Here is a 56,362-nt window from a genome sequence, read left to right as displayed (position 1 = left end):
TCGACCAGATCCGCGCGCCGCTGTTCGTGATCCACGGCGCGAACGACTCGCGGGTGCCGCTCAGCGAGGCCGAGCAGGTGGCCGAGGCGCTGCACGAGCACGGCGTCGAGTGCGAGCTGCTGGTGTACGGCGACGAGGGCCACGGCCTGGCCAAGCGGACCAACCGCCTGGACGCCTACCCCAAGGCGGCGGCCTTCGTGGCCAGGGTCCTGACCCGCTGATCCACCCGCGGTGTGTCCGCGCCGGCACGACGCAGGCGCGGACTCATCGCGGGCTCAGGACTTCAACGGCTTGGCACCCAACTCGTCAGCCAGCAGTTGCAGCGCGATCTCCTCAGGATCAAGGCGCTTACCGTCGGTGCCCGGCTCCTGCGGACGGGCCGCCTCAGCAAGCAACTCCGCACCGGCCCAGGCACACCATGGGCTCAGGACTTCAGCGGCTTGGCACCCAACTCGTCAGCGAGCAGTTGAAGCGCGATCTCCTCGGGATCAAGACGCTTACCGTCGGTGCCCGGCTCCTGCGGGCGAGCCGCCTCAGCAAGCAGCTCCTCGCCGGCCCAGGCACACCGTGGCCTCAGGACTTCAACGGCTTGGCACCCAACTCATCGGCCAGCAGCTGGAGCGCGATCTCCTCGGGATCAAGACGCTTGCCATCGGTACCCGGCTCCTGCGGGCGAGCCGCCTCAGCAAGCAGCTCCGCACCGGCCCAGGCACACCGTGGCCTCAGGACTTCAACGGCTTGGCACCCAACTCATCGGCCAGCAGCTGGAGCGCGATCTCCTCAGGGTCAAGACGCTTGCCATCGGTACCCGGCTCCTGCGGACGGGCCGCCTCGGCAAGCAGCTCCTCCTCGTCCTCCGGCTCCGGCGGCGGCGGCTCGTCGAGCTCCGGCGGCTCGGGCGGCAGCGGCGTGGTGTCGCGCGAGGGCACCATCCTGCGCTGCGGCGGCTGCTCGCCGTCCTCGCGCGGCGCGCCCTGGCTCGGCCTGGTCGGCGCCGGCCTGGCCGGCTTGGCCGCGGCGGGCGCAGCGGCCACCGCGCCGGGCTCGCCGTGCACGCAGCGGACCTGCCACTGGCCGCCGAGCACCGAGGTCAGCGCCTGCGCGATGGCGTCGGAGTTGCGCGGCTCGGCCAGCCTGCGGGCCAGCGGGGCCGAGGTGTGCGAGACCACCACGGTGTTGCCGGCGACCTCCTGCACGGTGGCGTTGCTCAACATCGCCTCGGTGCTGCGGCTGGCGGCCCGCACGGCGGCGAGCAGCTGCGGCCACACCCGGCGGACGGCCACCGCGTCCAGCGCCCCGGACACGGGCACGTCCGCGTCGGGGACCTGCACGACCTCCGGCGCAACCGCTTGCGGCACCGCCTGAGCAGGCGCTTCCTGTGCCGGTGCTGCCTGCGCGGGCTCGGTCGGCGCGGGTGCTGCCGGCGCCGACTGAACGGAAGCGGCCGGCGCGGCCTGAACCGGCTGCTGGACCGGCGCGGCCTGCGGCGCGGGCGCCTGGGCGGCCGGCGCGGCTTCGGGCTCGGCGGGGCGTTCCTGCCGCGCGGGCTGGGCGGGCTCGGGTCGCCTTGCTGGCTCGGCGGCCGCGGCCGGTTCGGCGGGCCGCTGCGAGGGCCGCTGGAACGCCGGGGCCCTGCCGGCGTCCTCCGCCGCTCCCCCGCGCGCCGGCGCCTGACCGGCGGCCGGTGCCGCGGCGAGTGCGCCGGGCGCGAGCGTGGCGCGCGTCTCCAGCGCCTCCAGCCGTTGCAGCATCGCGGACTCGCCGTCGGCGACCGACGGCAGCAGCATCCGCGAGCAGACCAGCTCCAACAGCAGCCGCGCGGCCGTCGCCCCGCGCATCTCGGTGAGGCCGGCGTGCACGGTCTCGGCGTAGCGGGTCAGCGTGCCCGCCCGCATGCGGTCGGCCTGGCTGATCATCGTGGCCAGCTCGTCCTCCGGCGCGGCGACGAGCCCCTTCGTTGCGGCATCCGGGACCGCCTTCAGCAGGACCAGGTCGCGCAGCCGGTCGAGGAGGTCGGCGGCGAACCTTCGCGGGTCGTGGCCCGCCTCGACCAGGCTGTTGACCGTGCCGAACACGGCTGGGCCGTCGTCGGCGATCAGCCCCTCGACCATCTGGTCGATCAACGCGACGTCGGTGACCCCGAGCAGCGCCACCGCGCGGTCGTAGGTGACGCCTTCCGGTCCCGCGCCGGCCAGCAGCTGGTCGAGCACCGACTGGGTGTCTCGCGCCGAACCGCCGCCCGCCTTGATGACCAGCGGAAACACCGGCGCGGCCACGGTGACGCCCTCGGCGGCGCAGTTGCGTTCGAGCAGCGCCCGCATCGCGCCGGGCGGGATCAGCCGGAACGGGTAGTGGTGCGTACGCGAGCGGATCGTCGGCAGCACCTTGTCCGGCTCGGTGGTGGCGAAGACGAAGATCAGGTGCTCCGGCGGCTCCTCCACGATCTTCAGCAGGGCGTTGAAGCCCTGCGTGGTGACCATGTGCGCCTCGTCGATGATGAAGATCCGGTAGCGCGACTCGGCCGGCGCGTAGAACGCCTTGTCCCGCAGCTCACGGGTGTCGTCGACGCCACCGTGGCTGGCCGCGTCCAGCTCGATCACGTCGACGTTGCCGGTGCCGTTGGGGGCCAGCGCCACGCACGAGTTGCACACGCCGCACGGGTCCGGCGTCGGCCCCTGCACGCAGTTCAGCGAGCGGGCCAGGATCCGGGCGCTGGAGGTCTTGCCGCAGCCCCGGGGGCCGGAGAACAGGTAGGCGTGGTTGACGCGCTTGGCCGCGAGGGCGATCCGCAGCGGGTCGGTGACGTGCTCCTGACCCACCACCTCGGCGAAGGTGGCCGGACGGTACTTGCGATAAAGGGCGAGCGCCACGCCGTAGACAGTACCGGGGGCCCCAGACATAAAAAGGGGACCCCACGCACCTGTCAGAGCCCGCTTATCCTTGCTGCCTTCCGGCCCTGGGGAGATTCACGAGATGGACACCGCGTGGGGTCCGGCTCAAGTGTAGCGAAGCCTCGGCGGGGGCTCACGCCCGACCGGGGGACACCCCTCGATCACTACCTGCTGTCACGTTGATCTGACTGTGTGAGGTCACCCCACGGTGCGGCGAACCTGCTTTCCGAGCCGGCCGGGGCGATCAACGCTGAAGCGGCCGAACTTCCGTCATCCCAACAAGGAGGCAGTGCAGCGTGTTCGCCAACGTGAGACGACAGACCCCGAAGCGCCTGCTGGTCATGGTGCTGACCGCCCTCGCCGCGCTGGCCGTGTGCGGGGCGCCGGCCGCCCAGGCCGCGCCGCCCAGGCCGCCGGGATCGCACGGCCTGCCGCCGATCGGCGCGGAGATCCCGATGTCCATGCTCGCGATGAACGTCCCACTCCAGATCAGGACCGCGCTGGTCACGGTGGACTTCCGGGGCGGCATCAAGGTGCGAGTCGACGTCAACCCGGACGACCCGTACAACAGCGTGCGGCTGCGGGTGGTCGGCTTCAAGATGAGCGCGGAACTGCCCCAACGTGCCGGCGGCGGCTCCATCACCCTCGAGCAGAACGACGTCGACGCCGACCCGAAGAGCGTGCTCAGGCTGACGCAGCACTTCCCACCGAAGTACGAGCAGCTCATGGTGCTGAGCTTCACCATGGTCATCGAACAGCCGGAACGGGCGGAGCCGCTGATCCTGACCACCAAGGACCCTGCCAAGCTCATCGGCCAGCTCACCCAGTTCCCGCCGAAGGGCGATCTGTACCGGTTGCAGAACCCGGTCGACCTGATCGACCTGGAGAACCCCGACACCACGGTCGCCACCATCCACAAGTTCCCGGTGAAGGTCGGCGGCCTCTGAGCCGACCGGCCACGACGTCGCTCGGCCATCCGAGGGAACGGGGTGGCCGGGCGACGCTCGTCACCTCCGGCGCGCGACCGCGAGGCTGATGGCCCCAATGACGAGCCCGCCGGTCAGCGCGGCCCCGTGGATGTCGGTGCGGGCCAACAGGAACACCGCGCACAGCGGCGCGAGGACGGTCGCGATGCGGATCGCGAGTGTGGTGTTCCTCGCCCGCAGCACGTTGAAGCCCGCGACGCACACCGCGCAGCCGATCGGGACGGCCAGCGCGTTGTGGAAGGTGGACAGCACCTCGACGACCGCGTAGAGCGAGACGAGCAGCGCGGCGGTCTGGGTCAGCTGGTCGGGGGCGCCCCGACGGGTGAGCAGGCAGACGATCACCACACCGGCGAGGCCGTTCACCGCGACCGAGTTGCCGCCGCCGACCGGCTGCCAGCCGAGGGCGCCGGCGGACTCGCCGACCAGCCCGCCGCCGAAGTAGCCGACGAGCCAGCGCGGCCGGCTGACCAGCTGCTCGGCGATCGCCCCGATCAGCAGCAGCGTCGCCAGGTTGAAGACGGTGCCGGCGACGCCGCCGTCCTGCACGAACATGGACGTGACCGGTCGCCACCACTGCCCCGCCGAGATCCGGTCGGCGTCGCGTTGCAGCGAGGTCAGCATGCCGGTGACGAAGAACTGCGCGACGGACGTCGTGGCCGTGACGGCGAACACCACCACGGCCACGACCGGAAACCGGCGCAGCAGGCTGACCTTGTTGTTCATGGGCAGAGTCTCGCCCGGGAGCGCGCCGCCGCGAAATGCCGATTGCGCTGGGTTCCGCCGTGACATTCGTCCTGGTCACGCGAGGTGTGGACGTGGCGGCCTTCGCCGGATCCTGCCGGTGGCCGACGCGCGCGCACCCGCCGCTACCAGCCGTTTTGGCTGGTCAACCACCGCTCGGGTAGGCTTCCCCACGGAGGATTCGCATAGTGGCCTAGTGCGCACGACTGGAAATCGTGTTGGGATAAAACCCTCGGGGGTTCAAATCCCCCATCCTCCGCTCGCGAGACGACGAAGGCCCGGAAGCCATGGCTTCCGGGCCTTCGTCGTTTCCGGCGGTCGACGCCGCCGGACGCTGGAAACTCCCGAGAACAACCGCGCCCCCGCTCCGCTGTTCGAACGGAACGGGGGCGCGGCCGCGATCAGCCTCGGAGTTGGGCGGTGACCCACTCCTCGAGGCCTTCGGCGGTGATCGGCAGGGCGTCGGAGATGACCTCCGCGCCGGACTCGGTCACCACCAGGTCGTCCTCGATCCGCACGCCGATGCCTCGCAGCTCGGGCGGCACGGTGAGGTCGTTGGGGTGGAAGTACAGGCCGGGCTCGACGGTCAGCGCCATGCCGACCTCCAGCTTGCCCTCGTGGTACTTCTCGGCGCTGGACCGCGCGCAGTCGTGCACGTCAAGCCCGAGGAAGTGGCCGATCCCGCAGCAGATGTACCTGCGGTGGTGCTGGCCGTCCGGGTCGAGCGCCTTGTCGACGGACGTCGGCAGCAGGCCCCAGTCGTGCAGGCCCTCCGCGAGCACCCGCATCGCGGTGTGGTGGAACGCCTTGTACTCCGCCCCCGGCTTCACCTCGTCCATCGCGGCGAGGTGCGCGGCAAGCACCAGGTCGTACACCTGCCGCTGCGGCGTGCTGAACGTCCCCGACGCGGGGAAGGTGCGCGTCACGTCCGCCGTGTACAGCGTGTTCAGCTCGACACCGGCGTCGAGCAGCACGACGCCGTCCTCCGGCACGGATCCGTCGCAGCGCACCCAGTGCAGCACCGGCGCGTGGTGGCCCGCGGCCACGATGGAGGCGTAGCCCGGCGCGTTGCCGCTGGTGCGGGCACGCCGGTCGAAGGTGCCCTGGAGCCACCGCTCGCCGCCGCCCCTGATCGCCGTCGGCAGCTCGCGGGCCACCTCGGCGAAGCCGAGCACGGTCGCGTCGACCGCGGCCCGCAGCTGGCCGACCTCCCAGTCGTCCTTGATCCTGCGCAGCTCGGCGAGGGTGCGCCGGAGCTCGCGGTCGTCGCCGCCGAGCAGCGCGTCGAGCAGCGGCTCGACGCCCGTGGTCGCCAACGCGGTCGGGTACTGGCCGCGCAGCGCCGCCGGCAGCTCGACCAGCGAGCGGCAGGTCAGCCCGAGCGCCTCGGTCCACTCCGGCAGGCCGGCCATCGGGCCGTTCCACAGCTCGCCGTCGCGGGCGTTGGCGAAGAAGTCCGCCTCGGCGGGGCCCGCGGGCTCGCGCAGGTACAGCACGGCGTCGTGGCCGCCGCCCACCGGCTGCATGACCAGCACGGCGCCCTCGGCGGCGCAGCCGGTCAGCCAGGAGAAGTCGCTGTCCGGGCGGAACGCGTAGTCGGTGTCGTTGGCCCTGACCGGGGCCCTGCCTGCGGCGACCGCGATGCGCTGGCCGGGGAACTCGGCGGAGAGCCGGTCCCGGTGCGCGGCGGCGGCCGCCGCGGCGCCGTCGGTGAGGGTCACCGCGCGCGCCGGCGGACCCCAGTCGTGCCGGACGAAGTCGCGGAACCCCGTCGCGTCGCTGAGCCTGCTCGGATCGCGCCGTGCCGGACGGTCGCTGCTCATCGCGTTCCCTCCACATCCCTGTGCCAGGGCCGGGGTCGCCGGCCGCTTCCGCAATACACCATCACGTGCGCCACCGGGCAAATCCCGGGGCCGCGCGGTCACGCACCGACTTGGACCGTGCGCGGCGAGGTGTAGAACCGCACCGCCGCCTTGCCCTGCTCCCGGCCGCCGTAGCCGGACTCCTTCTCACCGCCGAAGGGGAGGTGGAAGTCCACGCCGGTGGTGGGCGCGTTGACCTTCACCATGCCGGACTGGCAGCCGTCCACATAGGACAGCACGCGGTCGAGATCGTTGCTGTACAAGGAGGTGACCAGGCCGTAGCCGGTGGCGTTGGCCAGCGCGAGCGCGGCAGCCGCGTCGGGCACGCCGGTGATCGCGCAGATCGGGCCGAACACCTCCTCCCGGTTGAGCCGGGCCGTCGCGTCGAGCCCGGCGACGAGCACCGGGCGGACGAACCAGCCGTCGGCGTCCCCGTCCGGGCCGCCCGTCAGCAGCTTGCCGCCGGCCCGCTCGGCCTCGGCGGCCGCGTCCAGCACCCGCTGCTTGGCCGCCGCGTTGATCACCGGGCCGACCGCGACACTAGGTTCCGCTGGGTCGCCGTAGCCGAGCGCGTCGATCCGCGCACGCAGCGCCTCGGCGAACGGAGCCGGGTCGCCGACCACCACGATCCGCTTGGTCGCCGTGCACTTCTGGCCGGCGAAACCCATTGCGGCATAGGCGACTCCGGTGGCCGCGACATCGACGTCCGCGTCGGGCAGCACGATCGAGGCGGACAGTCCGCCCATCTCGCACTGGGCCGGGATGCCCCGCCGGGCCGCGGCGACCGCGACCTGGCGGCCGACCGCGCCGGAACCGGTGAACGACACCAGGTCGACCGCGTCGACCAGGGCCTCGCCCGCCTCGGCCGCGCCGGGCAGCACCGTGCACAGGCCGTCGGGCAGGTGCGGCGAGAACAGCTCGGCCAGCCGCAGCGCGCAGGCGGTGGCGTCCGGCGCTGGCTTGATGATCACCGCGTTGCCGTAGGCGAGCGCGGGCGCGGCCTTCCACACCGGGATGGCCAGCGGGAAGTTCCACGGGGTGATCAGCCCGGCCACCCCGCGCGGGCGGTGCACGGTGAACGCGAGCCCGCTCGCCGCGGGGTAGGTCTCGCCGACGGGGTCGTAGGCCTGCTGCGCGTAGTAGCGCAGGATCGCGACGGCCCTGGCCACCTCGCCGGCGGCCTCGCCAGCCGGCTTGCCGACCTCGCGGACCGCCAGTTCGGCGAGTTCGGCCGCATTGCCGGCCATCGCGTCGGCCATCGCGTTGAGCGCCCCAGCCCGGACGGCGGGGCCGGCCGATGCCCAGTCCCGCTGGGCGGTGCGGGCCAGCGCCACGGCCGAGGCGACCTCGGCCGCGCCGGCCGCCGGGACGTCGAGCAGCACGTCGGCAGGCCGCTGCGGCGACGTCGAAACCACGCGGGTCACAGGATGAATCCCTTCGGGAACGGGTCGGTCGGGTCGAGCAGGTACTGCGCCATGCCGGTGATCCAGGCCCGCCCGGTCACCGTCGGCACCACCGCGTCGAGGCCGCCGACGGTGGTGCGGTCCACCAGCCGGCCGGTGAACCTCGTGCCGAGCAGCGACTCGTTCACGAAGTCCTCGCCGATGCCGAGTTCGCCGCGCGCGTGCAGCTGCGCCATCCGCGCGGACGTGCCGGTGCCGCACGGTGAACGGTCGAACCAGCCGGGGTGGATGGCCATCGCGTTGCGCGCGTGGCTGCCGTCCGTGCCCGGCGCGACGAGCTGCACGTGCTTGCACTCGTTGATGTTCGGGTCGGTCGGGTGCAGCGGCCTGCGCTGCTCGTTGATCGCGTCCATAATGGACAGACCGGCGGTCATCATCCGGTCCTTCTCCGCCTTGTCAAAGGGGATGCCGAGTTCGGCGAGCGGCAGGATCGCGTAGAAGTTGCCGCCGTAGGCCAGGTCGTAGCGCACCTCGCCGAGGCCGGGCACCTTGACCACGGCGTCCAGCTCGGCCGAGAAGGACGGCACGTTCTCGATCGTCACCGACTCGGCGCGGCCGTCGCGCACCGCGACCTCGGCGATGACCAGCCCGGCCGGGGTGTCCAGCCGCACCCTGGTGACCGGCTCGGTCACCTCGACCATGCCGGTCTCCACCAGCACGGTCGCCACGCCGATCGTCCCGTGCCCGCACATCGGCAGGCAGCCGGAGACCTCGATGTAGAGCACGCCCCAGTCGGCGTCGGGGCGGGTCGGCGGCTGGAGGATGGCACCGCTCATCGCGGAGTGCCCGCGCGGCTCGTTCACCAGGAACTCGCGGATGTGGTCCAGGTTCTCGACGAAGTAGGTGCGGCGCTCGGCCATCGTCGCGCCGGGGATCACCCCGACGCCACCGGTGATCACCCTGGTCGGCATGCCCTCCGTGTGCGAGTCGACCGCGCTGTAGTACCTGGTGGCCCGCATGTCAGGCGGCCACCGGGTTCGCGCGCAGGTAGTCGATGGCCAGGCCCATGTCCGCGTGCAGGGAGGCGCGCATCGGCTCGGTCAGCGGGCCGCGCGGCGGGCGGCACCGACCGCCGAAGCGGCCGACCATGTCCATGCCGTACTTGATGGCCTGCACGAACTCCGGCCGCGAGTCCCAGCGGAACGCCGGCACCAGCGCCTCGTAGAGCGGGCGCGCCTCGGCCAGCCTGCCCTGCTGCGCCAGCTCGAACAGGCGCGCGGACTCGGCGGGGAACACGTTGGGGAAGCCAGCGAACCAGCCGGTGGCGCCGACCAGCATCGACTCCAGCGCCACGTCGTCGGCGCCGGCGACCACGGCGACGTCCGGGATCAGCTCGCGGATCTCCAGCACCCGCCGCACGTCCCCGGAGAACTCCTTGATCGCGACGACGTTGTCCAGCGCGGCGATCTCCGCGAGCATGTCCGGCTTCAGGTCGATCTTGGTGTCGATCGGGTTGTTGTAGACCATCACCGGCAGGCCGACGCTGGCCACCTGCTCGAAGTGGTGCACGATGTCGGCGAGGTTGCCCCGGTACATGGTGGGCGGCAGGCAGAGCACGCCGTCCGCGCCGTCCTCGGCGGCGGCCTCGGTCCAGGCCCGCGCCTGGTGCGCGCCGACGCCATGCACGCCGACCACCACGACGCCCTTGTCGCCGACCGCCTCGATGGCGGTGCGGGCCACGGACCTGCGCTCGTCGTCGCTGAGCGAGGAGTACTCGCCGAGCGAGCCGTTCGGGCCGACGCCACGGCAGCCGTTGTCGACCAGCCACCGGCAGTGCTCGGCGAAGCGGTCCAGGTCGACTCGCAGCCCGGCGGGCGCGGAGGCGTCCTCGGCGTAGGGCAGCGCGGCGGCGACGATAAGACCGTCGAGCTTGTCCTGGGTCATGACGTGTCCCTTTCGTTGGGGTGAACCGGGGTTGTGGCGAGTTCGCCGAGCCGCACCGGGGCGGCGATCGGGCGCCGGGCGAGGCCGGCCGGGTCGAGGCCGCCGACGAGGTCGGCCGCGTTGCGGCCGCAGGTCCGGCCCTGGCACGCGCCGAGGCCGACGCGGCTGACCAGCTTGAGCGAGCGGACGCCGATGGCGTCGCGGTCCCGCACCGCGCGGCACAGCGCGCCGTAGTCGACCTCCTCGCAGCGGCAGATCAGGGTGTCCTCGGCCAGCCAGCTCTGCCAGCCGGCGCGGACGGGATGAGCACGGTCGAGCGCGGCGGCGAACCGCCGGCCCGCGCGGACCGCAGCGATCGCGCGGCGCGGGGTTTCCCCTTGCCCGCCAAGGAGTCTCGCGGCGGCGAGCCCGGCGAGCACACCCTCGGCCTCGGACAGGTCGGCGCCGCCGATGCCGGTGATCTCGCCGGCCGCGAACACCCCTGCCACCGAGGTCGCCTGGGCCTCGTTCACCTCGACGAACTCGCCGGCCAGCCGGCAACCGGCGGCCACCGCGAGCTCCAGTTGCGGGGTGAAGCCGAAGCCGACGCACACCGCGTCCACCGGCACCCGCCGCTCGCTGCCGGGCCGCACCCGCCAGTCGGCGGTCAGGCGCGCGGTGGTGACCTCGGTGACCCGGTCCGTGCCATGCGCGGCGATCACGGTGGTGCGCGGTCGGAAGGGCACCCGGTGCCTGGCCAGCATGGTGACGTAGCGGGCCAGCTCGGCGGCCTTGGCGCGGCCGGCGAGCAGCGCCAAGGGGTCGCGCAGCCAGCCGCCGACGGGGATGTTGGCCTCAAGGACGCCGAGCACCCGCGCGCCGACGCCGATCAGCGATTCGGCGACGGGCAGCAGGAACGGCCCGGTGCCGGCCAGCAGCACCCGACTGCCGACCGCGACCTTCTGCCCCTTGGCCAGCGCCTGGGCCGCGCCCGCGGTGAACACGCCTGGCAGGTCCCAGCCGGGGAACGGCAGGGCGCGGTCGTAGGCGCCGGTGGCCAGCACCAGCGCGGCGGTGTCGAGGACGGTGGCCTGGCGGCCCGGCGCGTCGGCCGGCCCGGTGCGCAGGTGCAGGCGGTGGCCGCCCGGCACGGGCTCCAGTGCCCACACGGTCGTCGCGGCCAGGTGCCGCACGCCGGGAATCGGCGGGATCTCGTTGCCGCCCAACGACTCCGGCGCGCGCCTGTGGTACTGACCGCCGAGGCCCTGCGCGCTGTCCACCAGCACCACCTCGACACCAGTCGCCGCGGCGGCCCTCGCGGCTGCCATGCCGGCCGGGCCGGCGCCGACCACGACGACGCGGTTCACGAGGCGCTCCCCGGCAGCTCGGCCCCGAGCTGGGTGCGGATCTCGTCGCCGTCGGCCACGACCCGTTGGCAGGCGCGGACGTCCGGCACGCCGTTGACCACGACGAGACAGTCGAAGCAGACGCCGATGCCGCAGAACACCCCGCGCGGCCGATCGCCGTTCCTGGTGGTACGCCAGGAAACGCGGCCGCCGGCGAGCAGCACGCCGGCCACGGTCTGACCCGGCAGTGCCGATTTCTCCTGCCCGTCAACGCGAACTCTCACAGCAGCACCCCCAGACGATCGACACCGCGGCGACACACGCCGGCACCGCACGACAGCCCGCCACACGGCGACCCGGCCCCCGCCCACGGGCACCGCTCCGCACCGACACGGCCCCTCACAGCAGCACCCCCGGACGGTCGACGCGGAACGGCTCGGCGTCCACGTGGGTGGGCCGGCCGGTGACCAGCTCGGCGATCAGCCGGCCGGTGGCCGCTGCCAGCCCGATGCCGGCGCCCTCGTGCCCGGTCGCGTGCCACAGGCCGGGCAGCCTCGGGTCGGCACCGATCACCGGCAGGTGGTCCGGCGCGTAGGGGCGGAAACCGCCGTAGGCGCGTAGCACCGGCACGCCGGCGAGCACCGGGAACAGCGCGACGGCCTTGCGGGCCAGCTCGCGCAGCACCTCAACGCGCATCGTCTCGTCGAGGCCGACCAGCTGCCGGCTCGACCCGATCAGCACCGTGCCCGCGCCGGTCGACTCGATCACGGTCGACGTCTGGACGCCGGCCTCCCCGCTGGTCACCGCGCCCACGTAGTCGGCGTCGTAGACCTTGTGCCACACCGTCTTCGGCAGCGGACCGGTCACCAGCACCATGCCGCGCCGGGGCAGCACCGCGATCGGCGCGCCTGCCGCCTCCGCGAACGCGCCGGCCCACGGCCCGCAGGCGTTGACCACCGCGCCGCACGGCAGCACACCCTCGCTGGTGCGCACCCCGCTGACCGCGCCGTTCGCGCCCCGCTCAACGCCGAGCGCCGCGACACCAGCACGCACCTGGCCGCCCCGGTGGCGCACGGCGGCGAGCAGCGTCGTGGCCGCCAGCACCGGCTGGAGCTGGGCGTCCTCCGGGTAGTGCACTGCGGTGACGACGCGCGGGGTGAGGTGCGGTTCGAGCTCGGCGGCCTCGGCCGGGGTGACCTGCCGCGCGTCCACCCCGACCGCGCGCTGCGCGGCGGCGAACTCGGCGAGCGGCGCGGCGGACTCGGCCGAGGTCGCGACCACCACGCCACCCTTGGGTTCCCACTCGACGTCGGCGAGCGCGGGGCCCAGCTCCTCGCGCAGCTCGGCGAGCAGCTCGGGCCAGCGCGACCGGGAGGCCCGCGCGAGCTCCAGCTCTGCGCCGGGTCCCTTGTCGGAGACCAGGATGTTGCCCTCGCCGGCCGCGGTGGTGCCAGACGCCGGCGCGCCCCGGTCGAGCACGGTGACCGTGCTGCCGGCGGCGCTCAGCGCCTCGGCGCAGGCGGCACCCACCACGCCTGCCCCGACAACCACCACATCCGAGTACGCCACGCTGACCACCATCGTTCTATGTATTGAACGATTGCGAGAGTATGGCGGGCCGTCGCGCGGGTCAAGCCCTCAGGGTCGACCGACCGGGTGAGCGCAGGATCCGCCGTGTGCCGGAGGGCCGGCGTCCGCCGGGTACTGGAGCAGCAGCACCGAGACGACCGGGCCATCCACGGTCTCGTAGATGTGCGGCGACTGCGCGGGGAAACACACGTAGTCGCCGGGCCCGAGCTCGTATGGCGACTCGGGCGGACCCACCCTGAGCACGCCGGATGTCACCACGACGTGCTCGAGGCCGGGGTGCCCCTCCGACCGCTGCACCTCGCCTGGCCTGACCCGCTGGTCGTAGAGCTCGAACACCGTCTCGGTGACGTCCATCCGCCGCAGCATGCGCAGATCCACCGCGTTGCTGCTGAGCACCTCAAGGCCGTCGGACCGGACCAGCACCACGTCCGGGGTCGCCCGCGCGGTCAGCAGGGTGGACACCGGAACATCCAGAGCGTTCGACAAGCTGAACACCGTCTCGATGGTCGGATTGCCGGTGCCGGACTCCAACAGCGACAGCGTGCCCTTGGCGATGCCCGAGCGCCTGGCGAGCTCGGACAGCGAGAGGCCACCCTTCTCGCGCAGCGCGCGCAGGTTCGCCGCCAGCACCTGACCGGCCTGTTCCCGAGCCATCCCGGCCTCCTCGACCAGACGAACCAACGGTGCGCGAGGCTACTTCACCCCGGTCGGCGCGCGCGGGTCGTGGTCGCTTGCCTGGTCGGCGAACTCGGCGTTGATGTGCACCACGTCGTGGTCGAGCCTGGTCAGGTTGGATCTTCCCCACATCGGGTGAACGAGCGAAGACGGCCGAACGACACTCACCCGGACAAGCGTCGAGCCGGCCACCCTGAGGGTGGCCGGCTCGACGGCTGGCGGTAGCGGTGGGATTTGAACCCACGGAGGGGGTTGCCCTCACGCGCTTTCGAGGCGCGCTCCTTCGGCCGCTCGGACACGCTACCGCCGAGAACATTACCGGATCGGGGACCGTGCTCGGGCACCCACCCCACGGTCAGCCCGGATGGCCGGGTCGCACGGCCCGAACGCGCCGGGTTTCGAGGGTCGACGCGGTGTTCTCCGATAGCGCGGGACACGGCCTAACGCCACACCCGCATGCTTTCGGCCAGCCGGGTCCGCGCCCTGGACAGCCTGCCGCGCACGGCCTGCTCGCCGGTGCCGACCAGCTCGGCGATCTCCGCGTAGGACAGGCCGTCCACCTCGGCGAGCAGCCACACCGCGCGTTGCGCCGGCGGGAGCTGCCGCAGCGCCACCCGCAGCGCCCGCACGCCCGCGCCGGCCTCGGTCGCGCGCTGCGGGTCGGTCCACCCGTCCACCATGGACTTGCCGTCCACCCCGGACAGGTCGTCGGTCGGGTAGGTCCGGTGGTCCCTGCGTTTGCGGAGCACGCCGAGGCAGTGCCGGTGCGCGATGCGGAACAGCCAGGTCCGGACCGCGCCGGGATCGCTCAGCTCGGACATCCGCCGCCAAGCCGTGACGAAGACCTCCTGGGACGCGTCCTCGGCCTCGCCGTGGTCGCCGAGCATCCGCAGCGACATCCCGAACACCCGGTCCTGGTACCGCCGCAACAGCAGCTCGAACGCCGCGACGTCGCCGAGGGCTGTCCGCGCGGACAGCGCCGCGTCCTCGATCTCTGGTCCGGACAGCGACGTTCCTCCGGAACCGAGCACTACCCACCCCCTGCCACCACGAGAAGCCGCACGTCGGAGCAGCGTCATCGTGGCAGCGGGAACGACGGTCCGCTGGCGACGATCCCCCGTGCGGGTTACGTGTCGGTGGTGAACCTGTCCTGCACGTCCTCGGCCCCGTCCCGGTGATCGGCGAAGAACCCGTCCAACAGCGCGGCGCAGTCGGCCGCCAGGACGCCGCCGACCACCTCGGGACGATGGTTCAGCCGCCGGTCCCGCACCACGTCCCAGAGCGAGCCGACGGCCCCCGTCCTCGGCTCCCACGCGCCGAACACCACCCTGGCCACCCGCGCCAGCACCAGCGCGCCGGCGCACATCGTGCACGGCTCGACGGTCACCACCAGCGTGCAGCCGGTCAGCCGCCAGCCGTCGCGGTGCCTGGCCGCCGCGGCCCGCAGCGCCAGCACCTCGGCGTGCGCGGTCGGGTCGCCGAGCGCCTCCCTGGCGTTGTGCGCGCGGGCCAGCTCGACGCCGTCGGAGTCGAAGACCACCGCGCCGATCGGCACGTCACCGGACGCCTCGGCCAGCCGGGCCTCCGCGATGGCGGCCCTGACCAGCGTCTCGTCCGACCTCACGCCTGGATGCGGTCGAGCAGCTTGCTGAACTCGTCGCCGAACCCGCAGCGCTGCGCGATCATCTGGAGCTGCTCGTCGGGATACAGGTCGACCTCGTCGACGATCACCTGGAGCTCGTGCTGGGGCAGGCCGAGGTCCGTGAGCAGGCCGAGGTCGCCCTCCGGCCACAGCTCCTCGTCCTCCTCGTCCGGCGGGTCCACCCGCAACAGGTCGAGCACGTCGGCCGCGATGTCGTAGTCGAGCGCCGCGGCCGCGTCGGACAGCAGCAGGGACACCCCACCCGGCACCGGCCGCAGGACGATGAAGAACTCGTCGTCGACCGCCAGCATGCCGAAGACCGCGCCGGTCGACCGCAGCTGTCGCAGTTCGGTTATCGCCGCGTCGAGCTCGGCCAGGGCCGAGCTGTCCATCGTGCTGCACCGCCACCTGCCGTCCTCCCGGACGACGGCGACGGCGAAGCCCCCGACCGGCTCGTGCTCCGCCATGCACACACCGTAGGGGGCGGGGCATCACACTGGTAGCACCAACCCCCGGTTTCGCGTCACAGGACGACCCGTGGCACACGATCCGGGCGCCCGGGCAGATCCGGTGCCACTATCGATTGATGAACGCAACGGTGCCAAAGCCAGGTCCCCGTCCCGCCCCTCGACCCGAGACGGAGCCACTGTTCGCCGGGCTGGTTGAGGCCGCCAGAGCGTTGCAGCCACGCACGGTCGCGTTGCGCAGGCAGATCCACAAGCACCCCGAGCAGGGCCTCACCCTGCCGGCCACCCAGGCGGCGATCCTGCACGCGCTGGACGGCCTGCCGCTGCGGATCAGCACCGGCACGTCCACCAGCTCCGTGGTCGCCGTGCTCGAGGGCGCCAGGAAGGGCCCGACCGTGCTGCTGCGCGGCGACATGGACGCGCTGCCGCTCACCGAGGACACCGGGCTGGCCTACACCTCCGAGGTGCCCGGCACGATGCACGCCTGCGGCCACGACACGCACGTCGCGATGCTCGCCTCGGCCGCGAGGCTGCTGGCCACCAGGCGCGACGCGCTGGCCGGGCAGGTGGTCTTCATGTTCCAGCCGGGCGAGGAGGGCTACCACGGCGCGAAGCACATGATCGACGAGGGCGTGCTCGACGCGGCTGGCCCGAGGGCCGAGCGGGCGCTGGCGCTGCATATCACCTCGACGCTGCGCTCCGGGGTCATCCAGTGCCGGCCCGGCCCGGTGATGGCGTCCTCGGACGTGCTGCGGGTGATCGTGCGCGGCCACGGCGGGCACGGCGGCATCCCGCACGACGCGATCGACCCGGTGCCGGCCGCCGCCGCGATGGTCGGCGCGCTCCAGACGATGGTGGCCCGCAGGGTCAGCGTGCACGACCCCGCCGTGGTGACCATCGGGCACATCGCGGCGGGCACCACCAGCAACATCATCCCGGAGAAGGCGTTCCTCGAGGGCACCATCCGCGCCCTGTCCGAGGCGACGAGAACGTTGGTGCACAAGGAGATCAGGCAGGTCTGCGAGCACGTCGCCGCCGCGCACGGCTGCACCGCGAGCGTGGAGATCAAGCTCGGCTACCCGGTGACGGTCAACGACGCGAAGGTCGGCCCGCACGTCGTCGAGCTGAGTTCGGCGGTGCTTGGCCAACGCTTCGCCGAGCCGATGGCCGACCCGCTGATGGGCTCGGAGGACTTCTCCTACGTGACCGCGGAGGTGCCAGGGGCGCTGGCGTTCCTCGGCGCGTGCCCGCGTGGCATCGAGCTGCCCGACGCGGCCCCCAACCACTCGGCGAAGGTGCTGTTCGACGAGGCGGCCATGGAACACGGCGTGGTCGTCTACGCCGCGTTCGCGCTCGACGCGCTCCGGTGAGCAGGGGGTCCCACCTCGCGGTGTGAACGGGCAGGATGGGGCTCGTGGGAAACGTGTGTGTCGTGGGACTCGGGTTGATCGGCGGTTCGGTGCTGCGCGCCGCGGCCGGCGCGGGCCACTCCGTGTGGGGCACGACCGCGTCGGCCGCCGACGCCTCGGCCGCGGCGGCGGACGGCTTCGACGTCGGCACGGACGCGGCCGCCGCGCTGCGCCGGGCCGCCGAGCGGGACGCGCTGGTGGTGCTCGCCGTGCCGCTGCCCTCGGTCGGGGACGTGCTGCGGCTGGTCACCGAGCACGCCCCCGGCTGCCGGCTGACCGACGTGGTGAGCGTCAAGGAGCCCGTCGCCGAGGCGGTGCGGCGGTTCGCGCCGTCGGCCCGCTACGTCGGCGGGCACCCGATGGCCGGCACCTCGGCGTCCGGCTGGGCGGCCGGGTCGGCCGGGCTGTTCGCCGACGCGGCCTGGGTGGTGGCCGCCGAGGACGGCGGCGACCCCTCGGTGCTGCGCGAGGTCACCGCGCTCGCGCTGGACTGCGGCGCGCACGTCGTGCCGGCGACGGCCGCCGAGCACGACGCCGCGGTCGCCAGGATCTCGCACCTGCCGCACGTGCTGGCCGCGGTGCTCGCGGCGGTCGGCGCGGACGGCGGGCCGCTCGCGCTCGCCCTCGCCGCAGGGTCCTTCGGCGACGGCACCCGCGTCGCGGGCTCGCGGGTCGAACTCGTCAGGGCGATGTGCGAGGGAAACCGGTCGGCGCTGCTGGACGCCGTCGACGACGCGCTCGGCAGGCTCGGCGCGGCGCGGGGCTCGCTCGCCTCGACCGGCTCCCTCGGCAAGACCCTGGAGGCCGGGCACGCCGGCCGCCTCGCGCTCACCGAGCAGCGCGCGGCCGCGCGCACCCCACTGCGCATCGACCTGACCGCGCCGGACGCCATGGCCGCGCTGCGCGCCCTCGGCTCGCGCGGCGGCCGGATCACCGCGCTGGACGGCGCCGTCGCGCTCGCCGAAACCACCTGATCGCCAGCGAATCGGCGCTACCGTGACGAAATGGAGCGCAGCAGGCTGATCGCCCTCGTCGCGGGGCTCGCGCTGCTCGGCGGCGCAATCGTGTTGCTGCGCAACGAAACCGAGCTTCCCAAGCCGAAACAGGTCGCGCAACCGGTGCGGCTGGACAAGTACGTCGACCCCAGGATCGACTACCGGGACGCCCAGTCGACCCCGGCCGCGCCGAACCTCCGGCCCGTGCGGGCGCTCGACCTGACCAGCCTCCGGTTGGGCTGGGACCCGGTGCCCGACGCCGGCGGCTATGAGGTCCGTTGGGGCCAGGACGGCCACCTCGGCAACCCGCTGTTCGTCGCGACCGCCTCCGTCGAGCTGACCGGCCTCGATCCCGCCGTGCGGCAGGACATCGAGGTCCGCACCGTCGACGCGCTCGGCAGGCGGTCGACGGCGCAGCGGACGACCGCCGCGCCGAGGGAAGTCCTCGGCGAGGACTGGGCGATCAGGCTGATCAGCCCGCAGGACCACTTCGACGGCCCCGCCGCCCTGGACGCGCACCGCTGGCGGCTGCTCGGCCACGGCTACGACTCGTGCCTGTGGCTGGACTCCTCGGCCGGCCGCACCAGGGTGTTCGCGCAGTGCGCCAAGCTGGACATGCAGTCGACCACGCCGCTGATCCTCAACCGACCCGACCAGGACGGCGCGCTCGGCAGGGCCGTGCTGATCACGGACGGCCCGAGCCCCGTCGCCGACCTGGCCGGCAACGCCGCGACGAGCGACAAGCCTGCTGGCAACAAGACGAACGCGAGCCAGGTCGACATCACGCTGGCCCCCGACCCGTTCCAGGACATCGACGCGACCTCGCCGCCGGAGTTCGAGCCGACCCCGGCGCCGGGCGGTTACGTGGTCGACCCGGCGACGCTGCCCGGCACGGTCCGGCTGCGGATCACGGCGACCGGCGTCGGGTTCGTCGTCGGGCCGGGCGTGCCGCTGACGTCGATCCACCCGCAGGCCGTCGAGCCGGTGTCCGCCACGCCCGGCGTCCGGCACCAGTGGGAGCTGCGGGTCCTGCGCGACTCGGTGGCGGCCTACCGGGACGGCGCCCTCGTCGCGGTGGCCCCCGTCGCCGTGCCCTGGGCCGAGGCCGTGGTGCGGCTCGGCTTCCGCAATCCCTGGCACACGCTGCTCGACTCGTTCGGCGTCGGCGGCGTACCGACGAACCCCGTCGTCCGGGAGGTCATCGACCTCGGCACCGGCGCCGTTGGCTCGGACAGCAGGGGCGGCGGCGCCCCGAACACGAGGACCTACCCGCTGGCGCGCGACCGGGTCGCCGGCGCGCAGTCCGTCCGGGTCGTGGTGTCCTCGGCGTCGACCCCATCGGGGCCGCTGGTCGCCGAGTTCGCCGGGCGGACCCAGGACCTCAAGCCGCTGCTACCGGCGAATTCGGCCGATGTCCCGACCGCGCCGGAGTTCTACACCGACTTCGTCCTGTCCGGCGCCGATCCCGGCCAGCAGGCGGCGATCCTCGTGCACGCACCGGACCAGGCGGCGCCCTACGGGGTGCAGGCCATCGTGGTCGGCAGGCCGCAGCCGACCCGGCCGGCGCCGCTCACCGTGCAGTCCTGGCGTCAGCGGGACCACGAACCCGTTGTGGCGCGACCGATCGCGTCCTTCACCGACGAACACGGGACGCCGGTGGCCGCGCCGACCGACGGCGGCAAGCTGCACGTCACGGTGACCGCCGACGCGCTCGGCGCGCAGTCCAGGACCGACGCGGTGGCCGGTGCGGCCGGCGTCGAGGTCGACCTGGACGGACACCGGATGCTCACGCTGCCGACCACGGCCGACGGGCCCGCAGTCGGCGGCGTGTACCAGTTCGCGCTGGACACCAAGGGCCTCGCCGCCGGTGAGCACGGGCTGGAGTTGCGGATCCGGCCGGAGGACGGGAACGCCGCTCCCACCAGGACCGCCCTCACCTTCCGACTTCCCTGATATCGGCTCGGCAACGATCAGTGACCGCCCTCACAACGCCGCCTAGCTTTACGGCGTGAATCGTCGGCAGATCGCGGTGGCAGCCGCTGGCCTGGTGTTATTGGGCGGCGCGATCGCCGTGCTGCGCACGACCGGCGGCGGCGGCCCCGCGTCGTCCGGGCCCCCGTCGCCCGCCCAGCCGACCGCGTTCAAGCCGTACGCCGCCGACGGCGTCGTGCTCCCCGAGGCCGGCGGCAAGCCGCAGCCGCCGAAGGAACTGCGCGTCGACGCGGGACCCCGCCGCCTCCAGGCGAGCTGGGCCGTGGACAAGCCCGCCGCGCCCGGCTACCAGGTGCGCTGGGGCCACGACGGCGCGCTGGACCACCAGCAGCTCATCGCCGTGCCGGCCGTGCAGCTGGACGGGCTGGACAACGGCACGAAGTACCAGGTCGAGGTCCGCGCCGTCGACGCGTTCGGGCAGCGGTCCGACCCGGCGACCAGCGCCGCAACGCCCCGGCCCGACCTCGCCGAGGACGCCAAGGACAGCTTCGTCGACCACTTCGACGGCGGCACGGTCCCCGACCCGGCGAAGTGGCGGCTCGCCGCGGGCTCCGAATGCGTCAGGGCGTCCCCTGGCGACGGCGCGAACAGCAAGCGGCTGGTCGTCAGCGGTGCCTGCGGCTCCGACGCGGTCGCGCTGCGCGCGCGGACCCCGTTCCGGCTGGCCGACCCCGGCCAGGCCGCCGACGGCGAGCTCGGCAGGTACGTGATCACCACCGACGCGCCCGGCCAGAACGGGGAACTGCTGCTCGACCTGGTGCCCGGCGCGGCCGACCTCGTCGACGGCTCGCCTGGGCCACCGCCGCAGGCCGGCAAGCCGGGGCTCGCCCAGGACGACCCGACGCTGCCGCCAGGCACGATCCGGGTGCGGATCGCCAGCAACGCCGACGCCGTGCCGCCGACCACCACCGCGCAGGTCCTGGTGCCGCCGGGCACGCCGAGGATCGCGCCGAGCACCGACACCATGTCACCGCTGCCGGCGACCCAGATCGGCATCAGCCACCGCCTCGAGGTCGTGCTGCGCAAGGACGGCGTGCGCGTCCTGCGGGACGGCGTGCTCGTCGGCGGCGGCGACGTCGTGCCGCAGTGGCCGGAGGCGACCCTGCTGATCGGCCTCGGCGGGCCGGCAGGCGGGCAGCTGCACGTCGGCATCGACCTGGTGGCCTTCGCCGGGGTGCACGCCGACACCCCCGCGCTGCTCCCGCCGCCGCAGATCACCACCTCGCTGAGCGAGCTGCCCGAGACCGACGCCAAGAAGCTGGCCGGCGCGCTCGGCGGGCAGCTGCGGCTGTCGCTGCTGCCCGCGTCGACCGTCGACAACACCCCGCTGCCCGCGCCGAACCTCGCTGCCGTGGTGCACGGGGTGCGGACACCGCTGCGGCCCGCGATCCCCGGCAGCCCGTGGTCGCAGGGCGTGCACTACCCGGTGGTCGCGGACCTGCCGCCGGACGCGCTGGTGCTGACGAGTCCGGCGCAACGGCTCGCGGTGGCCGTCGTCAACGCGGACGGCACGCCCGCCCAGGGGTTCCGGGTGGTGCAGGCGGACATCGAGCTGACCCCGGACCCGGCCGCGCCGTCGACCGCGCCGCGCACCAACCCGAACCCGTCGGTCCGGCCGCCCGTCGCCCAGCTGGCCATGCCGGGCGCGGAACTGCTCGACGCGTCCGGGCAGCGGCTCGATCCGGGCAAGACGCTGCCGAAGGGCAGGCTGGTGCTCAGCGCGACGCTGGACGGCGCGGCGGGCCAGCGGTACTCCGGCGAGCTGGCCGGGCTGGCCGGGTTCGAGGTCTGGCTCGACGACCAGCGGATCGCCGCGGTGTCCACCACCAGGGACGGCCCTGGAGTCGCCGGGAACTGGCGGATCGCGTTCAACGCGACCACCCTGGCCGCCGGCCCGCACACCATGGAGGTCAGGGCGTTCGGCACGGACGCGTCGACGCGGTACGTCTCGGGGTTCGCGACCTTCCTGCTCGGGCAGTGACCCGCCGCCGTTCACCGAAACAACTCGGTCAGTAGTTCGTCGACCAACGGAGCTGCTCGGCGGCGGAATCGCACGGCAAGATGAGGGCATGCACCGTCCCCTGCTGCTCGACGCAGCCCGCACGCCGTTCGGCCGCTACCGCGGTGGCCTCTCCGGCGTCCGCGTCGACGACCTGGCCACCCTGCCGATCGCCGAGTTGCTGCGCCGGCACGGACCCGACGGCACCGGCCGGCTCGACCCGGCCCGCGTCGACGACGTGCTCTACGGCAACACCAACGGGGCCGGCGAGGAGAACCGCAACGTCGCCAGGATGGCCGCGCTGCTGGCCGGGCTGCCGCCGACCGTGCCGGGGGTGACCGTGAACCGGCTGTGCGCGTCCGGCGGCGAGGCGATCGTGCAGGGCGCGCGGGCGCTGGCCGCCGGCGACGCCGACCTGCTGATCGCGGGCGGCGTCGAGGGCATGAGCCGCGCGCCGTTCGTGACGGCCCGCCCGGAGCGGGCGATGCCGGACCGGCTGGAGACGGTGTCGACGGCGCTGGGTTGGCGGCTGGTCAACCCGAGGATGCCGAGCCAGTGGACGATACCGCTCGGGCGGGCCGCCGAGGAGGTCGCGGTCTCGCTCGGCATCGACCGGGAGCGGATGGACGCGTTCGCGCTGCGCTCGCACCGCAGGGCCGCCGCGGCCTGGGATGCCGGGGTGCACGACGGCTTCGCGTTCCCGGTCGCGCTGCCGGACGGAAGCGGCGTGCGCAGGGACGAGTCGGTGCGGGCGGACACGAGCGCGGAGAAGCTGGCGAAGCTGGGTTCGGCGTTCTCCGACACGGGCCCGGTGACGGCGGGAAACGCGTCCCCGCTCAACGACGGCGCGGTTGCGGTGCTGCTTGGCACCGACGAGATCGCGGCCGAGCTCGGCGTCGACCCGCTCGGCGAGGTCCTCGGCAGCGCGGTGACGGCGGAGGAGCCGCACCGCTTCACCCTCGCCCCGGTCACGGCCGTCCGCAAGCTGCTGACCAGGCTGCGGGCCAGGGTCGAGGACGTGGACCTGTGGGAGATCAACGAGGCGTTCGCCGCGATGGTGCTGTCGGTGCTGCACAACCTGCCCGAGATCGACCCGGAGCGGGTCAACGTGCACGGCGGCGCGATCGCGTACGGGCACCCGCTCGGTGCGTCCATGCCGAGGGTCGTGGTGGACCTGTGCCGGCACCTGCGCGCCAGGGGCGGCGGCCTCGGCGTCGCGGCGGCGTGCGTCGGAGTCGGGCAGGGAGTGGCGATCGCCGTGCGGGTGTGACGGCGGCCTGATCAGGCGATCGGCGTCCGGCGGGCAGTTCAGCCGGACGGCGGCCGAGGACGCGAGCCCGGGGTACCCGCCGCCCGGGTTTCGCGCTGTCCTGCCCTACACGCGCCGCGACAGCCCCGGGTAGTCGAGCACCAGGCCGTCCGCGTCCACCGTGATGTCCTCGGTGACCGAGCCCCGCGTGTAGTTGACCACCGACTCCTGGTCACCGACGGACACCGTCCGGTAGGTCTGCCGCAGCAGCCGCACCGACAGGTCCGGCAGCGTCACGTAGACGACCGGCAGGTCGTGCTCGCCCGCCGTGTGGTGCAGGCCGAGGCGGTGCACCGGGAGGGCGTTGAACAGCACGGTGTTCTGCACGTCGAGGTCGAGCGCGCCGTCGAAGTCGGTGCGCTCGGCGCCCTTGCCGGAGTCGACCAACCAGATGCCGTCCTCGCTGCGGCTCAACGAGATCTGCCGCTCGAACTCGGCGGTGGTGCTGCGCAACAGCAGCCTGCTCACGCCGCGTGACTCGTTGACGGACAGCTCGAAGGACGCGCTGTGGGCCTCGGCGTCCTCGTGCGCCGCCGCGACCAGGCGGCCGGAGGCGCGCAGCCGGTTGTCCGACAGCAGCAGCCGCACGGACTCCAGGCGCGGCGCGTCGACGCCCTGCCAGGTCAGCACCCTGGGGCGTCGGGACGGCGTAGACGCCGAGCGGGTCCCCCCGTCGGAGAGGACCCGCTCAGTGGTGTCGGAAACGTTCACTCTCCACCTGGGATGAAGTCCTTGGCCTTCTGCACGGCCTTGTCGATCTGCTCCTCGTGGCCGAACGACTTCTTGGCGAACTCGCCCGCCTTGTCGGCGGCCGCCTCCAGCTTGTCGCCGTGCTGCTCGGCCAGATCCTGAGCCTTCTTCTTGAGCTCGTCGAAGTTCACGGTGCTCCTTCGCGACTTTGACGCAGGGTACCGGACCCGCATCTTCGTTCCCACTGTTGAACCCGCCGCCGAGCGCCCCATCGGACAACCGCGACACGCACAGTGACGGGTAGTGCTCCCATCAGCCACGGTACCTGCGTCCGAAGGGACCGACCGGTTAGCCCACCCGGTCGGGTGGGAGCGCGGACCGCCGCCGCCGTGCGAAGATGGCGCGCCGCCGCCTGGTCGGCCGCTGCCCGCGGCCCCAACCAGGAGGACGCCACATGCCACGGTTACCGCGCTGGCTGCTGCCCGCGCTGCTCGTTCTCGCCGTCGTGCCGACGATCCCGGCCGCAGCCGCCGAACCGGCGCACCAGGACACCTGGCCGGCGCCGACGTTCACGGTCCAGACCCCGGATCCCTCGGTCGCCGCCCGCAGCGACCGGCGGCCCGTCGGCGGCGGGCTGTACGACCCGGTCGCGCACCGCACCTTCATCTCCTGGGGCGGCCAGGCCGAGGACAACTACGTCCAGTCCTACGACCACGACACCGGCGTCTGGGACGCCCCGGTGAAGGTCGGCGACGGCGGCGGCGACTCGCACAACTACCCGACGATGGTGCAGGCCGCCGACGGGCACCTGCTGGTGTTCCGCGGCATGCACAACGTCCAGCTCGTGCTGGCGAGGTCGCCGGAGCCGCACTCGGCGGCCGGCACGTGGACCGAGCGGGTCATCTCCACCGACGCGGCCACCTACCCGATGCCGTTCAAGACGGCGGACGGCTCGATCTTCGTGTTCTTCCGGGAGACCCTCGGCGACCTCGACCCGACCGTCCCGACCGACACCCGACCCATGCAGTACGTGGTGTCGCGGGACAACGGGCAGACCTGGCAGACCTCCAAGGAGCTGACCGGACGCCCGTTCGTGATCGGCTCGACCGGCCGCGCGGACAACATGAACGAGATCTACATCGGCCAGCTGCGCTACGAGCCGGGCCTGTTCGGCTTCGGCGAGCGGGTGCGGATCGTCTACACGCTGGCAGGAGGTGGCGCCGAGGGGCACAAACACGACCGGTACCACCGTAACCTGTACTACGCGTCGTTCGACCCGCGCACCCTGCGCTTCTCCTCGGCGGCGGGGCGCGACGTCGGCACCCAGATCGACGACGCGATCCAGGAGGACCAACTGAAGGTCGCGGACACGCCACTGACGTTGCCCGGCGGGGTCAAGTCGCCCGACTACATCCAGCTCGTCGGCGCGCCGATCACCGGGCAGCCGTTCCTGCTGTGGTTCACCGGCGACGACAGCGGTCCGGTGCACAACTACCTGTCCACCTGGACCGGCTTCGGTTGGCAGACCAGGGAAGTGGCGCGCGGGCTGCGCACCAAGGAGATGGAGCCGGTCGACCCGCTGACCTGGCGGGTCTACGCGAGCGTGGACGGCCAGCCGAACGTGCGGACGTTCCTGGTCCGGCTCGGCCGCACCTGGTCGGCCGAGGCGGTGCTGCCGACCGCGAAGCCGGTCCAGCGGATCGAGCTGATCAGCGGGTTCCGCGACCCGGTCAGGGTGCTGATCACCGGGGCGTCCAGCGATCGGGACGTGTCGGTCGCGGACGGCGACATCTCGGTGGCCGGTCTGTCCCGGCGCTGAACGCGCCGCGCCCCCTGGGGAACCTTCTCCCAGGGGGCGCGGTCAGCTCAGCCGATCAGGCGGTGACGCTGATCAGGCGGTGTTCTTCTTGCGGCGCACCATGAACAGCGCGCCACCACCGGCGACGAGCAGCACGACGCCGATGGCGATCGGCCAGAAGATCGACGCACCGGTGTTGGCCAGCGGCGCCTCGTTCGAGGCAGCGGCCACGACCGGAGTCGTGTCCGTGGTCGTCGGGGCGCTCGTGGTCGGCGTGGTGGTCGACGCGGCGACGTCCCACTTGGCGTGGGCGGTGATGTCCAGCGGCACCGTCACCGGAGAGGCGACGATCAGCGACTGGGTCTTCTTGTCGACGCTGCTGCGGATGAACAGCCTGCCCTTGTCCAGCTGCGCGTCGGCGTGGATCGAGATGTCCGCCTCGCCCGGCTTCGCGTCGGCCGGGACCTTGACGAAGAAGTCAGCGGTCTTCGGGGCGTCGACCTTCGCCGCGAACTTCTTGTCCGCCGGCTTGTCCAGCTCCTTGCCGTCCTTGTCGGTGAGGGTGACACCGGCGGGCAGCATGGCGCTGAAGGTGACCTTGTCCGCCGTGCTCGTGACGGTGAACGGACCGATGAGGTCGCCGGCCTTGCCGGCCTTCTCCTTCGGGTCCACGGCCAGCGACGGCGTGGGCTGGTCGAGGTCGACGGCCTTGGAGACCAGGAAGTCGTACAGCTTGACGACGTCCTTCGCCGAGTCCTCGTTGCCCACGAGCGGGTTGGCGGTGTCGAGGTCGACGTTGTCGCTGAAGTGCCAGATCGCGGCCTGGGTCGCGGTGATGGCTTCCTTCGCGCTGAGGTCGACCCCAACGGTCTTGCCCAACGCGTCAGGCTTCACGCTCGGGTAGGAGTTGTGCAGGATCCAGTTGATCTTGCCGCTGTTCTTCTTGAAGCCGCTGTCGTCCGACGGGTACTTCTCCCACGGCACCTCGTCCATGCCGTAGCCGAGCTGGGTCGACTGCGGCAGCTCGACGCAGTAGGTCTGGGTGCCCTTGTCGGTGCCGTCGATCTTGATCCCGATCAGGCTCGCCGTCGGGTTCTTCTCGCTGCCGGCCTTCAGCAGCTGAACCTGGTAGCCGGATTCGTCGTAGTTGCCGTCGAGCTTCGCGTGGGTGCCATCAGCGGCGGCCGGCAGTGCCGCAGCCAGCAGAGCAACAGAGGCCCCGAGGATCGCCGCGCCGACGCGCGCCGGGGTGAACCGGGATGCCATGAGTCTCCTTCTAGCTTGAGCGTGGCCCCGACAGGTGAGCTGGTCTTCTCCGCACCGAGCACGCGCCCGCGCGGCGACAAACGTTTGGCGTCTCTTTAACCCAAACGAGTGACAAAATGTCCGTTTCAGTGTCCGAGACCGTGAGGAATCGCCGGAACACTACCCGATCGAGTTACCCCGTTCGAGAGTGGGATCGACACGCGGTATCAGCCATTTCACCTGCGGAAACGCGCGATATTCGTCCTCTGTGGACGAACGCCTGCGTCCCATGCGGACACCGGCCACCCCGAACCGACGCCCCACCCACGTCACCCGGCGATGCACCAAGCGCCAAAGAGGCGGCGAAGATCGCCATTTCCGCTGATCAGCGGCGTGCGCGAGTCATGGCGGATTCAATCACAGACATTCTCGACACAACACCGTTAGGCAACCGTTATAGACACATCAACAAGGCCAGCCGCCGAGCGCCGAAATCCAACGACGACAAGAGTCGAATACACGTAAACAACCATTGGCCGTCCGGGAAACGGAAGACGGTTTGCCGCCTCGGGCCCCAGGCCGTCACGGCGACACGATCACCCCACCGCGCCAGCCCCCGCCCACGGCCGACCCACTCCCGACCGACCCATTCCCGGACAGCCCGCTCCAGGCAGGCTCACTCCTGGCCGGAGAACTTCTCCCAGGCGGACTGCCGCGCGACGCCCAGCGCCTCGCCGATCCGCGCCCAGGACACCCCGCGTTCCCGGAGCCGGTCGACCCAGTTCTGGAGGCTGCCGTCGACCTGGGCGCTCACCGAGGCGATGCGCGGCAGCAGCTCGAGGATCTGCTCGTCCGTCATGCTCTCCGAAACGGGAATCTCGGGCTTCTCCTTGGATTCCTGCCGCTGCGCCAGGATGGACTCGCAGAGGCGCACGCACCCGTCGCAGATGTACACCCCCGGCCCGGCGATCATCTTGTCCACCTCGGACTCCGGCTTGGCACAGAAGGAGCAGTGCAGCGTCCTGTCCGCGAAGAGCTTGCCTGACATGGCTTCTCCAGCCTCAACCCGATGTCAGGCTTGCCCTGACACATAAGGAGAAGCTAGCGCGTCAGGTGCTTCCTGACAAGAGGTTCGCCCGCGTCGACGCCGTGCGGCGGTCCGCGATGGAAACCGCCGATGCCGTCACGGCACTGCACACCTCGCTCGGCGAGGCCGAAGAATTGGCCCCCCGCCACGAATTCCAGGTCACCGACAGCGGCGACGTCTCGGCGACTCCAAGGACGCACTGGCCGCTGTCGAGCCTCCATCAGACGGGAACACCCAACCCCTAGCTTTGACGAATGACTCCGCCACGGACGCGCGCCCTGCTGACGGTCCTGCTGGCCGTTCTCCCCATGGCGCTCCTCGCCTCCTGCGGTAGCCCCCAGAGCGCCCCAGCCAAGGACACCACGCGTCAGGAGGCCAGCGTGAACACCAAGGTCGCCGAACTCATGCAGCGGCCCGACATCGAGCACGCAGCGACCGCATACGAAGAGATGGGCGCCAAGGTCCGCGAACGACTCACCACGGAGCTCGGTCGCACGTGGGAGCAACGCGACAAGGCGGGGGCCTCGCTGTGCGGGTCCGACTACCCCGACCTGAACGCCGACGGCGAGGTGCGCGGCCTCGCCCTCTGGTCATCGCCGGGAAACCTGCCCGACGCCCAGTGGGATCGCGCCGTGGCCATCGTGGGCGAGATCGCCTCCGGCTACGGCTTCACCGCAGCACCTGAAGTCGTGGCGAACAGGCCGAGCGAACATGATGTCGTGTTCCACAAACCGGATGACGCGAAGATCAATTTCAGCACGGGCAGGAACACCAGCCTCATGGTCACCACTGGATGCCATCTCACCGCCAAGGCGCACCAGCGGGTCACCTCCACAACCCCGACCACGTGACGGCGACGAGATGGCGGAGCGAGCAGGCCGCACAACGCGCCGAGGCACCCGCCCGACCCACCTGGCGACCTCGGATGTGCCCGGCATCACAGCGAGCTACTCGACAGAGAACTACTCGGCAGGGACGCAGGTGCGGACGTTCACGAGGAATTGTGAGACGCACGGCCCGGAAAAGCAGCAGGGGCCCTGTCTCACCTGAGTGATCCAAGGCCCCTACCTGGGCTTTCGCCGTACTTGTGCGCTCGGCAGGATTCGAACCTGCAACCTCTTGATCCGTAGTCAAGTGCTCTATCCGTTGAGCTACGAGCGCGTGTTCAGTTGTCACCCAAGTCTAACCCAGGTGTTGCGGAGGCTCCGGGATTTGAACCCGGGATGGGGGTGAACCCAAACCGCATTAGCAGTGCGGCGCCATAGACCAGACTAGGCGAAGCCTCCCGGGGCCCTCGGCCACGGCGCATAGATTACACATGCCCGAGCCCGTGGAGCAAAACGCCCCCTCGTTGCGCCGGGACGGGGCTCCCCACCCCGCCCCGGCTCGCCAGCCGTGGCCACACTCGTGCCTGGTCACCGGGGTGCGCGGGGCTGGAAACGTCCCGTCTCCCACAACGGGAGCCGCACCGCCCGCCACGCGCCCGGTGTGCGACCCGCGCCGATCGCGCACCGGGCCCGGAGTACGGCAACGACCTCTCTCGTCGCGTGCCGCACGGCCGGCGTGGACCGCACGTTGGCAGTTGCGGCCGACCGGAACAACCCGTCGAAGGGAGGGTTGCGCCGGATCACCTGCGGTAATCCGGGATTCGCCTCGCTCGGCCGCTCGGGCGGGCCGCCCGACACCGGTTGTTCGATGTGCGTTTGCGCACAGTTGGGCCACCGACCCGCGCCGCGCGGTTCGGCGCGGGACCGGAACACCGTGCCGTGTGGTGACAATCACCACACCTGCTACGCCGTGCTGCCCTGCGCGGCGAGGTCCAGGAACGGCTGGAGGGCGTCGGGGTTGCGCAGCGCGTCCCGGCTCACGGCCCGCTCGGCCGGCGTGCCCGCCAGGATCTTCTTCACCGGGACCTCACACTTCTTGCCGTTGAGGGTCCTCGGCACCTCCAGCACCGCGACGAAGCGGTTCGGCACATGCCTCGGCGACAGCTCGGACCGCAGCGCCTTGCGCAACGACGGCTCGACCGAGGCCAGCTCGACGCCGTCGTCGAGCACCAGGAAGCACAGCAGCTCACCGTCGGCCTGGCCGGCGCCCGAGGTGTCGATCACCAGTGAGTCCGCTACCCCTGGGAACGACTCGACGACCCGGTAGAACTCGCTCGTCCCCATCCGCACCCCGCCCCGGTTGAGCGTGGAGTCGCTGCGGCCGTAGATCACCGCGGAACCCCTTGGTGTGATGCGGATCCAGTCCCCGTGCCGCCACACGCCGGGGTAGGTCTCGAAGTACGCCTCGCGCAGCCTGCTGCCGTCGGGGTCGTCCCAGAACGACACCGGCATCGACGGCATCGGCCTGGTCATCACCAGCTCGCCAACCTCGTCGACCACCTCGTTGCCCTGCTCGTCGAACGCCGTCACCGCGGCGCCCAACGACCGGCAGGACAGCTCTCCGAGCCACACCGGCACGGTCGGCGCCGCGCCCACGAACGCCGTGCACAGGTCGGTGCCGCCGGACACGCTGGCGATCTGCACCTCGGGGCTGATCGCCGAGGCCACCCAGCGGAAGCCCTCCGGGGTCAGCGGCGCGCCGGTCGAGCCGACGGTGTGCAGCGCGGACAGGTCGAACCGCTCCGCCGGCCTCAGCTCCTCCTTGAGGCAGGACTGGATGAACGGCGCCGACGTGCCGAAGTAGGTGACGCGGTGCTGCTCGGCGAGCCGCCACAGCGCGGTCAGGTCCGGATAGGCGGGATTGCCGTCGAACAGCACGATCGTCGAGCCGACCAGCAGCCCGGAGACCAGGAAGTTCCACATCATCCAGCCGGTGGTGGTGAACCAGAAGAACCGCTCGCCTGGGCCGAGGCCGCTCTGTAGCGCCAGCGCCTTGAGATGTTCCAGCACGATGCCGCCGTGCCCCTGCACGATGCCCTTGGGCAGCCCGGTGGTTCCCGAGGAGTAGAGCACCCACAGGGGATGGTCGAACGGCACCGGCTCGTAGGCGAGCTCCGCCCCGGCGTGCCGGTCGAGCAGCTCGGCCCAGTCGACGACGGGGTGCGGCTGGCCGGGCAGCGTCGCGCCGCCGCCGAGGTAGTCGATCAGCACGGTCGCCCGCAGCGATCCGATCGAGTCGCGCAGCTGCTCGATGGTCGGCCGGACGTCGAACGCCCTGCCGTTGTAGTGATAGCCGTCGACGGCGACCAGCACGGTCGGCTCGATCTGGGTGAACCGGTCGGCGACGGCGCGCGCGCCGAAGTCCGGCGAGCAGGACGACCAGGTCGCCCCGAGGCTCGCCGCCGCGAGGAACGCGACGAGCGCCTGCGGGCAGTTCGGGGCCAGCGCGACGACGCGGTCGCCGCGCTTGACGCCGAGCTCGACCAGCCCGGCCCGCGCGGCGGCCACCTGGCGGCGCAGCGTGCCGAAGTCCAGGTTCTGCGCCAGCCCGTCCTCACGGTGGAACACCACGGCCAGGTCGTCGTCGGCCTTGCCCTGCCCCGGCCGCAGCGCGTGCTCGGCGTAGTTCAGCGTGGCGTCGGGGAACCATCGCGCGCCCGGCATGCGCTCCTCGGCGAGCACCTGCGACGGCTGGTCGTGGAAGGCCACGTCGAAGAACTCGGCCACCGCGCCCCAGAACCCGGTCAGGTCGGTGGTCGACCAGCTCCACAGGTCCTGGTAGTCCGGGAGGTCGAGGCCGCGCTCGGTGCGCAGCCACTCCTGGAACGCCGCGATCTGGCTGTCGCCGACCTGATCGGGGTTCGGCCGCCACAGCAGTTCGGGCTCACCGGCGGTGTTGCCGGCTGGGGTCTCGGTGGTCATAGCCCTGTTCCTAGTCGATCGCGGGCGCGAGGACCACTGCCGGCGAGGCCCTCGGGGATAACGATGTCCGACCCCGACCCGTCAGCCCCGCCCTCGACCCGTTGGCGCCAACCCGTCGGCGTCGGCGGGCCCGGCCGGCCGTCAGCCCCGGTGCGCCTCCTGCACGAGTTCCGCGACCGCCTCGGCCACCCTCGCCTGGTCGGCCGGGGTCACCACCAGCCAGCCGTCGCGGCCGCGCGCCAGGTAGCGGCCCTCGTCGGTGTCCAGCCAGGTCACCGTGGTCGCGGCCCGCCGCCGGTCCCGGCCGGTGGCGCCGAGGTGGCCGCCGCCGTACCGCCCGGCCACCGCGCGGTGCACGGTGCGCGCCTCCGGCTCGCGCACGCCCGCCGAGCGCAGCACGGCCAGGAACGCCTCAGCGCCGTCCTCGCGCCCCGCCAGGCAGGCCGCCTGGTAGTCGGCGACGCGGACGTTCGCGGCCCGGCCGGGCGCCGCGGGGCTGGCGGGCAGCAGGCCGGCCGCTGCCGGGGCGAGCGCGGTGCCGCGGATCGGCGCGAGGTGGACGTCCGCGCCGAGGCGGGTGGCCAGCACCCCGCGCTCCCCGTCCACGACGGCGAGCGCCTGCCCGGCTCCGGTCGGGTACTCCAGCAGCAGCTGCACGGACATCGTCGGCGCGGCGAGCACCCGCAGCAGCGCCGCGAGCCTCGGCTCCGGGTCGCGCACGGTGCCGAGCCCGCGCGCGGAGAGGGTGTCCGAGCACGCCTCGACGAGTTCCGCGCGGTCGGCCGGCACCGCGCCGAAGTGCCGCACGCCGAGCGGCACCGGCAGCTCCCGGGGCTGGTTGGCCCACCACAGCAGGAAGAACTCCTCCTCGGCGAGCGGGATCCAGCCGCCTGCCGGGTCGGTCATGCCCCGATCACCGGCGGCGCGTACTTCTGGTCGAGCCCGAAGAGGTCCTCGTCCTCCTCCAGGTACGGCGCCGACCGGCGCTCCAGGTCCTCGCCGCCCCGCGCGGACCCGCCAGGGGCCATCCCGGCCCCGCTGCCCGTCGAGCCGGAGCCGGTCGCGCGGCCCTGCGCCACGGCCGCGCGCGCGGCGGGCTCGGTGGCGGACACGCCGGACATCGACTGCGGGCCGCGCGCGGTCCTCGGCGACTCCGCCAGCGGCTCCGGCCTGCCGGCCATCGCGCCGCCGCGCGGCGTCGCCGTCGACGTGCCAGCCCCCGGCCGGGGCGCGACCGGCGGAACGGCCGCCATGAAGGGTTGCAGGGCCGGCGGCGCGGACGCGGGTGGCGGCATGGGCGGCGGCGGCGCGACCTGGTTGAGCACCGGGCTCTGCGGGACGCTGAACTGCGGGACGGTGTGCTCGACGGAGAGCGAGCCCTGCTGGAACTCGGTCATCACGGTCGCGGCCTGGCGGTGCTGCTCGTCCGCGTTGTCGAGCCTGCGGAACGCGCTGTCCGTACCGAGCATCCCGTTGTAGGCGACGTCGCTCGCGGGGCCGGCACCGCCCGCCGGGATGTTGATCCCTGGGATGGTCCGGTGGACGCCGTCCAGCGGAACCATGTGCGGCGCGGCGGGCGGCGGCGCCGGCATGCGGTTCCTGGCGGTCTCGACGTGGCTGATCTCGTCGGTGACCGCGCCGGCGACCTGTTTGGCGTGGTTCCCGGTGTCGGTCGCCCATCCGGTGACCGACCGCATGCCCTGGCGGGCCTGGTCGGCGGAGTCGCCGTGCCACCCGCTCTCGGACGCCAGCAAGGCCGCAGTCAGCTGGTCGGCGACCTGGTGCAGGCCCTGGCTCAGCCGGGCCCACCCGTCGGCGACGGCGGCCGCGCCGGCGAGGTCGACGCCCTGGTGCACCATGTCGTACAGCTCCTGGTGCGTCCAGACCATCCAGTCGACGTGCGCGTCGAGCGAGGCGGGGTCGTGGCGCACGCGAAGGCGCGGCGGCAGCATCACAGGAGTCGCCCCTTCTGCTTGTCGGTGGCCTGTTGCTGCTGAAGTTCCTGTTTCTGCTGGAGTTGCTGCATGCGCCGCCGCTGGTCGTCCTCGGTGGAGAACACCAGCCCGGACGCGGCCCGCACGGTCGACTCGACCTCGTCGAGCACGTGCCGGAACTCCTCCAGCACCAGCGCGGCCGACCGGTCGCCGCCGGACGCGAGTTGGTGCAGGCGCGCGCCGACCAGGTCGCCGACCCAGCTCCTGCCGAAGCTCAGCGGCCGGTTCAGGTCGTAGTTCGCCTGGCCGCACAGCTCGTCCACCTGGTCGCGGGCCTGGCCGATCGCGTCGATCAGGCTGTGCGCCGCGTCCTCGGTCAGGTGCAGGGTGCCCGCCACGGCGGCCTGGTGCGCGCCCGCGATCGCGCCAGCCGCCGTCGCGAGCTGTCCGTGCGCGGCCTGGGCGAACGCCGGAGCCGCACCGAACATCGGCGCAGCGCCAGCGGCGGGCGCTGAGCCGGCTAAGCCACCGGACACGTCGTTCGTCGCCATACTCGATACCCCCTGAGGTGAGCCACCAAAAGGCTACCCAGGGCCGCCGCGCCCCGGCGGCGATTCGGCGAGGAAGCCGAACCGAGATCAAGCACAGTCCACTGTGGACGGTCAGCGCAGGTGCGAGTCGAACCAGTTCAGCGCGCGGTGCCAGGCCTCGGCGGCCGCGTCGGGGGCCGCGTCGAAGCGGTGGTTGGCCCCGGCGAACCGCACCACGTCGGTGGCGATCTCGGCGGCCGCTGCCGCGTCCCGCAGCTTCTCCACGTCGGCGACCGGGATGGCCTCGTCCTCGTCGCCGTACAGGCCGAGCCACGGACAGGACAGCTGCTCGGCGACCTCGACGAGGGCGGGCAGGCCGTCGGACAGCGGGGTGAGGATGCCGCCGCCGGCCACGCTGACCGCGGCGCCGATCGAGCGGCTCGCGGCGATCACCATGGCGACCGCGCCGCCGAGGTCGAAGCCGATCACGCCGGTCCGGTCCGCGCTGATGCCGCGCTCGGCCAGCCACAGGAACGCGACGTCGGTGTCCGCGAGCACCGTCTCGCCCGAGAGCATGCCGACCCGCGCGGCCACGTCGTCCCCGCGCGACTCGTCCAGTTCGTCCGCGTCCTGGTACAGGTGCGGAGCCACCGCCAACCAACCCTCGTCCGCGAGGCTGGCAACGAGGCCGCGCACGGTGTCGGTGACGCCGTGGGCCTCATGCAGCACGACAAGGCCGCCACGGACCACGTTCTCCGGCTCGGCGACGGTGAGCCGCACTTCGCGGCCGTCGGTGAGCGGGAGGCTCTCTGTCCGGGTCTGGGTCATGCACGCCAGCCTTCCACGCTGGGGTGAACATCAGTCAACGTGACCAACCAGACGGAGCAATCCCGCCAAACGGTGGGTGACAGCTAACGTGCAGGTCGAGCCGGCGACGTCGCCGGCCGCCCGGATCAACGAGGAGCCACCGGATGACCGTCCGAACCCGCGCCGACCTCGCCCAGCTCCCTGGCTACGTGCCCGGCCGCACCATCCCAGGGGCGATCAAGCTGGCCAGCAACGAGGTTTCCGCCGGCCCCCTGCCCAGCGTGGTCGCGGCCATCGCGACGGCAGCGACCAACGTGAACCGCTACCCCGACTCCGCCGCGACGGATCTGGTGTCGAGGCTCGCAGCCAAGCTCGGCGTCGAACCGGCGCAGCTCGCGGTCGGCTGCGGCTCGGTGACGCTGTGCCAGCAGCTGGTGCAGGCCACCTGCGGCGAGGCGGACGAGGTCCTGTTCCCGTGGCGGTCCTTCGAGGCGTACCCGCTGATCGTGCAGGTCGTCGGCGCGGGCCAGGTTCGGGTGCCGCTGACCGAGTCGCACGCGCTCGACCTCGACGCGATGGCCGCCGCGATCACCCCGGCGACGCGGCTGGTGTTCGTCTGCACCCCCAACAACCCCACCGGGACAGCACTGCGGCGCGAGGAGATCGAGCGCTTCATCGACGCCGTGCCCGAGCACGTGCTCGTGGTGCTCGACGAGGCGTACCGGGAGTTCGTGGACGACCCCGAGGTGCCCGACGGCGTCGAGGTGGCCAAGGCGCAGTGGGCGAAGGGCCGGGACAACGTCGCCGTGCTGCGCACCTTCTCCAAGGCGTACGGCCTCGCCGGGTTGCGGGTCGGCTACTGCGTCGCCCCCGACGCCGTCGCCGAGGTGCTGCGCAAGGTCTACGTGCCGTTCAGCGTGAACGCGGTGGCACAGGCCGCGGCGATCGCCTCGCTGGAGGCCGAGGACGAGCTGATGGCGCGGTGCGCGGAGATCGTGGCCGAGCGCGCCAGGGTGCGCGGGGAGCTGCTGGCCGCCGGCTACGAGATTCCCGAGACGCAGGGCAACTTCGTCTGGCTGCCGCTGGGCGAGCGGACCGCCGAGTTCAACGAGCACTGCCTGTCGCACAAGGTCGTGGTGCGGGCGTTCGTCGGCGACGGCGCGCGCGTGACCATCGGCGAGCCGGCCGAGAACGACGCGTTCCTGGCCGCCGCCAGGTCGTTCCAGCACTGAGGCCCTCGGCGACGGGTCCTTGCCCGAAAGGGGAAGGACCCGTCGTCAGGACAGTCGTCAGGACAGCAGCAGCTTCGCGATCGCGGCGAGCCCCACCACCACGATGACTGCGCGCAGGGCGACCGGCGGCAGCCGCCGCCCGATCTTCGCGCCGATCTGGCCGCCGATCGTCGAGCCGACCGCAAGCAGCAGCACCGCGGGCCAGGCCACGTGCCCGATGAAGATGAACAGGATGCCGGCGACCAGATTGACCATGGCGGTCAGCACGTTCTTCATCGCGTTCATGCGCTGGAGCTTCTCGTCCATCAGGACGCCCATCAGCCCCATCACCAGCACGCCCTGCGCCGCGCCGAAGTAGCCGCCGTAGATGCCGGCGAGGAACACCCCGACCAGCAACAGCACGCCGCCGTGCTCGTGCCGCTCGGCCTGCCGCTCGGCGAGCTTGCGGTTCAGCCACGGCTGGAGGACCACGAGCACCAGCGCGACCACGATGAGCACCGGCACGATCGCGGAGAAGGCGTTGGCCGGCAGCACAAGCAGCAGGATCGCGCCGATGACGCCGCCGGACAGCGAGGCCGGCAGCAGCCTGCGCAGCCGTTCACCCTGGCCGCGCAGCTCCTGCCGGTAACCGTAGGCGCCGCTGAGCGAGCCGGGCACCAGGCCGAGGCTGTTGGACACGTTGGCGACCACCGGTGGGTAGCCGACCGCGAGCAGCACGGGAAACGTGACCAACGTGCCTGAGCCGACCACGGTGTTGATCGCACCGGCGAACACGCCGGCGACCGCGACCGCTATTGCCTCTAGTGCCGTCACCCGACCTCCCAGCTGAGGTTAGTTAGCAACGCAAAGCCTAGGCATGGCGGCCGTTCAATGGATCCCCGTGTGGCCATGTCGACAGATCGACGCTGGTGGGCGGCCCGACCCGAGGCCGCCGTCCGGCCACGGAGACCGGCCGCGCGCACACCGGCTGACCTGCGCGGTCAACCATTCAACGGTCCGTTGCGGGACCGTGCTTCGCGATGCGCGGAGGGTGGCTCTACGCTTCGCGTCACCCGGCGGTCGCCGGCCATTCCTCGGTCATAAAGCGAGTCATGACGATGGAGCATGTCTACTCCGCGCTCAACGAGCGCCTCAGCACAGTTTTCGGCGACCAGCGGGTCGTGCTCGCGGGTGGGACGCGGTTGCCCAAACGCGTGCAGGAGCTGCATTCGCTCGGGGTCAAACAGCCCCTGGTGCTGAGTACCGAGGATCATGCGCCGCTGTATGACCCCGAGGTGGCGCGCTGGGTGTCGCTCGGCATCGCCGGCAGCCTGGTGTCGGTGGAGCACCGCAGGCTCGAGGAGGTGCTCACCGCCCCGTCCCCGGAGCTGCGCGCCGTCCTGGACGACTACGACCCGACGGGCGACGGCCTGGTGATCAGCACGCCGTACGTGGCCGTGCCGGAGTTCGCCGGGCGGCCGGTGCTCAACTACCGACGCCCCGAGTGGGTGGCGTTGGAGAACAAGACCACCATCGACGCGCTGTGGGCGGAGCTGTCCGTGCCGCACGCGCCCGCCGTCGTGGTCGGCATGGACGAGGACGCGCTCTGGCAGGCGTCCACACTGCTGGACCGGGGCGCCGGCGTGGTGTGGTCCGGCGACGGCCCGAGCATCAACGGTGGCGCGAACTTCGTCCGCAGGGTGCGCGACCGGGAGGAGGCGGCCGGCGCGTTCGCGGTGCTGGCGCCCAAGTGCGACCAGGTGCGGGTGATGCCGTTCCTCGAGGGCATTCCGGTGAGCGTGCACGGCGTGGTGTTCCCGGACGGGACGGCGGTGCTGCGGCCGATCGAGATGGTCGTGCCGAGGCGGGCCGGGTCGGCCAGGTTCCTGTACGCGGGCTGCGCCTCGTACTACGACCCGCCCGCCGCGATCCGTGACGAGATGCGGAACCTGGCGCGGCGGGTCGGCGAGCAGCTGCGGGGGTCGGTCGGCTACCGAGGCACGTTCACGCTGGACGGCATCGCCACCGAGGACGGGTTCCTGCCGACCGAGGTGAACACCAGGTACGGCGGGGCGATGGTGTGCTTCGAGGACGCGCTCCCCCAGCTGCCGCTTGCGCTGGTGCAGGTCGCGTTGGTCGCCGGGCACGACGTCGGGGTGTCGTCGATGGACTTCGAGGACACCCTGCTCGCCGCGGCCGACGCGCGCCGCTCTGGCGCCGTCGCGGCCAACGTCCGCGCGATCCGCCCGTCGGCCGCGGTGGAGCGCCCGGTGGTGTTCGCCGAGTGGTCGTGCCGTTGGGCGCACGCCGAGGAGACCCCGGACGCCGTGCTGCGGCTCAAGCCCGCCCCGATCGGCGGCAGGCTGGAGCTGGACCTCGACCCGGACGTGCTGCCGCCGGGCCGCCCGGTCGCCCCGCTCGCGGTGGCCGCGTTCGCGCTCGCCGACCAGGAGTGGGGCACCGGCTTCGGCCCGCTGGAGCCCGCCGTCCCGGTGGGCGAGGAGACCGGCCACGCGGTGGTGCTGGAGGCCGTGCAGGCGGCCGGCATCGCCTGAGTTGTGCACAGCCCGAGTTGTCCACAGGTTGTTCCACAGCTGTGGACTGATCGAACGTATGTTCGAAACGGCGAGGTGGCGGGGTTCTACCGTGCTCCACGGCGGCCCCGCCACCTGACCGGGAGGTCCTGACATGGCCAGCAAGTTCACCGAGCTCGCGATCGACTGCGCCGATCCGCACGGTCTCGCCGCGTTCTGGTGCTCGGTCCTCGGCTACGAGATGCAGGGCGACGACGACGGGGTGGTCACGATCGGCTCCCCGCTGGTGCCAGAAGGCAGGAACCGCCCTGGCCCGGTGCCACCGACGTTGACCTTCGCGCGCGTGCCCGAGGGCAAGACCGGCAAGAACAGGCTCCACATCGACGTCAACCCAACCGACCGGGAGCAGGACGCCGAGGTCCGCCGCCTGCTCGACCTGGGTGCTCGACACGCCGACGTCGGCCAGGGCGACGCAAGCTGGGTCGTCCTGGCCGACCCGGAGGGAAACGAGTTCTGCGTCCTCGCCTCCCGCTGCCCCTGACCGGAGTCCGCACACCCCGCCAGACCCGCACACCGCGCCAGACCCGCTTCCGGCCGCCGCGCGGGGGCGGCACGCCTATCGGTGTGCCGCCCCGCGCTGGTCGGACTAGCTGGTCGGACTAGGTCGTCGCCCTACGGCGACGCGAGAAGACGATCGCACCGAGACCGACCGTGAGCAGGCCGAGCGCCGCGATGGACAGCCCGCCGACGTTCGCGCCGGTTGAGGCGAGCTGGTCGGTCGTGGCCGCCTGCGGGTCCGCCGTGGTGGTGTCGGTCGCGGCGACGACGACCTCGGCGGCCGGCGCGGGTACCGGCGCGGTCGTGGTCGTGTCGGTGGTCGTGGTCGTCGGGACGGTCGTCGCCTCGGTGACCTTCGCACTGGCCTTCACGTACGGGTCGCCATCGAACTGGTAGCCGAAGTCGTAGCCGAAGGTGTAGCCGACGCCGACCTCCTTCGACGCGGACTTCAGCGCCTCAGCCGGCACGACCGCCGTGGCCTCGACCGTCTTCGTCCCGCCGGCCGGGATCGTGACGCCGGGGCCGCCCCACGCCAGCTCCGCCCAGGCCGGCCCGGTCGGGGACAGCGAAATACCGTCACTCTCATCCATGGCCTTGATGCCGGTCAGCGCGGTTGGCCCGCTGTTGGTCAGGGTCACCAGCAGATGCGCGGTTTCGCCCACCTGGTAGGTGTCCTTGTCCAACGCGATGGAGACGTGCAGGAAGTCGGACAGGGGCCGCTCGGCCGTCAGCTTCACGTTGCCGTACCGGCCGGACTCGTCGATGGTGAGCGTGTTGATGGCATCGCTGGTCATGGCCGGGTACGGCAGGACCCAGCCATCGGGCGTGGTGTAGGAGATCAGATAGTGCCCGGTGGGGACGCTGCCGAAGTCGAACCGGCCCATCGAGTCGGTCGTCGCCTTCAGCCAGGAGTACGGCACGCCACCGGAGAGGTTGATCTGCACCCCGGCGAGGCCGACGCCCTTGTCGGTCGTGATCACGCCGGCGAAGACGCCGCTCGTCCTGGTCACAGGCACGCTGAGGTGGAAATAGTTGTCATCGAGAGTCGCGTCAACCGCGTTCCAGTTGTTGGGGGCGACCTGCACCATCGGCGAGACGTAGCCATCCAGGGTGACGATCCCGAGGCTCGGATCCTTCGCTTCGCCCGGAACGTCGAAAGTCCTGGTGGCGCCCGGCTCGATCGTCGCGCCGCCCACGCCCGCACCGCCCTCGTACAGGTTCAGCTGACGATAGCCCGGTGAGTTGAGGTCCAAGTTGATTGCCGACTTGGTGAGGTCCCATACCTCCAGCGACACGTGTTCGGCGGTGATCTTGCCGACGTTGGTGACGGTGAATTTCACGTGGATCGTGTCGCCGGAGTTGTATGCCACCTTGTCGAAGCTGACAGACACCGACACGTCCGGCAGTTCCTTGGTGTCCCGCGGCTTCGGCGCGGGCGCGTCGCTGCTCGCGGTGGCCGGCGCGGGTTCGGTCGAGGTCGGCGGCACGACAGGAGCCTGCGATGCGGGCGCGGGAGCGGTCGAGTCACTGCTCGCGGCTGCCGAGGTCGGCGCATCCGACGTCGGGGCAGTCGATGGCGGCGTGGTGGTGACCGGGCTCGCCGAAGTGGACTTCGGCGCGGATGTCGACGTGGCCGACGCGGGCGCCGACGGCGTCGTCGTGATGGTCGCGGCGGATTCGTCCGCGAAGGCCGGGCTCGCGGACAAACCGCCGCCGACAATGAGCGCCAGCGCTGCTGCGGACGCGCCCAACTTGGCGGCCATTCGGCCCACCGTGGATTGCGACAAGTGCTTCCCCCTGAATGAAAGGGCCGTCATCGCGCCTTTACTGGCCCCCCGTTTCACAGCGCCACGCGGCCTCGACTAGACGAGGTGAGACTTTACGCATATGCGCGACGAAACCGAATAGCTTCAGCGAAAACCGGTGCGCCAACCAATGGGCGCGCCGGTTGTCCACAGCAAGCCGGAAACGCCTGAGTTCAGTGTCGGGCGCTGTGGGTGGGGCGCCTGACACTGAACTCAGGGGCGGCGTTGGCGATCCTGCTGGCTACGCCTTGGCTTTGGCGAACCTCCAGGTGCCGCTGCCGGCGGCCCGGTCGGTGTAGTCGCTGGTGGACACCCCGTACTTGCTGCCGGCGGCGTTGGCGTCGCCGCCGTTGGTGTCCAGGAAGCCGCCGCTCCAGTTGTCCCAACCGTTGAGCAGGTGAACCCGGTCAGCCTCGCGGACCTTGGAGTCGATGGGGGACGACGTTTCGGCGAACACCCGCCACCGCCCGCTGCCAGGCGCTCGGTCCTTGCCCGGGGAGGTCGACACCCCGAACTTGCTGCCGGGGTTGCCGCTGCTGTTGGTGTCGAGGTACCCGCCGTCGCCACCGTAGAGATTGCGCAGGTAGACGACGTCACCGGTGATCACCTCGGCGCCGATGGCCTTCCCGGACGCCGAGGTGATCTCCCAGGTCCCGGTGCCGGTGGCTCGCGCGGACGTGGGCGCGGTGGAGACCCCGTACTTGCTGCCGCCGGCGTTGGGGTCGCCGCTGTTGGTGTCCAGGAAACCGCCGTTCCAGTTGTCCCAACCATTCTGAAGATGAACCTTGTCGCCATACTTCAGTACGTCTGCCACGGAGTCCTCCGGATCGTCGGTGATCTGGACGGCGGGTGTGCTGCGGTGATCCGCCGTCGCGGCACGGAGGGCACGGTCCGTGACGCGAGACTGGAACCCAGTATGTCCGGACCGTCGCTCTCAGTGAAGGGGGCAGCCGTCGGTGGAGCTGACGGCCCTGCCTGAAGGCGCTGGTCTGATCAGGTTCCTGCGGCTAACGCCAAGTCCCGTTCTGGGCACCCCGGTGACGCGTCGTCACCACGTCAGCATGATCAACCAGCAGACGTATCCACGCCAAGCGACACCGGACACGCACTAGAACATGCCTTGCCGAGCTGAAGCGCAGGGATTTTTTCAGGCCCGTCCGGCGGCGTTGCTACACCCATTGCTACATCGCTCGCGCGCCTAGCCGAGCTCGGCCGCAATGGCACGAAGGTCGTCCGCGCTGGCGGACATGCCCCGCTTCTGGTGAGTGAGTACCAGGTAGGCCCTATGCGCCGCTGCTCGTGGAGTTTTCGCTGCCGCACTAATGCTCAGGTCGAACCCTGAGGTTGACCTGCGCGTTAGCCATGACCTGTGATCCAACTGTGGGTGTAACTGAATCAACTGCCCATGGACTCGGGGTGTTGGCAGGGTCGTTGCCGACATCGTGGCCATCGACCTCGGAGGAAGCCTGGCCAAGGTTGAAGCAACCGAGTTCGCGATAAGACGCGATGGCGTCACCGTAATGCAATCCGATGACATCGGAAGGTATGGTTTGAGGCCACCGTTTCCCTTGACAATACTGGTTGCCAGTCATGGAGCCACTGGCAGGCGCGGCAACGCAGCTTCCCCCGGCCCCTTTGCCGCCATCGCTGGCTGTCAGCATTACCATACGTACGTGATCCGCAGGGCTCTCGGGAAATTCGATGATGGTGTCCGAATGGCCGCTATCGATCGTGATTCGCCGCGTATGTTCAGTCCCGTCGGTTGCATTAGTGGTTGCCGTGATGTTGACCGGCCCTCGAGCCGACACACTGACCGATGTCCCGTCCGAGGTTAGCGACTTGATCCAGCCTGCGACCTCGTACGGGCAGACGGGCACGGTCCCTGACATCGTGGGTTGAACTCCAAGCTCGTGGCCCTCAATTGCGTATGTGGAATTGCTGGCCGCTGTAAGTGCTTCTGGCGACAAGGATGGAGCGACAGGAGCGGTAGTGGGCGGAGGCGCAGGTGCCGTAGAACTAGCTGAAGGTGGCTTCGAGGGCGGCGCTGAGCTGGTCGATGGATTCGGAGCCGGTGATCTAGAGCCTTGAACGACGGTCGTTGGTGGAGGCCCTTGAACGATCGCGCCTACCACGCCAAGCATTAGGAAGAGAACGATCACAGCGCCGAGCACTGTCAGCGTCTTGTGCCTGCGAAACCACGACTTTCTCGCAGACTCGGTCCCGGACTCTGGCGATGCCATACTGTTCCCATCTCGACACACTTATATGGGAGTTACGGCGGCTACATCGCTGACGCGGCGGCGTGTGTTTCATCGCCGACAGCAGGCACTCGGCGGCGCTGCTCTGTCGGGAAGTGCTGCCGGCAGGTGTTGTCCGATCGGACCATCCAGCAGGTTCACGCCGTGCTCCAGAACGCCCTGCAACACGCTTGTAGGGAGGAGATCGTTCGGCGCAACGTGGCCAAGCTCGTGCAGGTCAGAACGCCTCGATATGACGTGCATAGGGGACTGGACTCGGACCAGGCGAAGGCTTTGCCGGATGAGCTGGACTGAGCCCGTTGCTACACCCGTTGCTACACGGAGGGGATGTGACCGGTCCGCGAAGGACGGTCACACCCCCTCTGAGCTGCGGAAGCGGAGGGATTTGAACCCCCGGACAGTTTCCCGTCTCCCGCTTTCAAGGCGGGTGCATTCGGCCGCTCTGCCACGCTTCCCTGTGCCGGTGAGCCTAGCGGGCTAGCGGTCGGTGCTGTGCAGGTGCGTGATGACGCGGTCGAAGACCTTGGCGAGCAGCTCCTGTTCCTCGCGGGAGAGCAGGTCGATCAGGTGTTCGCGGACGCCCTCGACGTGGGTCGGCGCCGCTTCCTTGAGCTGTTGCACGCCCTGCTCCGTGAGCTGGGCGAACACGCCTCGGCCGTCGCTGGCGCAGTCGCGGCGCTCCAGCAGGCCGGCCTTCTCCATCCTCGCCACTTGGTGGGACACCCGGCTCTTGGACGACGCCACGTCGTCGGCCAGCTGACTCATCCGCATCCGACACTCGGGCTGCTCGGACAGCCGAACCAGGATCTCGTAGTCGGCGAGCGAAACCCCGTGGCCCTCCTGGAGTTCCCGGTGCAGCCGCTCCCCCAGCATCGCGGCGCCGACCACGTACGCCCGCCACGATCGCATCTCGCCGTCGTCGAGCCAGCGTGGCTCGACCCGCCCTGTGTCGCTCACCGCTCCAGGTTATGCCCGACGACGACGCTCGATATCCGTTTACCCACGTTCAACCCGTTTCGCCCGCGCCGGACGTCTTCAGCGAGCACACTGCCGCCCCGAGAAGCGCGCCCTTCGACCATTTCGGGCGCACACGGCAGGCGGCGCGGCCTACGTTATTCGGGGGCGGTGTCGCCGAGGTGCAGGAGGAGGGTCCGCAGCAGCGCGGCCAGCTGGTCCTGCTCGGCCTGGGTGAGGCCGGCGAGCAGCGTCCGCTCGGTGGCCAGGTGGGTCACCACGACCTCGTCGACCAGCGCGAGCCCCTCGGGGGTGAGGCGGACCAGGACGCCCCTGCGGTCGTTCGGGTCCGGCGCCCTGCCGACCAGGGCGCGCTGCTCCAGCCGGTCCAGCCGGTGCGTCATGGTTCCCGAGCTGATCATCATGCTGCCCTGGAGGCTGCCGACCGTCCGCACGAACGGCTCGCCCGCCCTGCGCAGGGTGGCCAGCACGTCGAACTCCCACGGGCCGAGCCCGTGCTTGGCGAAGTTGTCCGCGATGCCCTTGCCGAGCAGCGACTCCAGCCTGCTGACCCGGCCGACCACGCCGATGGGCTCCGGTCCGATGCCGGGCCGTTGGGTCCGCCACTGCTCGATGATCATGTCCACCGCGTCTCGCACACCGCGCATTGTGCCCCACATTTAGCTTGACTTCGAGATACACCTGACGTAGATATCTTAACGTCAAGCTACTTGAGATCGAGGAGTTCCCGATGGGCCACACCGGACTGTTGCTGCGCACCGCGGCCGCCCCGGCCATGTGGGGCACCACCTACCTGGTCACCACCGAGCTGTTACCCGTCGACCACCCGATGTGGAACGGGCTGCTGCGCGCGCTGCCCGCCGGGCTCCTCGTGCTCGCGCTGCGCCCCGGCCGACCCACCGGCTCGTGGTGGTGGCGCTCCCTGCTGCTCGGCAGCCTCAACATTGGCGGCTTCTTCGCGCTGCTGTTCGTCGCGGCGCACCTGCTGCCCGGCGGCGTCGCCGCCACCCTCGGCGCGACGCAGGCCCTGCTCGTCGTCGGCCTCGCCGCCGCGCTGCTCGGCGAACGCCCGAGCAGGGCGCAGATCGGCACCGCGCTCGCCGGCGTGCTCGGCGTCGCGCTGCTCGTCCTGCAAGGGACGGCCGCGCTGAACCCGCTCGGCGTGCTCGCCGGCCTCGGCACCGCGGTGCTCATCGCGTTCGGCATGGTGCTGACCCGCCGCTGGGGCCTGCCGACCGACGCGGCCGGGCGGCCGGTGCACGGGCTCACCGCGACGGCCTGGCAGCTGCTCGGCGGCTCGATCGTGCTGCTGGTGCTCGCGCTCGGCATCGAGGGCGCGCCGCCGCACATCGGCTGGTCCTCGGTCGCCGGCTACGCCTGGCTGTCGGTGTTCGGCGGCGCGCTGGCCTACGTGCTGTATTTCGCCGGGGTCCGCAACCTGCCCGCCGCGGCCAGCTCGCTGCTCGGCCTGGTCAGCCCGCTGGTCGCGACGCTGCTCGGCTGGGCGGTGCTCGGCCAGTCGCTCACCCCGGTGCAGCTGGTCGGCGCGGCACTCGTGCTCGCCTCCGTGGTCGTCGGCCAGCGGCTCGCCGTCCGGCGACCCGTCCAGGTGACACCGGCCGGGGACCCGGTCGCTGTCCGCACACCGTCCACTCCGCACCGTTAGTCCACGTTTCACCAGTTCAGGGACCTGTTTAAAGGTTGAGAAACGGGCTGATCAAGCGCATGCTCGAAGGAGCGGCTGGCTTTCGGGAGCATGGCAGTTCGAAGCCCGGTAGCCCGCCCGGAAGGGGAAGGTGGTGCCGTGCGGGTAAGTCCTGAGAGTGACGGCCGGCTGTCAGCTGCACCCCCGCGACCGGATGGGTCGGAACCGACCCGATCGCGACAGTGAGCAGCGCTAGCCGGGTCATCGGGTGCGCAGGCGCCGCTGGCGCTGATCTCAGCGCACGTCGACGCTGTTGAACTCCGCGTCGGTGCGGTCTCCTGACCCCACTGGCGGAGTTCCACGCCAACCCGCTCGGCAGCGTCCGTCACAGACATCGTGAGACCCTGGGTGCGGTGCCCCGACGTCGGGCTCCGCATCCAGGCATGTCCGCACCCCGACTGCCCTATCCCCGACTGCCTGTCGCCGCCTGCCCTATCGTGGCCGTGTCTGGAGCAGGGCTCAAGGAGGACGCGGTGCAGTTCAACGACGACGCCGACCTGGACACCTCGCAGATCGAGGACGCGCGGGGATCGGGCGGTGGTGGCGGCGGAGGCGGTTTCGGGCTCGGCGGGGGTCTCGCGCTCGGCGGCGGCGGCCTCGGCATCATCGGGCTGGTGCTGTACCTCGTGCTCGGCCACCTCGGCGGTGGCGGCGGGCAGGGCGTCAGCTCGGGCAACTCCGGCGGCTCGGACAACTCCGCGATCAGCGCGGAGTGCAAGAAGGGCTCGCAGGCCAACGCGAGCCAGGACTGCCGGGTCACCGCGATCGTGAACTCCGTGCAGAACTACTGGACCGACCAGTTCGCCCGCTCGGGCAAGACCTACAAGCAGGCCCCGACCAAGCTGTTCAGCGGGCGCACGCCGACCGCCTGCGGCACCGGCACCTCCGGGATGGGGCCCTTCTACTGCCCCGGCGACAGCAAGGTCTACATCGACCTGAGCTTCTTCCAGGAGCTACAGACCAAGTTCGGCGCGACCGACAGCCCGTTCGTCGAGTCCTACGTGCTGGCCCACGAGTACGGCCACCACGTGCAGAACCTGCTCGGCACCAACAAGAAGGTCGGCACCGCGACCGGCGCGAACTCGGGCTCCGTGCGGCTGGAACTCCAGGCCGACTGCTACGCGGGCGTGTGGGCCAACCACGCCAGCACCACCGTGGACAAGTCGGGCAAGAAGCTGATCGACAAGATCACCCAGCAGGACATCAACAACGCGCTGGACGCGGCGAGCCGGATCGGCGACGACTACATCCAGAAGAACCTCGGCAACGGGCAGGTGAACCAGAGCCAGTTCACCCACGGCAGCTCCGCGCAGCGGCAGAAGTGGTTCACCACCGGCATCCAGACCGGCGACCCCGCGCGCTGCGACACGTTCGGGGCCACCGACCTCGGCTAGGTATGCGGTCTAGGGCACGGGCGCGTCTCAGGGCGCGTTCTCGGCCCCGAGCAGCTCGCGGCAACCGTCGACACCGGAGACCGTCAGCTGCCAGTCGGGCCGCTTGAAGGCGTCGCGGGTCAGCAGCAGCCTGCGGTGGGTCGTCGCGGTGCCGCGCACGACCAGCTGCTCCGAGCCGTCCTCGACATAGCCGAGCCTGCGGCTCACGCCGAGCGAGCGCGGGTTGTCCACCAACGCCGACGAGCGCGCCGTGGTCGCGCCGAGCTGGTCGAAGGCGAACATCAGCACGGCCGCGCGCATCTCCGTGCCGATGCCACTGCCCTGGTGCCGCAGGCCGATCCACGAACCGGTGCCGACCGCCCTGGTGGCCGCGAACTCGCGGCCGTGCAGGCCCTGGTTGCCGATCACCCGACCGTCCAACCTGACCAGGAAGTTGACGTCCCACCGCTGCGGCGACACCGCGGCGCGCTGGCCCCAGTGGAACCGCATGGTGTTGACGCCGAGCTGCTCACTCGGCGCGTCGGTCCAGGCGACGCCGAAGGGCATCTCGTCGGGCGCGTGCACGCCGAGCCGCGCCTCTTCGACCAGCTCGAGCAGGCCCGCGTCGTCGTCGGGACGCAGTTCGAGCCGGGGAGTGCGCAGCACCAGCCGCCGCAGCGGCCAGGGGTCGGGTAGCTCGTCCATGTCCAGATGCTGGGTGATGGGGCGGCCGGCTCGCCACCCCATTACGGTCGGGGCATGCACGCGATCATCGTCAGTGAGCCGGGCGGTCCCGAGGTGCTCCAGTGGGCCGAGCGTCCCGATCCCGTTGCCGGACAGGGCGAAGTGCTGCTCGACATCGCGGCCACCGCCGTGAACCGGGCGGACCTGTTGCAGCGGCAGGGTCTGTACCCGCCGCCGCCGGGCGCGAGCGACGTCATCGGCCTCGAGTGCAGCGGCACGATCGCGGCGCTCGGCCCCGGCGTCACCGGCTGGCGGGTCGGCGACGAGGTGTGCGCGCTGCTGGCCGGCGGCGGCTACGCCGAGCGGGTGGCCGTGCCGGCCGCGCAACTGCTGCCGGTGCCGGCCGGCGTCGACCTGGTGAGCGCCGCCGCGCTGCCTGAGGTGGCCTGCACGGTGTGGTCGAACGTGGTGATGCTCGCGGGGCTTGGCGCTGGCGACGTCTTCCTGGTGCACGGCGGGGCCGGCGGCATCGGCACGCACGCGATCCAGCTCGGCAAGGCGTTGGGGGCGACCGTCGCGGTGACCGCCGGGTCAGCCGAGCGGCTCGCGCGGTGCCGGGAGCTCGGCGCCGACCTTGCGGTGAACTACCGCGACCAGGACTTCGTCGCGGAGCTGCGGCAGGCCACCGACGGCCACGGCGCCGACGTGGTGCTGGACAACATGGGCGGGTCCTATCTCGACCGCAACGTCGACGCGCTGGCCACCGGCGGCCGGCTGACGGTGATCGGCATGCAGGGCGGCCGGAAGGGCGAGCTGGACCTGGCGAAGCTGATGGCCAAGCGGGCGAGCGTTTCCGCGACCTCGCTGCGGCCCCGGCCGGTCGATGGCCCCGGCGGCAAGGCGGAGATCATCGCGGACGTCCGCGCGCGGCTGTGGCCGCTGGTGGAGGTGGGCGCGGTCCGGCCGATCGTGCACGACGTGCGCGACATCAGGGACATCGGCAGCGCCCACCGCGACCTCGCCGACGGCGACGTGTTCGGCAAGCTGGTGCTGCGCGTGTCATGAGACCCCTCGGGCCACGGCGAGTCTGGTGCGGGCCGAGACGCGGAAGGTGAGGGCGTACTCCTCGCGCCATCTGGCCAGCACGGCGCGCTGGCCGCGTTGGTCGGCGTCGTCGACCAGCACCACGGCGCCCGGCGCGAGCGCGCCGCCGAGCACCGGCAGCGCCGGGTACCTGGCCAGCTCCGTCGCCGGTTCGGTTGAGGTCGGGCCGTCGACCAGGAGCAGGTCGACCAGGCCGCGGCGCTCGACGAACGCGGTCACCTCGTCGTGCACCAGCTGCGGCGAGTACCAGCGCAGGTCGCCGATGGCGGCGGGGTGCGGGGCCAGCGGCGCGTGCACGACCCTGGCGACGTGGCCGAGGCCCTCCCTGCGCAGCTGGCTGCCGACGAAGGCCGCGGTGCGCTCGTCGTGTTCGACCGACAGCAGGTGCCCGAACCCGCGCCTGGCCAACAGGCGCGCCAGCACCACCGACGAGGACCCGCAACCGCACTCGACCAGCACCGAGCGGGAACCCAGCAGCACCTCGTCGGCCACCTCGGCCAGCGCGGACGGCCGCAGCTCCTGCGCGGTGTTCGGCAGGTAGTCGGTGTGCAGCGGGGCCAGCCGGAGCAGCGCGCCCAAGTCGGCCAACTCCCTGGTCAGCGACTCGTCCAACGCACCTCCGAATGGCCTTCGCACGGCGGCGCGACCGGGGCGCTAACCGAGCTCGGCCACCGCCCGCACGAGCTGGTCGATCTCGACCGCGTTCGTGTAGTGCGCCAGGCCGACCCGGACGGCACCGCCGACCTCACCGACACCAAGGGCCGAGAACACCCCGTAGTGACCGGAGTCGGCGAACGCGCAGACCCCTCGGGCCGACAGGTGCTCGACGCCGTCGGTCGACTTGACCCCGGCGATCGTGAAGGCCAGCGCGGGCACCCGGCGCATCGCGTCCCCGATCACCATTACGTGACGGAGCGAACGCAGCTCGTTGATGAGGTTAGCGAGAAGTCCGGCCTGGTAGGACTTCACTGAGCCAAGTGAGGTGAGCACGCGCTCGCGGCGCGAGCCGGTCGCGGTGTCGTCCAGCCCGGCGAGGTACTCCACCGAGGCGACCAGCCCGGCCAGCAGCGGATAGGCGTGCGGGCCGAGTTCGAGCCGTTCCGGGCCGCGCGCGCCGGGCTCCAGCGCCGAGGACGGCAGCCGGTCCAGCATCGCCGGATCGCGGAACACCAGCGCGCCAACCGGCGGACCGCCCCACGCGTTGGCCGACACGACGACCACGTCCGCGTCCATCGCCGAGATGTCCAGCGGCACGAACGGCGCGGCCGAGGAGGCGTCCACCACGACGAGCGCCCCGGACTTGCGGGCCGCCTCGGCGATCTTGCTCAGGTCGGGCCGCGTGCCGACCGCGCCGGAGGCGGCCGTGATGGCGACCACCTTGCACCGGTCGGAGACCAGCCCGTCGTACTGCCAGGCGGGCAGCTCGCACGTCTCGATGTCCACCTCGGCCCAGCGCACCACGCTGCCGGTGCGTTGGGCGGCGCGTTGCCACGGGGCGATGTTCGCCGGGTGGTCCAACCGCGACACGACCACCTCGTCGCCGAGGAACCAGTCGTCGGCCAGCGCGTCGGCGAGCCGTTGCAGCAGCGCGGCCGCGCTCGGGCCGAGCACCACGCCTGCCGGGTCCGCGCCGACGAGGTCGGCGACCGATCGGCGCGCCGCGTCCACGATCGCCTCGGCGCGCTGGGACGCGGGGAATATTCCACCCGGACCGGACACGGGGGCCCGCAGCGCCGTCGACACGGCGGTGGCCACCTGTTCGGGCACCTGCATACCGGCCGGAGCGTCCAGATGCACCCAGCCGTCGCCCAACGCGGGGAAGAGCCCCCGTACCCGAGCGACGTCGAACGCCATGCGCACACCGTACGGAGGACAGCAAATCGCGTGGACCCCGGGGCGCGCAGTGGACGGACGGCGGCCCGCTCCCAGGTGTGCCGTCCTGGCGGCGCGGTGGCCCGGTGGCCGTCTGCTCCCGGAGCTGCCAGGTGCCAGGATGGGACGCATGACTGAGTCCAACGAGAGCGCCGCCAGCGGGATCGACGAGGGGCGACGCGTGCTGGTGGTCGGCCCGGACGGCGTGCCGCTCGGCGCCACCCGTGTCCCGTCCGCCGAGGAGGGCGAGCCCGGTGGTCAGGACGTCACCGGGCTGGTCGAGCAGCCGGCCAAGGTGATGCGGATCGGCACGATGATCAAGCAGCTGCTTGAGGAGGTGCGCGCGGCGCCGCTCGACGACGCCAGCCGCACCCGCCTGCGGGAGATCCACAAGCGGTCCATCCGCGAGCTGGAGGACGGGCTGGCGGCCGAGCTGCGCGACGAGCTCGAACGGCTGTCGCTGCCGTTCACCGAGGACACGCCGTCGGACGCGGAGCTGCGCATCGCGCAGGCCCAGCTCGTCGGCTGGCTGGAGGGCCTGTTCCACGGCATCCAGACCACGCTGTTCGCCCAGCAGATGGCCGCGCGGGTGCAGCTGGAGCAGATGCGCGGACGCGCCCTGCCGCCCGGGTCCAGCGCGCTGGACCCGCACGACGCCCCACACTCGAAGGGGACGGGTCAGTACCTCTGACCCCATCGCGGAGGCCCGCACTATCGAGTGGCACCCACCTTGTGGCAGTCGTCACTTGCAGCAACCAATACGATGCCTCAACCGTGCGTCGTGAAGAGGAGCTCAAAGTGTTCGACAACGTGCGCCGATCCCTGCGAGCAGACAATGTCCGTCGAGCGGTCCGCGACAAGGCGATGCGGGCCGTCGACGAGGTTGTCGGCAGGTACTACCGGGCGCAGAGCGGCGAGGTGCAGCGCCTGCGCAGCGAGATCGCCGAGCTGCGTGCCGAACTTCACAGTGGGCTCGACCGGGTGCCCGAGGAGCTGCGCAGGCACTCGGACCGGCTGCTTGAGGCGACGTCCCGGTTCGAGCACCGGCAGCGCCGGGACCTCATGTTCGCCGCGGAGACGGAGGCCGCGCGGCAGAGCGAGCAGTTCGCCAGGGAGGTGATGCCGACGGTGCCGCAGTTCGCCGACCCGCACGCGACCCTGGAGCACGCGCTCACGCTGGCCCCCGAGGGCGGGCTCACGCTGGAGTTCGGGGTCTACACGGGCACCACGCTGAAGATCATCGCGGCGGCCCGCGAAGGCGGCGGGGTGTTCGGCTTCGACTCCTTCGAGGGGCTCCCGGAGAACTGGCGCAGCGGGTTCACCGAGGGCGCGTTCGGAGTGGACAGCCTGCCCGAGGTCCCCGGCGCCGACCTGGTCGTCGGCTGGTTCGACGACACCCTGCCGGCCTTCCTCGAAGAGCACGACGGCCCGGTGCACTTCCTGCACGTGGACTGCGACCTGTACTCGTCCACCAAGACCGTGCTCGACCTGGTCGGACCCCGGTTGCGGCCGGGCAGCATCGTGGTCTTCGACGAGTACTTCAACTACCCGGGCTGGCAGGAGCACGAGCACAAGGCGTGGCTGGAACACGTCGAGGCCACGGGCCTGAAGTTCAGCTACGAGGGGTACACCGCCGACCACGAACAGGTCATTGTCAAGTTGATCGCAACGTGACCGCCCAGAAGCAGGTGCGCCATCAACGCCCCGGTACCCTCAGTTCTCGTGCAACCATCCAGCACGATTGAGCGACCCATGGTGCCTGACGCGCCGTCCACCCGAAGCTGGGGCCGTGCCTTCGCCGACATCCGGCAGGGCTTTGCCGACCGCGAACTCTGGGGCCACCTGGGCTGGCAGGACATCAAGCAGCGGTACCGCCGGTCGGTGATCGGTCCACTGTGGATCACCATCTCGATGGGCGTCACCGCGCTCGGCCTCGGCCTGCTGTACGCAGTGATCTTCAACAACGACTTCGCCACGTTCCTTCCCTACGTGGCGGTCGGCTTCATCGTGTGGGGCTTCATCAACGGCTGCCTCACCGAGGGGATGGAGACGTTCATCGCCAACGAGGGGCTGATCAAGCATCTGCCCGCCCCGTTGACGGTGTACGCGCTGCGCACGGTGTGGCGGCAGACACTGATGCTCGCGCACAACCTCGTGGTCTACGTGATCCTGCTGATCGTCTTCTACGGCGATCTGAGCAAGCCCGCGTACACGCTGTCCGGCAAGCTGTGCGGCACCGAGGGGGCCGGCTTCTGCCACCCCGGACTCGGCTGGGGCGCGCTGATGGCGATCCCCGCGTTCGTGCTGATCGCGATCAACGGCGGCTGGGTCACCCTGCTGTTCGGCATCATCAGCACCCGGTTCCGCGACATCCCGCAGGTCATCAACAGCCTCACCCAGCTGCTGTTCTACATGACCCCGATCGTCTGGTCGGCGGACACGCTGTTCGCGGGAACGCACCCCAACCGCGACTGGGCGAAGGTGCTGTTCCAGTTCAACCCGCTGTACCACTTCGTGCAGATCATGCGCGCGCCGATGGTCGGCCAGCAGGTCAGCATGGTGAGCTGGTCGGTCGTCGGCGGCATTACCGTGGTCGGGTGGGCGTTGGCGCTCGGCGCGCTGCGCAACTACCGTGCCCGCGTGTCCTACTGGGTCTGAGTGAGGCGAACGTATGGTCAGCATTGACGTCTGGAACGCCTCGGTCGACTTCCCCATCTTCGACGCGAAGACTCGCTCGCTGAAGAAGCTGGTGCTCGGCAAGGTCGGCGGGAAGATCGGCACCGAGGGCAAGGTGCCGATCATCGAGGCACTGAACGACATCACCCTGTCTCTCAAGGAGGGTGACCGGGTCGGACTGGTCGGCCACAACGGCGCCGGCAAGTCCACCCTGCTGCGGCTGCTGGCCGGCATCTACGAGCCGACCAGGGGCTCCGCGCGCATCGACGGCAAGGTCGCGCCCGTGTTCGACCTCGGCGTCGGCATGGACCCGGAGATCTCGGGCATCGAGAACATCATGATCCGGGGCCTGTTCCTCGGCATGACCCGCAAGCAGATGGAGAAGCGGGTCGACGACATCGCCGAGTTCACCGAGCTCGGCGACTACCTCCAGATGCCGCTGCGCACCTACTCCACGGGTATGCGGGTCCGGCTCGCGCTCGGCATCGTCACGTCGATCGACCCGGAGATCCTGATCCTGGACGAGGGCATCGGCGCGGTCGACGCGGCCTTCATGGAGAAGGCGCGGGACCGGCTGAGCGACCTGGTGCGGCGGTCCGGCCTGCTGGTGTTCGCCAACCACTCGGACGAGTTCCTCGCGGAGTTCTGCGACACCGCCATCTGGATGGACGAGGGTCACATCAAGGCCCAGGGCAACCTGCGCGAAGTTGTGACCGCGTACAAGGGCAGGGACCCGTTCGAGAACTTCAGCCAGGAGACACTGCGTAGGATCGGGCAGTCCCCCGCGCTCAGCACGAACGGTGGCGATCACGCATGATCGAGCAGCAGCTACCCGAGGGCGCCGTGGTCGCGGTCGTGGTCACCCGGCACCGACGGGAGTTGCTGGCCGAGTCGCTGAAGTCGATCGGCGCGCAGACCAGGACGCCCGACCACCTCATCGTGGTGGACAACGGACCTGACCAGCCCGCCGACGACATCGTCGCGCAGTGCCCCGTGCCGTCGACCTACCTGCCGTCGCAGCGCAACCTCGGCGGCGCGGGCGGCTTCGCGCTCGGCATGCTGCACGCGCTGGCGATGGGGGCCGAGTGGGTGTGGCTGGCCGACGACGACGGCAGGCCGGCCGACGACACGGTGCTGACCACGCTGCTCGAGGTCGCGCAGCGGCGCGGGCTGGCCGTGGTGTCCCCGGTGGTGGCCAACATCGACGAGCCGCGCAAGCTCGCGTTCCCGATGCGCCGGGGCCTCACCTGGAAGCGGCAGACGGCCGAGCTGGGCGTCGACTTCCTGCCAGGCATCGCGTCGTTCTTCAACGGCGCGCTGTTCCGGGCGTCCACCCTCGACGTGGTCGGCGTGCCGGACTACCGGCTGTTCTTCCGGGGCGACGAGGTGGAGATCCACCGCAGGGTGGTGCGCAGCGGCCTGCCGTTCGGCACCAGCCTGCGCGCCACCTACCTGCACCCGGACGGCTCCGACGAGTTCAAGCCGATGCTCGGCGGCCGGTTCCACGCGCAGGACCCGGAGAACGTGGTCAAGCGGTACTACACCTACCGCAACCGGGGCTACCTGCTGTCCCAGCCGGGGATGCGCAAGCTCGGGCTGCTCGAGGTGTTCCGCTTCGGGCTGTACTTCCTCGGCGTCAAGCGGGACCCGAAGGCGTTCGTCGAGTGGCTGAGGCTGGTGCGCCTCGGGCAGCGGGAGCGGTTCTTCCGCAATTGACATCCTCTCCGTCCTAACGGACGGTGATTCCCTCCATGCCGCGCGTGGAATGCGCGGCGTCCGGGTGGGTTACCGTTTCGCCGCGCCGTGCCGGGACGAGTCCTGGTCTTACCCGCGCTCCACGGTCGTTGAAGTCCGCCTGTCCGGCGGCCTTGATGTTCCTGGCGGCGTTGACGTCCCGGTCGTGGACCGACCCACATGGGCAGGTCCACGACCGGACGCTGAGTGGCATTTTCTCGGTGATCTGGCCGCAGTCCGAGCACCTGCGGGTGGAGGGGAAGAACCGGTCCACCCTGGCGAAGGTCCGCCCGTATCTGGCCGCTTTGTACTCCAGCATCGCGGTGAAACCGGCCCAGCCGGCGTCGTGCACGGACTTGGCCAACCGGGTCCGACCCAGACCAGTCACGCACAGGTCCTCGACATACACCGCTTGGTTGTCGCGGATGATCGCCGTGGACAGCTTGTGCTGCCAGTCTCGCCGGGTGTCAGCCACCCGGACATGCGCCCTGGCGACCTTCACGAGGGCCTTCTTCCTGCGGCTGCTGCCCCGCTGCTTGCGGGACAGGTCTCGTTGCAGCCGCGTGAGTGTGCGGGCCGCGCGGCGCAGGAACCTCGGCGCCGTGATCTTCGTGCCGTCGGACAGGTCCGCGAAATGCGTCAACCCCAGGTCGATACCGACCTCGGCGTCGGCCGGCGGCAGCACCTCGCCCTCGTCCTCGCCGGGCTGGACGACGGAAGAGGGGCAGGACCCGCCCGCCGCG

53 protein-coding genes, 5 tRNA genes and 1 other RNA gene (1 of these 59 cut by a window edge) are annotated in these 56,362 nt (G+C 71.5%); 23 read left to right on the top strand and 36 right to left on the bottom strand.

Annotation, left to right across the window (positions count from 1 at the left end; genetic code table 11):
• Positions 1-221, top strand: the 3' end of a protein-coding gene (locus F0L68_RS12995; RefSeq protein WP_149849788.1) for a S9 family peptidase. The gene continues 1,576 nt to the left of window position 1, outside the view; only the last 221 of its 1,797 coding nucleotides appear in the window; its start codon lies beyond the left edge, outside the window; its stop codon occupies positions 219-221.
• 501 nt (positions 222-722) lie between these two features.
• Here the strand turns inward: F0L68_RS12995 and F0L68_RS12990 are convergent.
• Positions 723-2,870, bottom strand: coding sequence for a DNA polymerase III subunit gamma and tau (locus F0L68_RS12990; RefSeq protein WP_223198747.1), 2,148 nt, complete (start codon positions 2,868-2,870; stop codon positions 723-725).
• Between the two features lie 30 nt (positions 2,871-2,900).
• An RNA gene (gene ffs / locus F0L68_RS12985) (signal recognition particle sRNA small type) lies at positions 2,901-2,997 on the bottom strand.
• A 190-nt stretch (positions 2,998-3,187) separates the two neighbouring features.
• Here ffs and F0L68_RS43500 point away from each other — a divergent pair.
• Complete coding sequence (locus tag F0L68_RS43500; RefSeq protein WP_223198746.1) at positions 3,188-3,838, top strand: hypothetical protein; 651 nt, start codon at positions 3,188-3,190, stop codon at positions 3,836-3,838.
• Between the two features lie 60 nt (positions 3,839-3,898).
• On the opposite strand, the gene F0L68_RS12975 is transcribed toward F0L68_RS43500, so the two are convergent.
• Positions 3,899-4,600 (bottom strand): rhomboid family intramembrane serine protease, encoded by a 702-nt coding sequence (locus F0L68_RS12975; RefSeq protein WP_188316548.1) that lies wholly within the window; start codon positions 4,598-4,600, stop codon positions 3,899-3,901.
• 192 nt (positions 4,601-4,792) lie between these two features.
• Between F0L68_RS12975 and F0L68_RS12970 the strand changes: the two genes are divergently transcribed.
• Positions 4,793-4,877 (top strand) — tRNA-Ser (locus F0L68_RS12970).
• 142 nt (positions 4,878-5,019) lie between these two features.
• On the opposite strand, the gene F0L68_RS12965 is transcribed toward F0L68_RS12970, so the two are convergent.
• From F0L68_RS12965 to F0L68_RS12910, 12 genes are all read right to left on the bottom strand, one after another.
• Positions 5,020-6,441, bottom strand: coding sequence for an aminopeptidase P family protein (locus tag F0L68_RS12965; RefSeq protein WP_149849785.1), 1,422 nt, complete (start codon positions 6,439-6,441; stop codon positions 5,020-5,022).
• A gap of 98 nt (positions 6,442-6,539) precedes the next feature.
• Positions 6,540-7,904: an aldehyde dehydrogenase family protein gene (locus tag F0L68_RS12960; protein ID WP_149849784.1), complete on the bottom strand. Its 1,365-nt coding sequence runs from the start codon at positions 7,902-7,904 to the stop codon at positions 6,540-6,542.
• Positions 7,901-8,902: a proline racemase family protein gene (locus F0L68_RS12955; RefSeq protein ID WP_149849783.1), complete on the bottom strand. Its 1,002-nt coding sequence runs from the start codon at positions 8,900-8,902 to the stop codon at positions 7,901-7,903. The genes F0L68_RS12960 and F0L68_RS12955 overlap by 4 nt, the downstream gene beginning before the upstream one ends.
• A 1-nt stretch (position 8,903) precedes the next feature.
• On the bottom strand, positions 8,904-9,827 hold the full coding sequence (locus F0L68_RS12950) for a dihydrodipicolinate synthase family protein (protein WP_149849782.1): 924 nt from the start codon (positions 9,825-9,827) through the stop codon (positions 8,904-8,906).
• Complete coding sequence (locus F0L68_RS12945; RefSeq protein ID WP_149849781.1) at positions 9,824-11,173, bottom strand: NAD(P)/FAD-dependent oxidoreductase; 1,350 nt, start codon at positions 11,171-11,173, stop codon at positions 9,824-9,826. The genes F0L68_RS12950 and F0L68_RS12945 overlap by 4 nt, the downstream gene beginning before the upstream one ends.
• Positions 11,170-11,436: a (2Fe-2S)-binding protein gene (locus F0L68_RS12940; protein ID WP_149849780.1), complete on the bottom strand. Its 267-nt coding sequence runs from the start codon at positions 11,434-11,436 to the stop codon at positions 11,170-11,172. Before F0L68_RS12940 ends, F0L68_RS12945 begins: the two co-directional genes overlap by 4 nt.
• Positions 11,437-11,551: 115 nt before the next feature.
• Positions 11,552-12,721, bottom strand: a complete 1,170-nt coding sequence (locus tag F0L68_RS12935; protein WP_149849779.1) for an NAD(P)/FAD-dependent oxidoreductase — start codon at positions 12,719-12,721, stop codon at positions 11,552-11,554.
• 69 nt (positions 12,722-12,790) lie between these two features.
• The gene (locus F0L68_RS12930) at positions 12,791-13,396 is read right to left on the bottom strand and encodes a helix-turn-helix domain-containing protein (protein WP_149849778.1); all 606 of its coding nucleotides are present in this window, start codon (positions 13,394-13,396) and stop codon (positions 12,791-12,793) included.
• A gap of 237 nt (positions 13,397-13,633) precedes the next feature.
• Positions 13,634-13,722, bottom strand: a tRNA-Ser gene (locus F0L68_RS12925).
• 135 nt (positions 13,723-13,857) lie between these two features.
• Positions 13,858-14,448: an RNA polymerase sigma factor gene (locus F0L68_RS12920; protein ID WP_223198745.1), complete on the bottom strand. Its 591-nt coding sequence runs from the start codon at positions 14,446-14,448 to the stop codon at positions 13,858-13,860.
• A 95-nt stretch (positions 14,449-14,543) separates the two neighbouring features.
• Positions 14,544-15,041, bottom strand: a complete 498-nt coding sequence (locus tag F0L68_RS12915; protein ID WP_149849776.1) for a nucleoside deaminase — start codon at positions 15,039-15,041, stop codon at positions 14,544-14,546.
• The gene (locus F0L68_RS12910; protein ID WP_149849775.1) at positions 15,038-15,526 is read right to left on the bottom strand and encodes a tRNA adenosine deaminase-associated protein; all 489 of its coding nucleotides are present in this window, start codon (positions 15,524-15,526) and stop codon (positions 15,038-15,040) included. Before F0L68_RS12910 ends, F0L68_RS12915 begins: the two co-directional genes overlap by 4 nt.
• 119 nt (positions 15,527-15,645) lie before the next feature.
• Here F0L68_RS12910 and F0L68_RS12905 point away from each other — a divergent pair, with 119 nt between their 5' ends.
• The 5 genes from F0L68_RS12905 to F0L68_RS12885 all read left to right on the top strand — a co-directional run bounded on the left by F0L68_RS12905 (position 15,646) and on the right by F0L68_RS12885 (position 23,191).
• A complete protein-coding gene (locus tag F0L68_RS12905) occupies positions 15,646-16,896 on the top strand; it encodes a M20 metallopeptidase family protein (RefSeq protein ID WP_149849774.1) in 1,251 nt (416 codons plus the stop codon).
• A gap of 35 nt (positions 16,897-16,931) precedes the next feature.
• Complete coding sequence (locus F0L68_RS12900; RefSeq protein WP_149849773.1) at positions 16,932-17,909, top strand: prephenate dehydrogenase; 978 nt, start codon at positions 16,932-16,934, stop codon at positions 17,907-17,909.
• A gap of 30 nt (positions 17,910-17,939) precedes the next feature.
• Positions 17,940-19,883, top strand: a complete 1,944-nt coding sequence (locus tag F0L68_RS12895) for a fibronectin type III domain-containing protein (RefSeq protein WP_149849772.1) — start codon at positions 17,940-17,942, stop codon at positions 19,881-19,883.
• Positions 19,884-19,938: 55 nt separating this feature from the next.
• Positions 19,939-21,903, top strand: coding sequence for a fibronectin type III domain-containing protein (locus tag F0L68_RS12890; protein WP_149849771.1), 1,965 nt, complete (start codon positions 19,939-19,941; stop codon positions 21,901-21,903).
• 88 nt (positions 21,904-21,991) lie between these two features.
• Complete coding sequence (locus tag F0L68_RS12885) at positions 21,992-23,191, top strand: thiolase family protein (protein ID WP_149849770.1); 1,200 nt, start codon at positions 21,992-21,994, stop codon at positions 23,189-23,191.
• Between the two features lie 105 nt (positions 23,192-23,296).
• Here F0L68_RS12885 and F0L68_RS12880 read toward each other — a convergent pair whose 3' ends face one another.
• Positions 23,297-23,941, bottom strand: coding sequence for a putative glycolipid-binding domain-containing protein (locus tag F0L68_RS12880; protein ID WP_149849769.1), 645 nt, complete (start codon positions 23,939-23,941; stop codon positions 23,297-23,299).
• Positions 23,938-24,111 carry an antitoxin gene (locus tag F0L68_RS12875; RefSeq protein ID WP_149849768.1) on the bottom strand — a complete coding sequence of 58 codons (174 nt, stop codon included), beginning with the start codon at positions 24,109-24,111 and terminating at the stop codon, positions 23,938-23,940. The genes F0L68_RS12880 and F0L68_RS12875 overlap by 4 nt, the downstream gene beginning before the upstream one ends.
• A 263-nt stretch (positions 24,112-24,374) precedes the next feature.
• On the opposite strand from F0L68_RS12875, the gene F0L68_RS12870 reads away from it, so the two are divergent.
• Entirely contained in the window at positions 24,375-25,739 is a 1,365-nt protein-coding gene (locus F0L68_RS12870; protein ID WP_149849767.1) for a BNR-4 repeat-containing protein, read from the top strand.
• A 72-nt stretch (positions 25,740-25,811) separates the two neighbouring features.
• Here F0L68_RS12870 and F0L68_RS12865 read toward each other — a convergent pair whose 3' ends face one another.
• Together F0L68_RS12865 and F0L68_RS12860 are read right to left on the bottom strand one after the other, a co-directional pair.
• A complete protein-coding gene (locus tag F0L68_RS12865; protein ID WP_149849766.1) occupies positions 25,812-26,984 on the bottom strand; it encodes a thioester domain-containing protein in 1,173 nt (390 codons plus the stop codon).
• A 655-nt stretch (positions 26,985-27,639) separates the two neighbouring features.
• Positions 27,640-28,011, bottom strand: a complete 372-nt coding sequence (locus F0L68_RS12860; RefSeq protein ID WP_149849765.1) for a ClpX C4-type zinc finger protein — start codon at positions 28,009-28,011, stop codon at positions 27,640-27,642.
• A gap of 65 nt (positions 28,012-28,076) precedes the next feature.
• On the opposite strand from F0L68_RS12860, the gene F0L68_RS12855 reads away from it, so the two are divergent.
• Both F0L68_RS12855 and F0L68_RS12850 read left to right on the top strand, forming a co-directional pair.
• Positions 28,077-28,295, top strand: coding sequence for a hypothetical protein (locus tag F0L68_RS12855; RefSeq protein ID WP_149849764.1), 219 nt, complete (start codon positions 28,077-28,079; stop codon positions 28,293-28,295).
• Between the two features lie 63 nt (positions 28,296-28,358).
• Positions 28,359-28,901, top strand: a complete 543-nt coding sequence (locus tag F0L68_RS12850; RefSeq protein WP_188316546.1) for an LppA family lipoprotein — start codon at positions 28,359-28,361, stop codon at positions 28,899-28,901.
• Positions 28,902-29,138: 237 nt separating this feature from the next.
• Here the strand turns inward: F0L68_RS12850 and F0L68_RS12845 are convergent.
• The 7 genes from F0L68_RS12845 to F0L68_RS12815 form a co-directional block, all read right to left on the bottom strand.
• Positions 29,139-29,211 (bottom strand) — tRNA-Arg (locus F0L68_RS12845).
• Between the two features lie 36 nt (positions 29,212-29,247).
• A tRNA-Ser gene (locus F0L68_RS12840) sits at positions 29,248-29,336 on the bottom strand.
• Positions 29,337-29,840: 504 nt separating this feature from the next.
• Positions 29,841-31,859, bottom strand: a complete 2,019-nt coding sequence (locus tag F0L68_RS12835; protein WP_149849762.1) for an acetoacetate--CoA ligase — start codon at positions 31,857-31,859, stop codon at positions 29,841-29,843.
• Positions 31,860-32,000: 141 nt separating this feature from the next.
• The gene (locus F0L68_RS12830) at positions 32,001-32,765 is read right to left on the bottom strand and encodes an ESX secretion-associated protein EspG (protein ID WP_149849761.1); all 765 of its coding nucleotides are present in this window, start codon (positions 32,763-32,765) and stop codon (positions 32,001-32,003) included.
• A complete protein-coding gene (locus F0L68_RS12825) occupies positions 32,762-33,811 on the bottom strand; it encodes a PPE domain-containing protein (RefSeq protein ID WP_149849760.1) in 1,050 nt (349 codons plus the stop codon). Before F0L68_RS12825 ends, F0L68_RS12830 begins: the two co-directional genes overlap by 4 nt.
• Positions 33,811-34,344, bottom strand: coding sequence for a hypothetical protein (locus F0L68_RS12820; protein ID WP_149849759.1), 534 nt, complete (start codon positions 34,342-34,344; stop codon positions 33,811-33,813). Before F0L68_RS12820 ends, F0L68_RS12825 begins: the two co-directional genes overlap by 1 nt.
• A 111-nt stretch (positions 34,345-34,455) precedes the next feature.
• Positions 34,456-35,151: a dienelactone hydrolase family protein gene (locus F0L68_RS12815; RefSeq protein ID WP_149849758.1), complete on the bottom strand. Its 696-nt coding sequence runs from the start codon at positions 35,149-35,151 to the stop codon at positions 34,456-34,458.
• 143 nt (positions 35,152-35,294) lie between these two features.
• On the opposite strand from F0L68_RS12815, the gene hisC reads away from it, so the two are divergent.
• Entirely contained in the window at positions 35,295-36,362 is a 1,068-nt protein-coding gene (gene hisC, locus F0L68_RS12810; RefSeq protein WP_149849757.1) for a histidinol-phosphate transaminase, read from the top strand.
• A 57-nt stretch (positions 36,363-36,419) separates the two neighbouring features.
• On the opposite strand, the gene F0L68_RS12805 is transcribed toward hisC, so the two are convergent.
• Entirely contained in the window at positions 36,420-37,175 is a 756-nt protein-coding gene (locus tag F0L68_RS12805) for a sulfite exporter TauE/SafE family protein (protein WP_149849756.1), read from the bottom strand.
• Positions 37,176-37,453: 278 nt separating this feature from the next.
• On the opposite strand from F0L68_RS12805, the gene F0L68_RS12800 reads away from it, so the two are divergent.
• Both F0L68_RS12800 and F0L68_RS12795 read left to right on the top strand, forming a co-directional pair.
• Entirely contained in the window at positions 37,454-38,896 is a 1,443-nt protein-coding gene (locus tag F0L68_RS12800; RefSeq protein WP_223198744.1) for an ATP-grasp domain-containing protein, read from the top strand.
• A 133-nt stretch (positions 38,897-39,029) separates the two neighbouring features.
• Entirely contained in the window at positions 39,030-39,416 is a 387-nt protein-coding gene (locus F0L68_RS12795) for a VOC family protein (protein WP_149849755.1), read from the top strand.
• A gap of 118 nt (positions 39,417-39,534) precedes the next feature.
• Here the strand turns inward: F0L68_RS12795 and F0L68_RS12790 are convergent, their stop codons facing one another.
• Positions 39,535-40,773, bottom strand: a complete 1,239-nt coding sequence (locus tag F0L68_RS12790) for an LPXTG cell wall anchor domain-containing protein (protein ID WP_149849754.1) — start codon at positions 40,771-40,773, stop codon at positions 39,535-39,537.
• Here F0L68_RS12790 and F0L68_RS42325 point away from each other — a divergent pair.
• Entirely contained in the window at positions 40,739-41,299 is a 561-nt protein-coding gene (locus F0L68_RS42325) for a hypothetical protein (protein ID WP_188316545.1), read from the top strand. The genes F0L68_RS12790 and F0L68_RS42325 overlap by 35 nt on opposite strands.
• Positions 41,300-41,479: 180 nt before the next feature.
• Here the strand turns inward: F0L68_RS42325 and F0L68_RS12780 are convergent, their stop codons facing one another.
• The 4 genes from F0L68_RS12780 to F0L68_RS12765 form a co-directional block, all read right to left on the bottom strand.
• Positions 41,480-42,052 (bottom strand): hypothetical protein, encoded by a 573-nt coding sequence (locus F0L68_RS12780; RefSeq protein WP_149849753.1) that lies wholly within the window; start codon positions 42,050-42,052, stop codon positions 41,480-41,482.
• A 1,814-nt stretch (positions 42,053-43,866) separates the two neighbouring features.
• Positions 43,867-43,951: transfer RNA gene (locus F0L68_RS12775), tRNA-Ser, on the bottom strand.
• A gap of 22 nt (positions 43,952-43,973) precedes the next feature.
• Positions 43,974-44,405 carry a MarR family winged helix-turn-helix transcriptional regulator gene (locus F0L68_RS12770; protein ID WP_149850033.1) on the bottom strand — a complete coding sequence of 144 codons (432 nt, stop codon included), beginning with the start codon at positions 44,403-44,405 and terminating at the stop codon, positions 43,974-43,976.
• Positions 44,406-44,608: 203 nt separating this feature from the next.
• A complete protein-coding gene (locus tag F0L68_RS12765; RefSeq protein ID WP_223198743.1) occupies positions 44,609-45,118 on the bottom strand; it encodes a MarR family winged helix-turn-helix transcriptional regulator in 510 nt (169 codons plus the stop codon).
• Positions 45,119-45,201: 83 nt separating this feature from the next.
• On the opposite strand from F0L68_RS12765, the gene F0L68_RS12760 reads away from it, so the two are divergent.
• A complete protein-coding gene (locus F0L68_RS12760; protein WP_149849751.1) occupies positions 45,202-46,137 on the top strand; it encodes an EamA family transporter in 936 nt (311 codons plus the stop codon).
• 512 nt (positions 46,138-46,649) lie between these two features.
• Positions 46,650-47,570 carry a KPN_02809 family neutral zinc metallopeptidase gene (gene ypfJ / locus F0L68_RS12755; protein ID WP_149850032.1) on the top strand — a complete coding sequence of 307 codons (921 nt, stop codon included), beginning with the start codon at positions 46,650-46,652 and terminating at the stop codon, positions 47,568-47,570.
• A 27-nt stretch (positions 47,571-47,597) separates the two neighbouring features.
• Here the strand turns inward: ypfJ and F0L68_RS12750 are convergent, their stop codons facing one another.
• Positions 47,598-48,254, bottom strand: coding sequence for a GNAT family N-acetyltransferase (locus F0L68_RS12750; protein ID WP_149849750.1), 657 nt, complete (start codon positions 48,252-48,254; stop codon positions 47,598-47,600).
• A gap of 54 nt (positions 48,255-48,308) precedes the next feature.
• On the opposite strand from F0L68_RS12750, the gene F0L68_RS12745 reads away from it, so the two are divergent.
• The gene (locus tag F0L68_RS12745; RefSeq protein ID WP_149849749.1) at positions 48,309-49,298 is read left to right on the top strand and encodes an NAD(P)H-quinone oxidoreductase; all 990 of its coding nucleotides are present in this window, start codon (positions 48,309-48,311) and stop codon (positions 49,296-49,298) included.
• On the opposite strand, the gene F0L68_RS12740 is transcribed toward F0L68_RS12745, so the two are convergent.
• Positions 49,293-49,949: a class I SAM-dependent methyltransferase gene (locus tag F0L68_RS12740; RefSeq protein WP_149849748.1), complete on the bottom strand. Its 657-nt coding sequence runs from the start codon at positions 49,947-49,949 to the stop codon at positions 49,293-49,295. The two genes, F0L68_RS12745 and F0L68_RS12740, sit on opposite strands and share 6 nt — an antisense overlap.
• A 42-nt stretch (positions 49,950-49,991) precedes the next feature.
• The gene (locus tag F0L68_RS12735) at positions 49,992-51,191 is read right to left on the bottom strand and encodes a cysteine desulfurase-like protein (protein WP_149849747.1); all 1,200 of its coding nucleotides are present in this window, start codon (positions 51,189-51,191) and stop codon (positions 49,992-49,994) included.
• Between the two features lie 139 nt (positions 51,192-51,330).
• Between F0L68_RS12735 and F0L68_RS12730 the strand changes: the two genes are divergently transcribed.
• The 5 genes from F0L68_RS12730 (at position 51,331) to glfT1 (ending at position 55,601) form a co-directional block, all read left to right on the top strand.
• Positions 51,331-51,900 (top strand): bacterial proteasome activator family protein, encoded by a 570-nt coding sequence (locus tag F0L68_RS12730; protein ID WP_149849746.1) that lies wholly within the window; start codon positions 51,331-51,333, stop codon positions 51,898-51,900.
• Positions 51,901-52,007: 107 nt separating this feature from the next.
• Positions 52,008-52,883, top strand: a complete 876-nt coding sequence (locus F0L68_RS12725) for a class I SAM-dependent methyltransferase (protein WP_223198742.1) — start codon at positions 52,008-52,010, stop codon at positions 52,881-52,883.
• Positions 52,884-52,961: 78 nt separating this feature from the next.
• Entirely contained in the window at positions 52,962-53,867 is a 906-nt protein-coding gene (gene wzm / locus F0L68_RS12720) for a galactan export ABC transporter permease subunit Wzm/RfbD (RefSeq protein ID WP_149849745.1), read from the top strand.
• Positions 53,868-53,880: 13 nt separating this feature from the next.
• Entirely contained in the window at positions 53,881-54,702 is an 822-nt protein-coding gene (gene wzt, locus F0L68_RS12715) for a galactan export ABC transporter ATP-binding subunit Wzt/RfbE (protein WP_149849744.1), read from the top strand.
• Complete coding sequence (gene glfT1 / locus F0L68_RS12710; protein ID WP_149849743.1) at positions 54,699-55,601, top strand: galactofuranosyltransferase GlfT1; 903 nt, start codon at positions 54,699-54,701, stop codon at positions 55,599-55,601. Before wzt ends, glfT1 begins: the two co-directional genes overlap by 4 nt.
• A gap of 13 nt (positions 55,602-55,614) precedes the next feature.
• Here glfT1 and F0L68_RS12705 read toward each other — a convergent pair.
• A partial coding sequence (locus F0L68_RS12705) for an RNA-guided endonuclease InsQ/TnpB family protein (protein ID WP_223198741.1) occupies positions 55,615-56,362 on the bottom strand: 748 nt, incomplete at its 5' end.

This window comes from Solihabitans fulvus (assembly GCF_008386585.1).
In the GTDB taxonomy this organism is placed as follows: domain Bacteria; phylum Actinomycetota; class Actinomycetes; order Mycobacteriales; family Pseudonocardiaceae; genus Solihabitans; species Solihabitans fulvus.
This window is presented reverse-complemented; position numbering and strand designations above follow the sequence as displayed.

Coding starts and splice junctions, on each gene's coding strand:
- F0L68_RS12760 (WP_149849751.1), top strand. CDS start 45,202: ATGGGCCACACCGGACTGTTGCTGCGCACCGCGGCCGCCCCGGCCATG.
- F0L68_RS12800 (WP_223198744.1), top strand. CDS start 37,454: ATGACGATGGAGCATGTCTACTCCGCGCTCAACGAGCGCCTCAGCACA.
- F0L68_RS12860 (WP_149849765.1), bottom strand. CDS start 28,011: ATGTCAGGCAAGCTCTTCGCGGACAGGACGCTGCACTGCTCCTTCTGT.
- F0L68_RS12765 (WP_223198743.1), bottom strand. CDS start 45,118: ATGCGCGGTGTGCGAGACGCGGTGGACATGATCATCGAGCAGTGGCGG.
- F0L68_RS12950 (WP_149849782.1), bottom strand. CDS start 9,827: ATGACCCAGGACAAGCTCGACGGTCTTATCGTCGCCGCCGCGCTGCCC.
- F0L68_RS12770 (WP_149850033.1), bottom strand. CDS start 44,405: ATGCGATCGTGGCGGGCGTACGTGGTCGGCGCCGCGATGCTGGGGGAG.
- F0L68_RS12745 (WP_149849749.1), top strand. CDS start 48,309: ATGCACGCGATCATCGTCAGTGAGCCGGGCGGTCCCGAGGTGCTCCAG.
- F0L68_RS12870 (WP_149849767.1), top strand. CDS start 24,375: ATGCCACGGTTACCGCGCTGGCTGCTGCCCGCGCTGCTCGTTCTCGCC.
- F0L68_RS12795 (WP_149849755.1), top strand. CDS start 39,030: ATGGCCAGCAAGTTCACCGAGCTCGCGATCGACTGCGCCGATCCGCAC.
- F0L68_RS12825 (WP_149849760.1), bottom strand. CDS start 33,811: ATGCTGCCGCCGCGCCTTCGCGTGCGCCACGACCCCGCCTCGCTCGAC.
- F0L68_RS12975 (WP_188316548.1), bottom strand. CDS start 4,600: ATGAACAACAAGGTCAGCCTGCTGCGCCGGTTTCCGGTCGTGGCCGTG.
- F0L68_RS12820 (WP_149849759.1), bottom strand. CDS start 34,344: ATGGCGACGAACGACGTGTCCGGTGGCTTAGCCGGCTCAGCGCCCGCC.
- F0L68_RS12850 (WP_188316546.1), top strand. CDS start 28,359: ATGGCGCTCCTCGCCTCCTGCGGTAGCCCCCAGAGCGCCCCAGCCAAG.
- F0L68_RS12910 (WP_149849775.1), bottom strand. CDS start 15,526: ATGGCGGAGCACGAGCCGGTCGGGGGCTTCGCCGTCGCCGTCGTCCGG.
- glfT1 (WP_149849743.1), top strand. CDS start 54,699: ATGATCGAGCAGCAGCTACCCGAGGGCGCCGTGGTCGCGGTCGTGGTC.
- F0L68_RS12905 (WP_149849774.1), top strand. CDS start 15,646: ATGAACGCAACGGTGCCAAAGCCAGGTCCCCGTCCCGCCCCTCGACCC.
- F0L68_RS12885 (WP_149849770.1), top strand. CDS start 21,992: ATGCACCGTCCCCTGCTGCTCGACGCAGCCCGCACGCCGTTCGGCCGC.
- hisC (WP_149849757.1), top strand. CDS start 35,295: ATGACCGTCCGAACCCGCGCCGACCTCGCCCAGCTCCCTGGCTACGTG.
- F0L68_RS12835 (WP_149849762.1), bottom strand. CDS start 31,859: ATGACCACCGAGACCCCAGCCGGCAACACCGCCGGTGAGCCCGAACTG.
- F0L68_RS12865 (WP_149849766.1), bottom strand. CDS start 26,984: ATGGCATCCCGGTTCACCCCGGCGCGCGTCGGCGCGGCGATCCTCGGG.
- F0L68_RS12900 (WP_149849773.1), top strand. CDS start 16,932: ATGGGGCTCGTGGGAAACGTGTGTGTCGTGGGACTCGGGTTGATCGGC.
- wzt (WP_149849744.1), top strand. CDS start 53,881: ATGGTCAGCATTGACGTCTGGAACGCCTCGGTCGACTTCCCCATCTTC.
- F0L68_RS12750 (WP_149849750.1), bottom strand. CDS start 48,254: ATGGACGAGCTACCCGACCCCTGGCCGCTGCGGCGGCTGGTGCTGCGC.
- F0L68_RS12830 (WP_149849761.1), bottom strand. CDS start 32,765: ATGACCGACCCGGCAGGCGGCTGGATCCCGCTCGCCGAGGAGGAGTTC.
- F0L68_RS12965 (WP_149849785.1), bottom strand. CDS start 6,441: ATGAGCAGCGACCGTCCGGCACGGCGCGATCCGAGCAGGCTCAGCGAC.
- F0L68_RS12895 (WP_149849772.1), top strand. CDS start 17,940: ATGGAGCGCAGCAGGCTGATCGCCCTCGTCGCGGGGCTCGCGCTGCTC.
- F0L68_RS12930 (WP_149849778.1), bottom strand. CDS start 13,396: ATGGCTCGGGAACAGGCCGGTCAGGTGCTGGCGGCGAACCTGCGCGCG.
- F0L68_RS12955 (WP_149849783.1), bottom strand. CDS start 8,902: ATGCGGGCCACCAGGTACTACAGCGCGGTCGACTCGCACACGGAGGGC.
- F0L68_RS12815 (WP_149849758.1), bottom strand. CDS start 35,151: ATGACCCAGACCCGGACAGAGAGCCTCCCGCTCACCGACGGCCGCGAA.
- F0L68_RS12735 (WP_149849747.1), bottom strand. CDS start 51,191: ATGGCGTTCGACGTCGCTCGGGTACGGGGGCTCTTCCCCGCGTTGGGC.
- wzm (WP_149849745.1), top strand. CDS start 52,962: ATGGTGCCTGACGCGCCGTCCACCCGAAGCTGGGGCCGTGCCTTCGCC.
- F0L68_RS12730 (WP_149849746.1), top strand. CDS start 51,331: ATGGGACGCATGACTGAGTCCAACGAGAGCGCCGCCAGCGGGATCGAC.